Raw genomic sequence first — 57,671 nt, 5'->3', positions numbered from 1 at the left:
AACACCAGTTTGGTCAAAACCAAGCGCACTATGAGAAATCATATTTTGACAAACAGCACGATCACATTATCATGACTGATACTGGTGAAGTAATTGAATTTTGTGACCCTCGCATTCAAACGATAAAAAAGACTATCGAAGAGATTTTTGATGTAGAAATCACAAATCACTCGCTGTATTTTTATGGTGTAAAAAAAGGTGCAAAACCTGAATTGCCAACAGAAGAATAAACATTTGCAATAGTATAATTTTGCAATAACACAATAATAAGTAACTATTTTGACAGCAATGTAAACTGTCGCAACAACAACAAATAATAATTTAGAATGGCTGTAGATTTATTACTAGGATTACAATGGGGAGATGAGGGAAAAGGAAAAATAGTTGATGTACTTACATCAAATTATGACATTATCGCTCGTTTTCAAGGAGGACCAAATGCAGGACATACATTAGAATTTGACGGAATCAAACACGTTCTTAGAACAATTCCTTCAGGTATTTTTCATAAAACTGCTGTAAATGTAATTGGTAACGGAGTCGTAATTGATCCTGTAGTTTTTCAAAAAGAGATCGAAGGTCTTGAAAAATTCAATTTAGACATTAAAAGTAAATTAATCATTTCAAGAAAAGCACATTTAATCTTACCTACTCACCGTTTATTAGACGCTGCATCTGAAGCGTCAAAAGGGAAAGCTAAGATTGGTTCTACTCTTAAAGGTATTGGTCCAACATACATGGACAAAACTGGAAGAAACGGAATTCGTGTGGGAGACATTGAATTAGAAGATTTTAAAGAAAGATATAGAGCACTTGCTGACAAGCACGAAGCAATGATTGCATTTCACGATGTAAACATTCAATATAACCTAGCTGAACTTGAAAGAGAATTTTTTGAATCTATCGAAGAACTTAAAAAATTAGATTTCATTGATAGTGAAGAATACATGCACCAAGCTCAAAAAGCAGGTAAATCTATTCTATGTGAAGGAGCTCAAGGATCATTATTAGATGTAGATTTTGGAACATATCCATTTGTTACTTCGTCTAACACTACTGCTGCTGGAGCTTGTACTGGTTTAGGTATAGCACCAAACAAAATCAAAGAAGTATACGGAATTTTCAAAGCTTACGTTACACGTGTAGGCAGCGGACCTTTTCCAACAGAACTTTTTGATGAAGATGGAACAACAATGGCACGCGTAGGTAACGAATTTGGTTCTGTAACAGGAAGACAAAGACGTTGCGGTTGGTTAGACCTTGTTGCTCTTAAATATGCTATTCAAGTGAACGGTGTAACACAATTAATGATGATGAAAGGGGATGTTCTTTCAGGTTTTGAAACTTTAAAAGTGTGTACTGAGTATACGTATAAAGGACAAAATATTGCTCATTTCCCATACAACATCGAACCAGAAAATGTAACTCCTGTTTATCAAGAGTTCAAAGGTTGGAAAGCTGATTTAACTGGAATGACGACTTACGAGGAGCTACCAGCAGAATTAAAAGCGTATATCGAATTCATTGAAAAGGAAGTTGAAGTGCCTATTAAGATTGTATCTGTAGGACCTGATAGGAAACAAACTATCCTTAAATAATATTCACTAACGCTCTGAGATATCAGGGCGTTTTTTATTTTACAAAACAAATTTAAAATTATGCACATCCCTGAAATAAAAATTCAAGACACTCAAATACTTTCTGATAACTGGTATATCTTGAACAAAGTCACATTCGACTTTAAAAAAAATGACAACAGCTGGATCACTCAAAAAAGAGAAGTCTATGACCGTGGAAATGGAGCTGCCATCTTACTTTATAATAAAGAAAAGAAAACCGTTATTTTAACGCGTCAGTTTAGAATGCCAACATATTTAAACGGTAATAAAACGGGGTTACTAATCGAAGTTTGCGCTGGTTTGTTAGACCAAGATAATCCTGAGCAATGCATTATTAGAGAAACCGAAGAAGAAACTGGTTACCGATTGACAACTGTCAGTAAAGTTATGGAAACGTATATGTCGCCTGGAGCAGTAACTGAGATTCTATACCTTTTTACAGGTGAATACAATGAAAGCATGCAAGTGAGCGAAGGCGGAGGACTAGAAGAGGAACAAGAAAATATAGAAGTTCTTGAAATGACTTTTGATGAAGCCTATGCGATGATTGCTTCAGGCGAAATTAAGGATGCCAAAACAATTATTCTATTACAGCACGCTAAAATTCAAGGCTTGATATAATTTAGTATTTACCGCGCTGCCACATCAGGCTATACATTGCAAGTACGCAGCCTGCTTTATAAAAACATAATCCCTAAGACGAGCTTCCGTTGGTCGCTGTTTAGGGATTTGTTTTTTGAAATAAAGCAATCTTTACGTGCTTTCCATTGCTATCCTGGGCAGAAAAAAAATTGTTCTCCCCTATATAATTTTGATACCATAACAAATGGTAGTGCTTGCCGAGATACTAGCAAAAGCCAATAAATATTATGAATCTACAATTAGTTAAATGAACAAAATCACAACCTATTTAGCAGGAAACTTAAAAAACCTCTTTCTTATTGATAGTTTAGGAGCTTTATTGACGACGGTTTTTCTAATTGTACTGTTGCAAATCCCTGAACATTATATTGGAATGCCAAAAAATGTCTTGACCTATCTATCCATACTATCAATGTGCTTTTGTATTTATTCCGCTAGTTGCTATTTATTTTTAAAAAATAATAAGACTGCTTTTATCAAAATTATTGGCGTAGCAAACATACTTTATAACGCACTTATAATAGGATTGCTGATCATAAATTACAACTCACTAACAATATTTGGAACAACGTATTTTTTAATAGAAGCAATAATTATTTGCTCCATAAGTTATGTCGAACTTAGTACAGCAAAAAAATTAAGCAATTAGATTAGTTAGCATGCAAAGAATTAAAACATAAGAATACTTGTGCCCAATTATTTATAAATAGTCTTATTCGCAGTCTGTTTATCATTTATAATTGTGCTGCGAATCTAATCTATCTACTACAACAAACTTTCTAGATTTTGCTCAGAATCAAATCGCACAGCGCCATTGTTAAAATATTTTCAGCACCGTTGGTTTCAATTGTATTTGTATTAGCTTGAAGGTTTTTAAAATGAGCCAACTCGCCTACAAAACCTCTCAAATACAAATCCCTGACACTCCCCGACATTGGAGTCAACGAAGCAGTATGTATTTCGTCTGACTCTGTTAATGAGGCAAAAGATTTCCCGGTTTGCTTATTTGAGCGATGTATGATTACCTTATTTATTTCTTCAACTTGTACAAATCCATCATCAAAAGTTACTGTAAGATTTTCACTTTCTCTAGACCACGCAGACATACTAGACAAATTAAAACTTCCTACTACCCCACTCTCAGCTTTAACAGCCACTACCAGATTAACTGAAGCTCCTATAGAGTTATTCATTACTTCTACATCATCGATATCACCAAATAAATAGATAGCCAAATCAAGAACATGGATAGCAGCCAATTTTACAAAAGCTTCTTCATCGGAGCAAAAAGGAGTGCCGTCGACACAAAAGTTTAAGTAGAAACTTCGTACTTCACCTAGTTCTTTTGTATCAATTAATTCTTTTACTTTAAGGTAACTAGGCGCAAAACGCTTCATAAAACCCACCATCACTTTAACATTATTTGCTATCGCTGCTTTGTTTATTAATGTTGCTTGAGCCGCATTCCAACCCAAAGGTTTTTCTACAAAAACATTTTTACCAAGTTCTAAACAGCCTGATGCTATTTCATATTGATCTTTTGGTTGAGCCACAATAACTACACTATCTACAGTTTCCTGCTGGAGCATTAATTTATAATCTCCATAGGCTTTTCCGTTACTACCTAAACGAGTCAATGCCGCTTGCGCGCTATCGCTATTTCTAGTGGCTAACGCGGTAATGTTAATACCTGCTTCGATTACTGCTGGAAAAATATTAGTTGTAGCTTGGAATCCTGCGCCTATAAAGGCAATATTATTTCTTTTCATGATTATTTTATTAGATGTAAAATGCACAGTTTAAATAAAAGACACTATTGAAATCTATTACTCTGTTTGCATTATCGAGCCAACAAATATCAACATTTATTTTAGGGTATTGAATCATTATTAAAAAACAATCACTCTAAAGGATTCTAATTAAAATATTCTTAGGCAATACAAACGTACTAATTAGCCCTGATGGAAATGGAAATCCCGAACGCTTGCGTCGTAGAAAGTAAGCGTGAGGATTGCAATGTACAGCAGGACGACTCGTTCTTAATAAGCAAAAATGTTCTGCTCCAAATAAGAAAATTATCAGTATTCATTTTAAATCATCATAATTTTTTTAGTGATTTATTATAATTATATAAATCCTGTAAAAAATTACATAACTAACTAAAAAGTAAAATATTAGATATTTGTGACAGTAACAAAAACAACAAACATCATGAAATCACAATATGCAAAAGTAGGAAAATCGTATGCTAAAAACGCGGGATCTGTAAGCAATCAAGAAGCTGAAGAAAAAACTGAAAGAAACAGCAAACAAGTATTAATTAATGATCTTTTTCTATACAATAATTTTATTTATGGAAAAACTAACTGATAAAGTAGCCGGAATGGGTGCTGTAGTATCTCAAGATGCTACCACATTTAGAGTTTGGGCTCCTAATGCTGACACTGTCTTTGTAGCAGGAACATTCAACGAATGGAACAAGACCACTCACGAACTTGAAAAAGAAGAAAACGGATATTGGTCTATAGCAATTGCAGAAGCAAAAGCTGGTGACGAATACAAATATATCATCCACAACGGCGAACTTATCTTGGATCGCAATGATCCTTATGCTAGAGAAATGACCAATAGTAATGGGAATTCTGTAGTAACAAATTTAGATTTTGAATGGGAGGATCAGGATTTTAAAATGAAATCTTGGAACGCGCTTGTAATCTATGAATTACATGTAGGAACATTTAATCGAAAAAAAGATGATGAAGTAGGAACTTTCCAATCTATTATTGACAAAATACCCTACTTACAATCTATTGGCGTGAATTGCGTCGAACTTTTACCAATAGCGGAATTTGCTGGTGGTATCTCTTGGGGATACAATCCCTCTTATCCTTTTGCAATTGAAAGAGATTATGGAGGAGCTGCTGAATTTGCAAAAATGGTGAACGAATTCCATAAAGCTGATATCGCTGTAATTCTAGATGTGGTTTACAATCACTTTGGACCTTCGGATATGGACTTGTGGCAATTTGATGGCTGGTCTGATAATGATAAAGGCGGTATTTATTTTTATAATGACCATCGTTCTAGTACACCATGGGGTGATACCCGACCTGATTATGGAAGAGAGGAAGTGCGTCAATATATAAGAGACAACGCATTAATGTGGATCGAAGAGTATCACTGTGATGGTTTGCGAATGGATGCGACATCGTATATTAGATATGAAGGTGGCGGACTAGGAGATGACACTGAAATTCCTGAAGGAAATATTTTAATGCGAGATATTAACGCTGAAATTCAATCAAAATATCCCGGTAAATTGACGATTGCCGAAGACTTGAAAGGACATACTTTAGTCACTGAAAGTGTTGAAAATGGCGGAATAGGTTACGGATCACAATGGGATATGAATTTTGTTCATCCTGTGAGAAAGGCGTTGATTGAACAAGGAGATGAATACCGTGATTTACAAGCATTAATTGATGCTATTTTATTTCAATATAATAATGACGTTTTTCAGCGTGTGATTTATACAGAGTCTCATGATGAAGTAGCCAATGGAAAAGCACGTGTGCCTGAGGAAATAGAACCAGGTCGCGCAGATAGTTTTTTTGGAAAAAAAAGAGCATTACTCGGAATCGCAATTACACTTACTTCGCCAGGAATTCCAATGCTTTTTCAGGGCCAAGAATTTATTGAAGATGAATATTTCAAAGACGACGAAGCCTTAGACTGGAACCAATTAAAAAAGCATACCGGAATCACCAGAATGGTAAGCGATTTAATTAAATTACGAACAGCCGATTCACAACTAAGTGATGGATTAAGAGGACAGTATACTAAAATCGTCCACTGTAATGATACTGATAAAGTGCTTGCTTATGCAAGATCAACATCTGAAGATTTTTCAAATTCGACAATTGTATTATTGAACTTATCTAACAATTCATTTACAGATTACTCATTCGGACTCCCATTTGCAAATCAATACCATTTAGCCTTTAACAGCGACTGGTCAGGATATGATCAAGATTTCACTGACATGGATGTTGATCCTATTGCAGTTGAAGCCATTCCTTATGATGACGAAACGCACAAAGGAATCACAAATTTACCTGCATACGCGACACTAGTTTTTTTACCTTTAAACGAGTAGTAGCTTTAGATATAAAAAGGCGCAGTATAAAAAATTTTATACTGCGCCTTTTTTACTTTTAAATAAAATCAGAGTGTATCTTGACACTTCTTAATTAATCTTGAGGAACACTTATAAACACTAAATATTTAATTGAGGCAATGTAAAATTTTCACTTGCTAGATCTCTTATTAAAATTAAATCTTTTTTCTTAATCTTATCTACTAATTTTGTTTTTCGATAGCAATTACCATTACTTAAATCTAATTTCAGTCCACTCTGAAGTTCATGTGCATGAGGATTGGATGGAAATGGATCCAAATCGTTCATATGTATAAGCCATATCAAACCTTTTGATTTTATTTTGGTCTTTGTATTAAATAACAATCCCTCTACTAGTATGTCTCTACCACTTTCAATCTTATTGTATATCGTTCGAAAGTCGAATGTCATTAAAAGCTTTTTAGCTTCTTGATATGTTATTTCTAAATCCCAAAAATCAAGTTGATTTTCCCAATTAAGTTGATTTTCCAAACAAAGATAAAGAGCGTCAAAAATATCGATTCGAGAAATAGCTCTTCCATTGATAACTGAAAAATGCTCTGATAAATTATTTAAAATTAAATCTAAATTATTAATTTTCTTAAACGTGATATTTACTTCTTCACTATTATTCATAAATCATATTCTTAAAAGAACTTACAGAATTAGATATTTGTAATGACCTATTTGTTTGGTTGCGGCGTCATTCTTAGATAAGATTTAATACCTGTAAATCCTTTTGGGAATTTTGAAGGAATGTCTTCGTCTTTTATCGACGGAGAAATCACTACATCTTCACCATCTTTCCAGTTTGCTGGAGTAGCCACGCTATAATTTGCCGTTAACTGTAAACTATCAATCACGCGTAGTAATTCATCAAAATTCCTACCTGTAGATGCCGGATAAGTCAAAATAAGCTTGACTTTTTTATCAGGTGAAATAATAAACACTGAACGTACAGTAAAAGTATCGTCAGCGTTGGGATGAATCATATCATAAAGGTTAGCCACTTCTTTAGATTCATCAGCAATAATTGGGTACTGTAAAGTCACGTTTTGTGTCTCTTCAATATCTTTAATCCACTTGTGGTGAGACTCAACTCCATCCACACTTAATGCGATTACCTTTGTATTTCGTTTTTGAAACTCAGGATAGTAGTTTGCTACCGTTCCTAATTCAGTTGTACATACTGGTGTGAAATCTGATGGATGTGAAAATAAAACACCCCAAGAATCTCCTAACCAATCGTAAAATTTTATATGTCCTAATGTTGTCTCTGCTTCAAAATTTGGAGCTGTATCTCCCAGTCTTAATGTTGCCATAATTGTGCTTTTTAATTCTTATTAAAGTTACTTAAAAAAAAGCGAATCGATAATGATACAAGTCATAAATAAAACCAAAAACAGCCTCTAATCGAAATTGAATTAATGCACAATAAAGTACCAAAATATTAAAGTGATAAAAGAAGCAGGAATTCCAAAACCAATCATCATACTACTCAATCGTGGTTTTAAACCGTGATCAGAAGCCAAGATACAGGCTGTGATCATAGGTGCCATAGCCGCTTCTAAAATAGCTACTTCGATAATTTGAGATTTTTGATTCAAGATCAAGACATAAATAATATAGATAATGGCTGGAGTTAAAATCAACTTGTATAATAAACCTAGTCCTAGAAATTTCCAGTGTTGGCTTCTAGTTTCGAACCTTAATTGCAGTCCTACAGAAATTAGCGCTAGCGGTGTTACGCCACTACCTAGAAACTGCAATCCTTCTTGAAAATTCAATACAAAATCGTAATCAGCTACATTCATGATGCATGCCAGTGCAAAGGTTAAAAACGGCGGAAAGAGCAGAATCTTTTTGGCTATTTGGCCGCCACTTTGATCTCCTTTCGAATATAATGTAGCTACGAGAATCCCTAATGTTGATAACACTACGAACGATCCAGGTTGGTCCACCAAAATGGCCGTCTTCATTCCCTCATCTCCATACAAAGCTTGGATTATTGGATATCCTAAAAAAGAGGTATTTCCTAATCCAGCAGTAATTATCAAACAACCAGTTAACTTTTTTGACCAACCATACTTTTTTCCGAGAAATCGAAATAATAAAAATGACCCTGCAAAAGCAATCCAAGCCACACTTATAGGATAGAGTAATTTATTATCCCAATGAATTTTAGGAATATAATACAACGCCAATGCAGGCAAGCAAAAATAAATCACTATCTTATTTAGCTTTTTATATACTTTAGTCACCGGAAATCCCTTGACACGTTGCAGTATTAAACCAACGGCGAGGTATAAAAATATGAGGAGAATATTGTTCATAATATGTTATTGTAACAAAAATACTGTTTCTACGCTTATCTCTATTATTAAAAATTGGGTTAACAAAAATAATTTTAGTATTTCACCCTCTTCTACGCTTAACAAAGTTGATGCTGTTTTTCTATGCTATTTGCACAGGTTTGCAGTCTTTTTAAAGTTGGTTTTTGAAACTGTTTTGGTTTTGATTACTTTTACTTTTCAAAACGACTACTTTGGACGATAAAAACAATCTTAACTCTGCCTTAAGCGAAAAAGCTGGAATTTCTGCCCCTGAAATAATCAGTGCTACTGTAGTACAAAATATTCAAAAATTTAGGAAGGTTCAACCATCTGCTGCCAATTTAGTTAGAGGAATATTATCTGGAAATATAAGTGATTTGAGTAGGGCAATCACCTTAGTAGAGAGCACTAATCCAGAGCATTTAGCGAAAGCAAACGAGGTTATAAATGCATGCTTATTGCATGCAAATAAATCGGTAAGAATAGGAATTACCGGTGTTCCTGGAGTAGGGAAAAGTACTTTTATCGAATCGTTTGGAAGCCACTTAACTAACTTAGGAAAAAAAGTTGCCGTACTCGCTGTCGATCCCAGTAGCACCATTTCACATGGAAGCATTTTAGGAGATAAAACCCGTATGGAGGAACTAGTAAAAGATCCAGATGCTTACATTAGGCCATCGGCTTCAGGAGATACATTGGGCGGCGTTGCTAGAAAAACACGTGAAACAATCACCTTGTGTGAAGCATGTGGGTTTGATACCATTATCATTGAGACCGTAGGTGTGGGACAAAGTGAGACCGCAGTACACAGTATGGTCGACTTTTTTTTACTACTAAAAATTGCTGGTGCAGGCGACGAACTGCAAGGTATCAAACGGGGCATTATGGAAATGGCCGATGCTATAGTCATAAACAAAGCCGACGGTGATAACATTAGAAAAGCTAAACTAGCGAAAACAGAATTCAATAGAGCTTTACATTTATTTCCTGCTAAAAAATCAGGCTGGACAGCAACCACGGCAACTTGTAGCGCTGTTACCGGAGACGGTATCCCAGAGGTTTGGGAGACGATCTCTAAGTTTCTCCAACTCACAAATGACAACAATTACTTTAATAATAAACGAGCAGAACAAAATGAATACTGGTTGCTTGAAACAATAAACGAACGCTTAAAATTGAATTTTTATAATAATGTCGAAATTCAAGCATTACTGGAATCAACTAAAAAAGCGGTGCAGAAAGATAAAATATCACCTTTTGCAGCCGCTCAAATATTATTAGAAAAATACTTTAAATAAGTTTATTCTTTCTCGTAAAGTTCCATTTCTCTATCGTAGAAAGCATTTGCTGCTTCGATCAAACTTTCCATTTCAGTGTTTAATTCAGCTTCATCAAGGTCTTCTGCTTCTTCAATAAATTCTACTTCATCATCTTTTAGATTAATGATAAATCTAGGATAATCAAGGTGGATGATGAAAATATCATCCGGGAAATCAGTATTATCTCCAAGTAAAAATTTAGGTAATTCCATTTTGTATTATTTATAAATTGATGTCTTCTAATTTTATTTTGTTCGAAAGCGCCGTAAAAACAAAGAACCGAATAAACTTTTAAAAAATCTACTTCTGCATTCGAATAATTGTCTTTGTAAGCCGCTATCGATACACTGCATAATTTTTAAATCACAAACTCATCTGCTAAAGGTTGTGGCGCGGGATTTTCGATAATTAATCTTTTTGTTAATTTATTGAATCGAATGTATAAAAATATAGCCGCGGTAGTTAGTCCTGCAAGCAAACCAATCCAAATTCCTGCAGCTCCTAATGTAGTGTAAATCCCAAGATATACTGATGTAGGAAAACCTACTACCCAATAGGCAATAAAGGTAATGTACATAGGCAGTTTTACATCTTGTAAACCACGTAACGCCCCTAAGAAAACGACTTGAATTCCGTCTGAAATTTGGAACACGGCGGCAACAATTAATAACTGTGCAGCAATCGCGACAACCTCAGTATTTGCAGCTAAATCATTTACATTATCCATATCGATGAATAACGCAGGCAACTGTTTGTGAAATAATATAAAGATGAGTGCAAACAAAGTCTCTAATAAAATAGCAACAAGAAAGATCGAAATAGCTACCACTCTAAGCTGTTTATAATCACCAAGACCTTTTTGGTTCCCCACTCTAATCGTTGCCGCAACACTTAATCCCATGGCAAACATGAAAGTAAATGAGGCCAAACTCAGCGCGATTTGATTGGCCGCTTGATTTGTAATTCCTAATCTTCCTGACAACCATACAGCAGCAGTAAACAATCCCACTTCAAAAAACATTTGCATCGCCGATGGTGCTCCTAGGTTAATGATTTTTAAATTTACTTCCTTCTTAATTTTTTTAATTGAAAACCCTTCAAAGAAAGGATGGAATTTCACCATGTTTTTCATTTGGAAGTGCATGTAGCCTAGCATAACAAAACGAGATACAATTGTCCCTATAGCAGCACCTACAATTCCTAATTCTGGAAAAATCCATATTCCGTAAATAAAAAGATAATTTAAAAATACGTTTACTACATTCCCAAGAATCGTTGCCCACATCGAAATTTTAGTCTCGCTCATTCCATCAGCAAATTGCTTGTACCCTTGAAATATAATTAAAGGGATTAATGAAAAAGCGACAATATCTAAGTAAGGTTTGGCTAGGTCAACGACATTTTCAGGTTGCCCCATGAAACTTATGATAGGTTTTGATAAGAAAATAACCGTAAACAATAGCACTCCTAGAATCGTACACAAATAAAGTCCATGATGAAAAGCACTACGCCCCTCAGCTACACTTTTTCTACCATCAGCTTGCGCCGCCAGTGGAGTAATCGCAGTTGAAAAGCCGATACCTAATGACATAGCAATAAACACAAAGCTATTTCCTAAAGAAACTGCAGCAAGTTCTGTAGGTCCCAACTTACCTACCATAATATTATCTACAATCCCTACAATTGTATGTCCTAACATTCCTAATATAATAGGATATGCGAGACGCAAATTATACGAAAATTCCTTTGTATATGTTTCTAAATTCAATTTATCATTTTTTTAAGGCACAAATATAAATAGAAGCTTTTGATTACACTATTTTATAGTAAGCAACCTAGCGTTATTATTATGAAGAGAATAAATATTACATAACAAATGCCCATAATAGTATAACATTCTACAGGAGGTCACGTTCTAAATTTGCCACTGTCACCTAAACGAAAAATGAGCTGTGGTGGCAACCAATTAAAATAACAAAAATTAATTTACATGAAAACTACAACAAAAATTAAAACTCTATTAGTATTAGCTATTTCAGCATTTTTCTCTAATGCATCTTCTGCACAAGATACCGCTGCATCAAACTATGATCAAGGATTCCGTTTAGGAATTGGAGCTAACGTAGGTTACGCTGTTAATGATCCTTATAAATTAGCTGTAGGTGGAGATGTGAGATTACAATATGATTTGTCTCAAAAATACTCTTTAACATTAACTACAGGATACACAAACTTATTTGTGAGCAAAGGTGATGCATTTCCTGGTGAAACAGAAGGTAAAGATTTAGGATTTATTCCTGCAAAAGCGGGTTTCAAAGCTTTCGTTTTAGGTGATTCATTCTATGTAATGGGTGAAGCTGGAGCTGCATTTGCAGTGTCTAATGGATACCATCAAACATCATTATTACTTTCTCCAAGTATTGGGTATGCAACTAAATACGTTGATGTATCAGTTCACTACGAGCACTACAATGATTTCAGAAAAATGAATAATGGTTTAGCTGATGGAAGAGGTGTTGGGCAAGTAGGAGTTCGTTTAGCTTACGGATTCAAACTATAAAAATATATTCTAGGTAATTGATTTTATCTACTATTTAAATGGCAGTATTAGGAGCAATCCTAGTACTGCTTTTTTATTGTAATAAATTTAGTCAATTTTCAATCAATCGGTTTATTCAATTAGCAAAAAGCAGCATCATAGCACATTGAAATACAAGTTATTATATCATAACATATTATAATAATCCCATAAAATATTCGCTTGTAATCTTCTTAATTTTACGCGTAGCAATTATAAGTTACCACAATTTACACTTCTATTTATTATCAAATATAAGGGCTTGTAAATGATTTTTTTTTCGAAAATATATCTTCTGACAATTAGATTAAATTCAAAAATTACAATCAAGTGGGTACTCCGCACGCAATCTTAGCTTTTTAATTTCAAGCAATGGAAAAAATTATCAAAATTGGATGTTCTAGTTATTATAATAAAAAATGGGTTTCTGTTTTTTATCCAGAAGAACTCCCTTCAAAAGAATGGTTCAATCACTACAGCCAGCATTTCGATAGTTTCGAAATCAATGCCACATTTTATAAATTTCCAACGGCAAAAATTATGGAAAACTGGTACAATAGAAGTCCGAGTAATTTCATTTACTCTGTCAAAGTACCGAAAGAAATCACCCATCTTAAAAAACTAAAAGATTGTGAGGAACGCATAAGCGAATTCTACACTCTTTGTAAGGAAGGTTTAAAAGAGAAACTGGGTTGTATTTTATTTCAGTTCCCTCCTAGTTACACCTTCACGCCTGAAAATTTATATAGCGTACTTAGAAACTTGAATGCCACTTTTGATAATGTGGTAGAATTTCGTCATGAAAGTTGGTGGAATGACGAAGTGATTCACAAACTTACGAGTAGAAACATCTCGTTTTGTAGTGTAAGTCATCCTAGTTTACCACAACATATTGTGACGCAATCACCTATTCAATATCTACGACTACACGGAAACAAGCAATTATTTTATTCGAAATATACTGAGAAAGAGATTGACTTTATAAAGTACCAATTAGAACTACACGAAAACAAGAAAAAGGCTTTCATCTATTTTAATAATACTGCAAGTGAAGCAGGAATTATTAATGCACAAATGATGAAAGATCTCGTACATAAAAAAGCAACTAGTTAAGTGGAGACACTATAGTAAAAAACAACAATTAAACAAACTATCATGAAAGACAAAGCAAACAAACCACAAGAACCTTCTAATGCCAAATTAGAGGATTTAAAAAGAAACACCACCGAGTCTACTGATCAATTAATGAACACTGATCAAGGGCTGTTGATCAACGATGACACTAACTCACTTAAAGCGGGAAGCCGCGGTCCATCACTTTTAGAAGATTTTATTTTAAGAGAAAAAATTACTCATTTTGATCATGAGCGCATCCCTGAAAGAATTGTTCATGCAAGAGGTTCGGCGGCGCATGGTTACTTTGAAGTATATGAATCTATGGAGAAGTATACAAAAGCAGGCTTTTTACAGGATCCAAAGATCAAAACGCCAGTCTTTACCCGTTTCTCTACAGTAGCAGGATCGAGAGGTTCGACTGATTTAGCAAGAGACGTTCGTGGCTTCTCTGTGAAGTTTTATACTAAAGAAGGAAATTACGACCTTGTGGGAAACAACATGCCTGTTTTCTTTATCCAAGATGCAATTAAATTCCCTGATTTAATTCACGCAGTAAAACCAGAACCGCACAACGAAATTCCGCAAGCTGCGTCAGCACACGATACTTTTTGGGATTTTATTTCTTTGATGCCAGAGTCTATGCACCATGTAATGTGGGCCATGTCTGACCGTGCTATTCCTAGAAGTTTACGTATGATGGAAGGTTTTGGTGTCCATACCTTCCGTTTCATCAATGCACAAAACGAATCTCATTTTGTAAAGTTTCATTGGAAACCAAAATTAGGAATTCACGGTGTATTATGGGATGAAGCTCAAAAAATATCGGGTAAAAACTCTGATTTTCACCGTCAAGATTTATGGGAAGCTATTGAAAATGGAAATTTCCCGGAGTGGGAATTGGGTGTGCAATTAATTCCTGAAGCTGACGAACACAAATTTGATTTTGATTTACTAGATCCTACAAAATTAGTTCCTGAAGAATTAGTACCTGTGATGAAAATTGGTCGCATGGTTTTAAATAGAAATCCAGACAACTTTTTTGCCGAAACAGAACAAGTAGCTTTTCACCCAGGACATATTGTTCCTGGAATCGATTTTACAAATGACCCACTTTTACAAGGACGTTTGTTCTCCTACACGGATACACAGCTTTCAAGATTAGGTAGTCCTAATTTTCACGAAATACCAATTAATAGATCGATAAACGAAGTTCATAACAACCAGCGCGACGGCCATATGCGTCAGCAAATTAATCCAGGTCGTACTAGTTACCATCCTAATTCATTAGGTGGTGGTTGTCCTTTTCAAGCAAAAGCTGATCAAGGTGGATTTGAAAGTTTTAACGAAAGAATTGACGCGCACAAAGTGAGAGAAAGAAGTAAAAGTTTTTCTGACCACTTTAGTCAAGCAACACTTTTCTTTAATAGTATGACTGCTGTAGAACAGAATCATATTATCAAAGCATTCCGTTTTGAATTAGGAAAAGTAGACACCGAAGAAATTCGTGTGCGTATGCTAGGTTTCTTGTCTATTGTTGACGAGACCTTGGCTAAGAAAGTTGCTGAAGGTTTGGGAATGGAAGTACCAAAATCTCCACAAAAACCTTTAAACCATGGTGTTTCTGCAGATCCAAATCCAGATCAAGAAACGGTAATTAAAAAACCAAGTGTGGCTAGTTCTGATGCTTTAAGCATGTTGAAAAGTAAAGAAAACAACGATACCATCGAAACGAGACAAGTGGCATTCATTTGTACTGATGGTGTGAACGAAGAAGCACTAAACAGTATGAAAAAAGCATTGGAAGATAAAGGTGCTATGGCAAAAATTATTGCACCTCATCTAGGAACAATTAAAACAGACAAGGGAACCGAAATCCCTGTTGATCAAAGTTTGCTAATCGCAGCTTCGGTATTGTTTGACAGTGTTTATATTCCGGCAAATGCCCAGTTTGATTTTAAAGACAATACACCAGATGTGATTGAGTTTATCAATGAATCGTACAAACATTGTAAAGTGATTGGTTTTGGCGAAAACATAAAAGACTTTATCAAGGAAACTATGATTCCATTAGATGATAAAAAAAATAAAGACAACGGAATTATCATCAGTAAAAATGATAATAGCAATGCTCAAGAATATATTTCTGCATTGGCACAACACCGTTTTTGGGAACGTGAACCAAAAGCATAATTATAAAACCAAAAAGGCTCTGAATCACTTCAGAGCCTTTTTTTTTTGGGAAATAAATTACTTAATATCAGTAAGTGTTTTCATGAAAGCAATCAACTGCTTTTTTTCTAAATCACTTAAATTTAGCTTGTCTGTGGGTAGCGTTTGATTTTCTAAATTGAATCCGAGACCTGCTCCTCCACCTTCTTCATAAAAATCAATCACTTCTTCTAATGTTTGATAAACGCCGTTGTGCATGTATGGCGCCGTTAAAGTGATGTTTCTAATTGTTGGCGTTTTAAAGGAGTTTTTATGCATTGGAGCATTCGAAATTAAAAATTTTCCTAAGTCGCCATCTAGTTTGCCGCTTTTATCAGGAACTCCTAGTACTTCACTTTCAGATCTATCAAAATGTGGTGGAGCAGTTCCGTTTGTCAAAGGAATAAAATGACAGCTGGCACATTTAGCTTTACCTGCAAAAAGATTAAAACCTGCCTTTTCATCTGCCGTAAAAGTAGTTTCGGCACGCATGTATCTATCAAACTTAGCGTCGTAATTACTTAACGAACGAATATATGATCCCAATGCATTTTTTATCTCAAAGGCGCTTATTTGTTTCTTTGGAAATGCACTTTTAAATTTGGCTACATAAACTTTATTTTTCTTAATTTCCAGCGCTGCCGCATCCATATCGCCGTGCATTTCTTCTTCATTTGTAATCACGGCTACCGCTTGATCTTCTAGATAATTGACACGAGAATCACCAAAAAATGTTCTTTGAAAAGCAATGTTACTCAATGTAGGCGTGTTTCTTTTTACATACGCTTTTCCGTTAAACGAGGTTGCTTTTTCTAATCCATCGGTAAAGGCTTTGTCTTCATGATGACAGGAAGCACACGATCTACTATTATCACCGGATAAAATAGGATCGTTAAACAACATTTTACCTAAGGCAATTTTCTCAGGAGTTGTTTTATAATCTAGAAATCCTGAAAAAGCTTCAGCATCAAAAGCATTTTTTTCGAATAAGGTAGCGGCATTTGTCTTTAAACCACGTACCTCATCAAAAACAGGAATATTTAATGTTAATTGCGCTTGATACAACCCGCGACTCAAAGGATTCCCCACATTCAAAATAAAAGCTGCACGATCAAAATGATCAAAGTTGGTGTTACTCTTCGCACTTTTAATTCCGTTTTCAATTAACTTTGATAGTTTCTTTCCTTCTTCGCTTTCATTATCATAAACAGTATAATAACGCTGAATGGTCTGCAAAGCGGGGATAACTTCTGGGATGGAATTGTTAGCCACTGGCGAATCAAACCCAGTAATTCCTAAAGTAATAATTCTAAAAACCTCTAATCGCATGGCATCAAAAACATGGGAATCAGTCAAGGTGTTTGTCTTGGCTATAGAGGCAATACGTTTTAAATTTGCTGTTAGAATTCCTATTTGTTTTAAAAGTTCTTCTTTTGACTGCGTTTCATAAGTAGGAAACAATAGCTCTTCTATCACCTGAAAACCTTCCGGAGCAATCACTTTGCCATCGTTTTCTTCAAATTCCGGAATTGCAGGTCCGTTTACTGCTTTAGTCACTGATGGAAAATAATATTCGCTAAGCAATTCAATTGTTTTATACTGCTCGTGCGCTTTGAGAAATTGTTGTTGTAATTGTAACTGACTTTGATTAGACGAGATTCCTTTTTGCAATAGCGAAACCTCTTTTAGGACCAACTCAATATCTGCTTTAAAAAGCGCATTGATTTGGACTGATTTTTCCTCTTTTTGACAAGAGAACATAACAAACAATAAAAATAAAGGAAAGTATTTTTTCATAATATGTACTACAACTAGCGGTTTTTATATAAACCAAAAGCCCCGGTTTCAATCAAGAAACCGTAGGCCTTATTTTTTAATATAAGATTGATTATCTAGCTAATCCTTTGATCAAAACAATTTGACTTGCTTGATTTTCATTAGGACGACCTGATCCTCCATCTACTCCCTTGTACTTATCTCCTGTCCAGGTGTGTGGTTGTACACTTAATAAAAAAGTATCATCAATTCCTAATTGCTCTGATACATCTATTAAAGCACCGTATTCCCATTCTCCAAAACCTGATGTTCCACCCACATTGTATTTTGCAGCATCAGCAGCAGTACGACGGTGATCTAATTCAAATACTACTTTCAACTGTTTTGTAGCAATGTTGTATTGATAAATGTAACCATCATGTGTTTCATCACCATAACCGTTAGCATCTTCTTGTACATATACATAGTTTTTAGTCACACATATATTATCAGGATTCTGGAATTTACCTGCAATTCCTGTACGATCATCTCCGTCTAATAAAACTTGTAATGTTCCTTTAAGTGGATCATTTGCATTTAAGTTTAATTTGTACACTCTACCGTATTTTGTTCTAGAAGCATCAGCATTTGTTCCTGATGTATTTTGACCTGTTACGTTAAAGTAGATTTCGCGATCAGCATCTTTGCCCCCTTTGCGGTAATCTAAATCCTCTACACGACCAAATTTAATCGCTTTCAAAGTATTTACCGAAGCATTGATTTGAGCTCCTGTTAAAGTGGTATGGTTTAAGATTTTAACAAATGAAACTTCGTAGTTTTGATTAGCAACCATGTCTTTCTCTCTCTGGTTGTCATCGTTTCTTTTCATCATATATAGCGATCCATTAGCAAGGTCACCTACTTTGTCAGCAACATACATAAATAATTGACCTCCATAAGTTCCAGAGTCATCATCCCCAATAACAATAACTGTTTTACCCGCAAACGCAGTGGCTTTTAATGGCAACGCATTCTCAGCACTTAAACGTCCTAAACCTGGCAATTCTCTAGAAACACCATTAGTTCCTGCATCTGCATAAGGATCTAATCCATGCGTGCGTGATTCTTGACCAGATTCACCACATGTTAAATACAACGGTCCAAAACCGTGTTCAGCAGGTGTTGCCATTGTAGCACCACACAACCTCCACGTTCCTCCATTTGAGTTCAACAAATATTCTCCTTTTACAGGTTTGAATGTTTTATCTAGTGTAATTCTTGATACCGAGAAATTATCTTCATTATTCACTAAGAAAGTAAACGTACCATCGGCATTTTTCAATAATCCAGATCCATCTGCTGATCCTCCAAATACAAAATTAGGACTTGCTGGTAAAACATCATCAGAGCTTATCAAAGAGAATAATTCTAAATTTTCAAATCCTGCTTTCTTTTTTAATAAAACTGGAGTGGTAGATTGTTCAGCTAATACTACTTCAGTTTTTGCTGTTGCGTCTTCATTGTTACACGAAATCAACGTTGATAAAAATAACAACGGAAGAATAATTTTTTTCATTTGGTTTGTTTTTGAGTTCGATGCAAAGAAACATACCCAACTTTAACAAGACACAAACAACAGATTATTAAAATGTAAATAAAATAGCGCAAAACAATCTAATTTAAATAATTTCTTAACCTTGTATTATTCTTCTTTCGCTAATTGCTCTTTATATTCTTCAATATTCTTTTTTACTTTCTCATCTAGTTCTGGCTCCTGAATATCAGTGTATTGTTTCATCTCTTGCCATATAATTTCTGCCACAATATAACGCGCCATATCCTTATCATCTGAAGGGATTATGTACCAAGGCGCATTTTCAGTAGCCGTGCTGTTAATTGCTTCTTCATAATATTTCATATAATCATCCCAGCGTTCTCTCTCTTTCAAATCTCCTACAGAAAATTTCCAGTTATGATCCTCTTTCTCAAGTCTTCTTAAGAGACGTTTGCGTTGTTCATTTTTACTCAAATGAAAATAAAATTTCATCACAATTGTACCGTTTTGAGTAATGTGCTTCTCAAAATTATTGATTTGTTCCATACGGTTGTCCCAAAACTGTGGCTTGATATCGTCTACACTTTCTATTCCAGGCAAATTTTCGTTTAAGATATATTCGGGATGCACACGAGTCACTAATACATTTTCGTAGTGCGTTCGATTAAAAATTGCAAACTTCCCTTTCTCTGGCAAAGCAAGATAATGTCTCCATAAATAATCATGCTCTAGCTCAGTAGAATTTGGAGTCTTAAAACTACTCACCACCACACCACGCGGATTAAACTCTTTAAAAACTTCACGTATCAAACTATCCTTACCCGAGGTATCCATTCCTTGCAAACAAATCAAAACTCCATAACGATTGTGCGCATACATTACATCTTGCAATTCGCTCAATTTTTCACGCACGCCGTCTAATTTATCTTCTTTAGCATCATCACTTGCATCTACATCTAATTCTGTGGGTATATCAGCTAATTTAATAGGTGCAACAACCTTAAAATTCTTTGGATCTATTGATTTCATAGTATATAAATTATTAATTAAAGTAAATATAGTATTTTTGTGTAGCAATTTCCAGCTTTACATTGCAATAGATTTTTGTTAAAATGCAATTTTATTTGTGACTGCAGGAGCTTCTTTTAGTCGCTCTGCATTCCCTATAAAAAAAGCATTTCACTGCAATCTATTTTCATTTCAATCTGGGCTAAGCTCCCTGCATTCAACATCTTCTTCCATGAAAAAATTCACACTCGAGTTAGTATTTCACATTATAGGTATTGGCTCTGCTTCAGGTTTATTTTATCAAAATGATCTTTTATACCTTATAGGTGATAACAGCAGCTATCTATATGAGTACAATGTAAAAAATAGCAATCTTGCAAAATATCCTTTGCTACAAAACCCTGCTGATAATATTGAAAAAATCAGCAAGCCTGATTTTGAATCCATAACGCATTACCAAGATAGTTTATACATTTTTGGATCAGGGTCTACTAGTAATCGCAACCGCATGATTGAATTTAGCCTCCTCAAAAAAGAAAAAATTCAAACAAATAACATGGTCGATATTTATGCCATCATGCAAAGCTTTGCCAGTATCAAGGAAACCTACTTTAATCTTGAGGGAGCTAGTTACGATGGTGAATTTTGGTACTTTTTTAATAGAGGTACTAATGATTCTAATAAAAATACTGTGCTCACCTTAAAAGCAAAAAAACTAGATCAAGAGTTTGCTTTGATGTCTAACGATTACAAACTACCCAAATTAAAAGGTGTTCGCACTTCATTCACAGATGGATTAATTGTGGGTGACAAACTGTATTTTCTTGCCGCTGCCGAAAACACTAAATCAACCTACGAAGATGGTGAAATTTTAGGAAGCATCATTGGTCGCATCGATATTGAATCTATGAAAATTGATTTCACTAAGACTATTTCGACAACAAATAAGTTTGAAGGATTGACAGTCTACAAGCAAGACGGCAAACAAATCACGTTTTTACTATGCGAGGACAAGGATAATAACGAAAATGAAAGTGATATTTTCAAGCTAACGCTGGACTTAAAATAAAATATTTTAAAAAAAACAGCATAGGCTCCCAACCTTTTTATCTTTTTTGCTCTCTTTACTATTAAAGACTTTATTGTGGTAAACGAAAATCTAATAATAGCTTGCAAGAAAATGCACCGCGACTCGCAGCGCCAAGTGTATGAAGATATGGCACCTAAACTTTACCGTACCTGCAAACGGTATTTAAAAAAGGAAGAAGAAATTGAAGAAGTGCTTGCCGATGCATTCTATACTATTTTCACAAAGCTCGATCAACTTAAAGAATTAGGAGCTTTTGAAGCTTGGGCTAGAAAAATCACCGTAAACCACTGCCTAGCAAACATAAAAAAGAACACTAATTTCAATATGTATCTTGATGATATCGCATCAATTTCACAACCATTTACTGATGAAGTAACCAATCTTGAAGAGGAAGACCTGCTTAATTTACTAAACCACATTCCAGAGGGATGCAAAACTATTTTTAACCTCTTTGTTATAGAAGGTTATGGCCATAAGGAAATAGCCTTGATGCTTAACATTTCTGAAGGCACTTCAAAATCACAACTGAATGCCGCTAAAACAAAGTTGAAGGATTTAGTAAATAATTTGTATTACCAAAAACTGAAATAGTCATGGACAATCAAGATAAAATATTCGATAAAATAAAAAATGCTTCTCAAAAAGCAGAGACCATGGATTTTCCTGGAATGGAGAAAGTATGGGCGAGAGTAGACGAGAAACTCGATAAAAAAGCGCTAAAAACAAAGAACAAACTTTGGAAAAAAATAGCAATTGCGGCATCTGTATTATTGTTGCTATCTGTAGCATATCAATTTACTCAACCAACAAACGAACTAAAAACTACAAAGAACAATGTTGTCGTTATAGATAGCGTCATAAAAAAGACACCGCATCCTAAAGTACCTGTGGTTACTAACGCCACGATTGATACCGTAAAAATAAATAGCGTACTTAAGAGTACACGTATTGTTTCAAATCAAGTAGTAAATCCTCAAAAAAGTGAGGCCATTGTAATGGAAGAAATTACTGCTCCTGAAGTGGTTGAGCAAATTGAAGATAAAAAATCATACAATAAAGAAACTCTTAAAAAATCTGCAAGTCAGTTTCGCTCCGGAGCCATATATGATGCCAGATCTGTTAGCCACGCAACTGCAAAAAATAATAGCACATTGCAAACAGAGTTGGTACAGTCACAAGCTGCTGCATCCCCCTTAGTAGTTATTGATGGGCAAGCATTATCTAGTAAAAAAAGTAGAAACTTGGGTAGTTCAGGAGCAGAAATAGCTTCGAATTTAAAAAAGGATAATATCGAATCAATACTGGTTTTAAAAGAACCTTTGTATATTATCAATGATGTTGAATACAGTGAGGAGGACTTATTTGGTGCTAATCCTACAAGTCCGTACGCACCGTTGAACAAGCAGGAAATTCAAACAATTAATATTCTTCAAAACGATGAAGCCATAGCTAAATATGGTGACAAAGGAAAAAAAGGAGTTGTCATTATTACCACTAAAAATCGAAAACCAGTAGGTAAATAACTCCTAAAAAACAGTACTAACATTTTAAATATTACGATCATGAAAAGCCAAAAACTTATTTCATTAGCCATTGCTATGCTTTTTTCTATCCTAAGTTTTGGACAAGAAAAAACAATTACAGGAGTTGTAACCGATGGAACTGCGCCTCTAGCAGCTGTTCGCATCCTAGTAAAAAATACTAAGAAAGAAACACAAACAAATTTTGACGGGAAGTATTCTATCCTTGCTAAAAAAGGCGACCAACTCGTCTTTAGCTATATTGGAATGGAAACGAAAATAGTTAGAGTTGGCACCTCAAATACGATCAATATAGTACTAAATAGTCAATCAGCGACCTTAAATGAAATAGTAGTCGTAGGATACGCGGCTAAAGAGCAAAAAGCAACTACAGCTTCTATTTCAAAAATGCACAGTCCCAATGCAAATTATATTGGTTCAAACACAAGAGCATTACAAGGCACAGTGGCTGGAATCTCGATTAGTCCATCAAATAACTATGCAAACACTACTATTCGAGGCATTGCTTCAATTTCTAACAATGAGCCGTTATATATCTTAGACGGGGTGCCTGTAAGCAAAGAAGTCATAGATCAATTAGACTCTAAAACGATTAATAATGTTACAGTAAAAAAAGGAAGCACAGCAACTGCTCTTTATGGAGCAAAAGCTAGCGGTGGCGTCATCATTATGATCACTAATAACAGTGTACAGCAAACTCTTTCTAAAAAAGAATTTGATGAAAAACTAGCACTATTAAATGTAAGGCAACAACAACCAATAACTGTTGATAACGAAGATTATGAGAGCTTTATCGAAAATCAATTTGAAACGCCTAAAACAGCACCGTTGTCTACATTTTCTATAGATGTTGACAATGCTTCTTACACTAATATTAGACGTTTTATAAACAATGGTCAAACCGTTCCTAAAGATGCCGTGCGTATTGAGGAAATGATGAACTTTTTTAAATACAACTATCCACAGCCCAAGGACGGTAATCCATTTTCTATTAATACAGAATACAGTGATTGTCCTTGGAATGCAAAACACCAATTATTAAAAATTGGTTTGCAAGGAAAAATCATTCCTACCGAGGATTTACCCGCATCAAATATGGTTTTTTTAATAGATGTATCAGGTTCGATGGGACAAAGCAATAAATTGCCGTTACTAAAACAGTCCATGAAAATATTAGTGAACGAACTAAGAAAAGATGATAAAGTGGCGATTGTTGTTTACGCTGGAGCAGCTGGTTTAGTGTTGCCCCCTACTTCTGGTGATGACAAAGCCACTATCATAAACGCATTAGAAAACTTAAATGCTGGGGGAAGCACCGCTGGTGGAGCTGGGATAGAATTAGCCTATAAAATTGCACATGAAAACTTTATAAAAGACGGAAACAACAGGGTGATTCTAGCCACTGATGGAGATTTTAACGTGGGAAGTGCTGCTAATACTGATATGCAAACCTTAATTGAAGAGAAAAGAAAAACTGGAGTATTTTTGACTTGCCTAGGTTACGGAATGGGAAATTACAAAGACAGTAAAATGGAAATACTTGCTAACAAAGGGAATGGAAACTATGCTTACATTGACAATATGCAGGAAGCCAACCGCTTTTTAAGCAAAGAATTTAAAGGTTCGATGTTTGCTATCGCTAAAGATGTCAAAATCCAAATAGAGTTTAATACAAAGCACGTGCAATCTTACCGATTAATAGGTTATGAAAACAGAAAATTACGTCCCGAAGATTTTAAAAATGATGCTATTGATGCAGGAGAATTAGGTAGTGGTCATACTGTAACAGCTCTGTACGAAATAATTCCGACTGGAGTCGAAAGTGACTTTAGCCAACCTGAATTAAAATATACAGCAGTAAAAAATGATACTAGTGTCTACAGTGATGAATTGGCAACGATAAAATTTAGATATAAAAAACCTGATGGTGACAAAAGTATTGAACTTGTTCAGGTTATTGCAAATAAATCCACTGCGATTTCAAAAGCATCTGATGATTTAAAGTTTAGTGCAGCAGTGGCTTGGTTCGGCTTGAAATTGAGGGATTCTAAATTGATTTCGAATAAATCTTCCAAAGATATTATAACACTTGCCAAACAAGGATTATCAAATGATCCAGAAGGCTATAAAGCTGAATTTATCAGATTAGTAGAAGCCGTCAAGTAGAAAAGTCACTTTTACTACTTAAGCTATTTCGTTTTTAAGCATAAAAAAGCTCCTTTTCTCAAAGGAGCTTTTTTATGTAAATTATTTTGATTGACTCACAAATGACATTCTATTTTTTTGTTCTTTCATGATGTTTTCCATAAATGGATTTACCACTTTATCAATTTCCTCTTCAGAGATTGCTAAAGCTTTTGGTGATTTAACTACTTGCAACCATGGTTTTTTACCATCAAAATCATAAGTTCCAAAAACTACTACCGGTGTTCCTTTTACTTTTACAGTTTCCTTATCTGCTAATTCCCATTGATCTGCAAATTCGTATAAATATTTTGCATCACGTTCTTGTAATCTCAAACAAGAGTGAGAGGCTGGATATCCTGGTAGGCTGTACTGGTGAAAACCAACTCCCAATTTATTTTCGATATTAAAGTTCCACTTTAAATCCCACTCATCATTGAAAGTACTTGTAGTCTCCTCAGCTTTCCAGTTGGTAAAAAACAAACCTGTTGGAGTTGGATCTTTTTTTCTACCCATATTCGTTGGTCCCGTGTGCATCAAATGTCCGTTTGCGTATGCTGCAAATGTTTGCGTTGGATACGAAAAGAAAATTATTTTTTTAACCTCTTTTAAACTTGCTACTTCTAGTGGAAATGGCAAGTAGTAAGCCAAATCTCCTGCAGCATCATCGGCAACTACAATTGAATCTAAACTTTTTAAATTAGCAGCATCAGTTCTGTTAAGAGCATATGCTACGCGCAATTGCAAACTATCTTTTTGGATTTTTTGTAACCAATCGCTAGTTTTCACCATACGATACGATACTACTTTTGGTTCTACTCTCTCAGGAGCTGCAACCTCTTCTGTTGTTGTTTCATCAGGCACGATGACTTTGTCGGTTTCTTTAGCCTCTTTACATGAGGTAACTAAAGCGACTAATAAAATATTTAAAATAAGAATTGACTTTTTCATAATGGGTGTTTTTCTATACTGTAAAAGTCATTCATTTTTTGATACTAGAGCTTACACGATTATCCTTAAAAGTTATTTTATTTAAAGGTTTTAATTAGGCACTTCTATATTTGATAAATATAAATTGAATCAAAATACCAATTAATCATTTTCTAAAACTAAAGTCAATTTTAAACAATTATACTGGCAATAACTGTCGTATTATTTATTATTAATTTCACTTTTGTATGACACATAAAAAATTCTAAAACATTAACTTTGCTATGAACAATTCAAATTAAAAACAACATGAACGACTTAAAAAATAAAAACGCATTAATAACAGGAGCCGGAAAAGGTATTGGAAAAGCCATTGCATTAGCGTTAGCTAAAGAAGGTGTCAACGTTGTTCTAGTGTCAAGAACAGCTGATGATATTGAAAAACTAGCTACTAAGATTAGATCATTGCGCGTGAAAGCACTAGCAATTACTGCAGACGTATCTGACATTACTTCAATTGACCAAGCTGTTGCAAAAGCATTAGAAGAATTTGGCTCTATCGACATTTTAATTAATAATGCTGGTATAGCTGCTTTTGGAAAATTCTTGGAATTAGAACCAACAGAGTGGGAACGCATCATCAAGGTGAACTTAATGGGAACTTATTATGCAACTCGTGCTGTATTGCCTAATATGATCGAAAGACAAACTGGTGATATCATCAACATTTCGTCTACAGCAGGACAGAGAGGAAACGCGTTGACAAGTGCTTATAGTGCTTCTAAATTTGCTGTATTAGGTTTAACTGAATCATTGATGCAAGAAGTTAGAAAACACAACATACGTGTGACTGCTTTAACACCAAGTACTGTTGCTACTGAGATGGCAAAGGATTTAAAATTAACTGATGGAAATCCTGACAATGTAATGCAGGCTGAAGATGTTGCCGAGCTAGTTATTGCGCAGTTAAAACTAAACCGTCGCGTGTTTATTAAAGAATCTGGAATTTGGTCTACAAATCCATAATACTGCATTTTCTTAGGTCTGCAAAGACAACCAAAATAAAAACCATTAAGAGACGAAGTCCGTTAAGCTTAAAGCTTAATTATCTTGATCTTTTAATGGTTTAAATATTTTATTGCTAATCGCAATAAATAGTAACTGATTGAAAACTACATAGGGATATTAGAACTGAAATATTATTTTTCTTCTAATACTGTCTCTTCAACTTCTTCAATTTGAATTTCTTTTTTTGCTTTTGCTGCAGCACGAGCCGCTTTTTCTGCTTTTGCTACTTCCTTTTCAGCTTTTCTTTGCGCTTTCTCAGCAGACGCTTGTGCTTTCTCAGCAGATGCCTTTGCTTTCTGAGCTGATTCAGCTGCTTTCTCTGATTTGGCTGCTAATTTAGCTGCATTCTTCTCTGCTTTTATAAGTGCTTTTGCAGCACGCGCTTCCTTAGCTTTCTTGCGTTTTTCTGCTTTGAGTTCTTTCTTAATAGTAGCGGCTTCCGCTTTGGTAGGCTCTACTTCTGCTTTATCGCTCTTTAATAATTGGCTCTCTTTTTTCGGACTTTCTTGAGCAACTGCCGTTGAGCTATAAGCCATTGATAAAAATAAGACAGCAATACAAGTCGATAATAAATTTTTCATAATTGTTTTTCTTTATTTAATTAATAATAGCCAATATCATACCACATTATCCACCCTCACCTGCTAATAGATTAAATGGTGAGGATTTAAATCATTGGATAAATGAAATAGGACATTAAAAAAAGCCTCACAACCTGTGAGACCTTAGTTATTTAAATTTTGTTTATAGCTGAAAGCTTAAACTAAGGTGGCTATAAATTCTAATCTCACACTTCCATCTTCATCAATTTTAGTCAAATTAATAGGATGTAAAGTATTTACTAATTCTGGATTCCAAGGAGTTTTTACTTTTACATAATTCTCTGTAAAGCCATGAATGTATCCCTCTTTATTTTCGCTTTCGAATAAAACTGTTCTGTTTGTACCTAACTGACTTTCATAAAAAGCACGACGCTTTTTTACAGATAAACTACGCATCATCTTACTACGTTTAGCACGTACATTTGCTGGCACAACTCCACCCATATTTGCGGCTTCGGTATTGTCTCTTTCAGAGTATGTGAATACATGTAAATAAGAAATATCCATATCATTTAAGAAGTGGTAAGTCTCTAGAAAATGCTCGTCTGTTTCACCAGGAAAACCTACAATAACATCGACACCTATACAAGCGTGTGGCATTACTTCTTTAATTTTATTGACACGTTCCGTGTACACTTCACGTTGGTAGCGGCGTTTCATTAATTTTAAAATGTCATTACTCCCAGATTGCAATGGGATGTGAAAATGCGGAACAAAAGTTCTACTTTTCGAAACAAATTCTATAGTCTCATTCTTAAGTAAATTAGGTTCTATTGACGAAATTCTTAATCGTTCAATTCCCTCTACTTTATCTAACGCTTGTACTAATTCAAGAAAAGTATGCTCGTGCTTTTTGTTTCCAAATTCCCCCTTACCATAATCACCTATATTGACACCCGTAAGTACAATTTCTTTGATATCTTGCTTTGAGATTTCGTAAGCATTTTTCAAAACATTTTCTAATTCGTCACTTCTAGAAATTCCTCTGGCTAATGGAATCGTACAATACGTACATTTATAATCGCAACCATCTTGCACTTTCAAGAAAGCACGGGTGCGATCACCTATAGAATACGAACCAACATAGAAATCGGCATCTGCAATCTCGCATGAATGCACTTCACCCATGTCGTTTTTACTTAGATCATTGATATAATCTGTAATTTTGAATTTCTCAGTAGCTCCAAGAACCAAATCCACACCATCAACTGCTGCTAATTCTTCAGGCTTTAATTGTGCATAGCAACCTACTGCTGCGACAAAAGCTTGGTTATTTAATTTCATTGCTTTTTTAACCACTTGCTTGAACTGCTTATCAGCATTTTCAGTTACTGAACAGGTATTAATAACATACATATCAGCAACTTCTTCAAAGTCAACACGGTCAAAACCTTCGTCTTGAAAATTTCGGGCAATAGTAGATGTCTCTGAAAAATTCAGTTTGCATCCAAGCGTATAAAAGGCAACTTTTTTTCTGTTTTCCATAGGGATAAACTACGTTTTAAGTAGTAACTTATTATATTTACATCTTTGTAAAAAGAGTTTGCAAATTTACGTACAATATTCTTTATAATGAAATCAATAAGCAGCTATCTATCAGTAATTTGTATTGTATTAACATTTGTTTCTTGTGGAAAAGACCGCGAGCAAATAGATGATAAGCTGGTTTTTAGATACAATGAAAGTTCGAATATTACGTCCCTTGACCCTGCTTTTTCAAAAGTACAATCTAATATTTGGGCCTGTAATCATCTCTACAACGGCTTAGTACAACTTGACGACAGTTTACATATAAAACCCGATATAGCAAAATCTTGGACTATCAGTCAAGATGCGATGACCTATACTTTTACTCTTCGAAAAGATGTCTATTTTCAAAAACACTCCCTGTTGGGAACAGACAGTACACGTGCGGTAAATGCTTCCGATTTTGAATACAGCTTACAGAGACTTAAGGATGAAAAAGTAGCGTCTCCAGGAGGCTGGGTATTACAAAATGTGGCCAATTTTAAAGCAACGACTGACAGTACATTCGAAATTAAATTAGCAAAACCATTTCCTGCATTTTTAGGTTTAATGACTATGAAATATGCCTCAGTGGTCCCTAAAGAAGTTGTCGAACACTATGGCACTGATTTTAGGTCACACCCTGTAGGTACAGGCCCTTTCCAATTTAAATTATGGGAAGAAAATGTAAAACTAGTGCTCAGAAAAAACCCGCTATATTTTGAAAAAGACAGCGAAGGAAATCGATTGCCTCACCTGGAAGCGGTAGCCATCACTTTTTTACCAGACAAACAAAGTGGTTTTTTACAATTCATACAAGGCAAACTTGATTTCACGTCAGGACTAGACCCATCATATAAAGATGAAATACTGACACAAGTTGGCGATTTGCAACCTAAATATAAAGAGGATGTAAATTTAATTACTGGACCTTATTTAAATACAGAGTATTTAGGTTTTAGAATGGACGGATCAAATAAAGCTGTTTTAGACAAGCGCATTCGACAAGCTATGAACTACGGTTTTGACCGCCAAAAAATGATTACATATTTACGTAATAACATGGGAACTGCTGCTGTAAACGGAATGATTCCCATGGGCCTACCAAGTTTTAGTAATGCTACTGGATATTCATACAATGTTCAAAAAGCAAAAGACTTAATAGCTGAATATAAAAAAGCAACTGGGGATAAAAAGCCCGTAATTCAATTGAGTACAAATGCATCCTATGTAGATATTGGGGAATTTTTACAACGCGAATGGCAAAAAATAGGCTTAGATGTGCAAGTTGATATCAGTCCGCCTTCTACTTTAAGACAATCGATAGCGACAGGAAAAGTAGCGTTCTTTAGAGCAAGTTGGATCGCAGATTATCCAGATGCAGAAAATTACCTTTCATTATTTTACAGTAAAAATTTCTCTCCTGGCGGACCCAATTACACCCACTTTAAAAATGATGAATTTGATCGCTTGTATGAATTAGCTTTTAAGGAAACTAACAACGAAAAGAGATACTTATTATATCAAAAAATGGATGCAATTATCATTAATGAAGCACCCGTGATTCCTTTATTTTATGATAAAGTAGCTCGTTTTACTCGTAAAAATATTTCGGGTTTGGGTATGAATCCGCTCAACCTACTGCAATTAAAAAACGTAGTTAAAAATTAAATAAAAACGCTCCTTATTTTCAAGCTATCTTGACTAAATAAAGAGCGTTTTTTTTAGATCACTTCTTGATTCAATATGAATCGCTGAATTACCTCAGCAACTCCATGATCGTTATTTGAAGCCACAATAATATCTCCTCTATCTCTCAATTCGGGCGTTACATTACCTACCCATACACCCAAACCAGCATATTCAATCATGGTAAGATCATTTCCTGCATTACCTACTGCGATAATCTCACTTTGTAATACACCTAGTTTTTCTGCTAATATTTTTATACTTGCTGCTTTGTCAATTCCGTGTTGTGCTACTTCAAGAAAGAAGGGTTTAGACATGCTGACACTTAAATGTGGCATTGCTTCTTTTAAATCTTTTTCGACAGTTTTTAAGTACGAAGGCTCTTCTAATAAAATACATTTTACCGCAGGAGCTTGCACCGCCTCTTCAAAACTCACAACTTTATTGTGAGGAAGTCCAGTAATATTTAACTCGATATCAATATATTCAGAGTCAGTCTCGCTTACCACAGCCCCATCAATATAAGTTATAATAGCCGTTTTGCTTTTTACGCTGTACTCATAAAGTTCGTGAATTTGATCCTTCGTCAACATCTGTTCAAAGATGATTTCGTTAGTCTTTAAATCAGTTATTACAGCTCCATTATATGAAATGATAAACGAATTATCTAATTCCAATTCCTGTGCATAGCGGGTCATTGCGGGCGTAGGTCTTCCAGATGCTAAGATGATGTGAACACCTATTTCTTTTGCTTTAAAAAGCATTTCCTTGTTCTCGTTAGATATAGTGTGATCGTCATTAAGCAACGTATCATCCATGTCTAGAACTAGCATTTTGTACTTCATTTTATGCTTATTTTATATATGTAGAAAAACCCTGATTCATCATGTGTGATGTCAGGGTTTTTAATTTTTTAATGCTTTATATTCATTAGATACTTAGTCTAAATTCTTCTATGATTGGGTGCACTTTACCATAATCTGTCTCTTGAACAAACAATTCTACCGCTGAACCTGAACTTCCAAAACCAGCCAAACGTGCTGATTGAATATTGTCTTTCATTAAGACATCTATATTAATTGCTTCAATTTTTTCTTTTAAGGCTAAAGCCAAAATTTCACTTCCAGAAAATACTTTCATTAATCCCATGGCGTTCTTATTTATCGTTATATATATTTTAAAATCTAAACCTAGTACTTAATCCTCTTTAACCTCTTCAACATCTCCTGATTCAGCTGCTTTGTCCTCATCTTCTTCGTCCTCATCTTCTTCAAAATCCTCGTCGTCATAATCAAATTCGAATGGCTCATCAAGCATTTTATCTGCAAGTGATTCTACACGCTCAGTTAAATCAGTCGCAAAAATAATACGTTGTGTTTTTACAATACTGTTTGAAATACGCATAATTCTTGTTTCATGACGCAATTTTAAAATCGGGTCTGCATCATCAACAATAAACATTTTTAATCGATTAACATTGTAGCCTGCCGTCGTAAACATTTCGCTTAACTTTCCTGGTGTACCTACTAGCACATCAATTCCTCCAGAGATGAAGTTTTTATCGTATTCCATATCTCCTTTTTCATGAACACCAAACACTGTTAAGTCAGTATGCTTACCATACTTTTCAAACATAGCGATCATTTCAAGAACTTTATCTTTATCTTGAACAACGATTAAAGCTCTAGGAGATTGCTCCCCTTCTTTCACTAATTGCTGAATAACGTTTATTACAATTGTAGTTGTTTTTCCGCTACCTACTGGCGCTAATATCAAACAATCAGCACCACTTTTTATTGTCGAAAAAGTGTCTTGCTGTAAAACATTTGCTTCAGTTAGACCGTTGTTGATTAACGATTCCTTTAAACCTTCGTTTAATTTTTTTAATTTCATTTCTATTTGATTCAAAGATACAAACTTGAAGCCTTTGAGTGCACTACTCCCTATTTTCAAGATTTTAACTCATTATGTTTATTTTATTTTGATGCAAATAATTTCACATCACTCTCTGATATTTCGCTTCCGCCAAGGATAATTAAACGCTCGACAACGTTGCGCAATTCTCTAATATTTCCTGTCCAGTCGTATTCTTGCAATAATTTAACGGCATCTTTTGTAAACTTCTTCACTGAAGTCCCCTGCTCAGATGCAATCTTGTTTGTGAAATGCGTAATCAATAACGGGATATCATCGCGTCTCTCATTTAATGAAGGCACTTTGATTAAAATCACTGCTAATCTATGATATAAATCTTCACGGAAACGGCCTTCTGCAATTTCTACTTTTAAATCTTTATTTGTAGCCGCTACAACTCGTACATCTACTTTGATGTCTTTGTCTGCTCCAACCCTAGTGATCATATTTTCTTGCAAGGCACGTAATACTTTGGCTTGAGCCGATAAACTCATATCTCCAATTTCATCTAAGAAGATAGTTCCTTTATCTGCAGCTTCAAACTTCCCTGCACGGTCTTTCACTGCCGATGTAAAAGCCCCTTTTACATGACCAAATAATTCACTTTCTATCAACTCACTTGGTATCGCAGCACAATTTACTTCGATTAACGGAAAATTAGCGCGCTCACTCTTTTCATGCAATTGATGCGCTACAAGCTCTTTTCCCGTTCCGTTGGGTCCAGTGATTAAAACTCTTGCTTCCGTTTCAGCAACTTTATCAATCATCACTTTGATGAGATTAATTGCGTCACTTTCACCTATCATTTCGTAGTTTTTACTTACCTTTTTCTTAAGTATTTTATTCTCTACGACTAATTGTTTTTTATCTAAGGCGTTTCTAACCGTATTTAATAAACGGTTTAAATCTGGCGGTTTTGAGATATAATCAAAAGCCCCCATTCGCATGGTATTTATTGCTGTTTCCATATCGCCATGACCAGAGATCATTACCATAGGAATTTCAGGTTTTATCTTTTTTACTGCTTCTAAGAGTTCGACACCATCCATTTTAGGCATTTTGATGTCGCATAGAACCAAATCATAATCGTTATTTTTTATTTTTTCGAAACCTACTATACCATCTTCAGCATCTTCAACTTCATAAGTGTCATTTTCTTCAGATAGGATTTTACCTAGCACTCTTCGGATTGCTGCTTCGTCTTCTATGATTAGTATTTTTGGCATGTTTCTCTAAATTAATTGGTTATGATTATGAGCTATTTATTTTATCATCGAAAGGAGAATGAATGCAAAAAAATCCCATTTTCTCCTAACTAGCCCTGATGGAAGCGGCATCCTCGAAGTCCCGATTTTCAGGGACGTAGAGATACAGCGTACAGCAGGTACTATATCAACTGACAAAAATCAAGCCATTCGCTCCCACTCTTTGGATGTTCAAGTTGCATTTTCTTTTTATCTAAAGTACGGTTTTGCTATTTATCCAGTGTATTTCAACCAACGATAAAGCTCTTTCCAACTTGGTTTTTTACCGTACATTAAAATACCTACGCGGTAAATTTTTGCCGCAAACCATACTACCGCAAAAAATGTTGCAAATAACAAAGTCACTGATATCGCGATTTGCCACAAAGGTACGCCAAATGGAATACGCATTAACATTACAATAGGAGAAGTAAGCGGAATCATTGAGAAAACTACTGCTATTGTTCCGTGTGGATCGTTAATTACACTAAAAAAGCCCACATACACGCTTAACATAAGTGGCATGATGATAGGAATTAAAAATTGTTGCGAATCTGTTTGATTGTCGACTGCTGCACCAATGGCTGCGTAGAACGAACTGTATAAAAAGTAACCTCCTATAAAATACACTACAAATCCTATTAGAATAGTCGCTATAGGTAAGTTCCATAACTCAGTGATGTATAATTGTGCCGTATTAGTGATTTGCATTTGAGCTTCGCTCATTAATTCCGGTGGCATTTTTGTAGCTGAACCCACATTTACGCCAAAGAACATTGAAGCAGCAAACATAATAGACAAACCAATTACAGCCCAGATAAAAAATTGTAAAATACCCGCTAGAGAAGTTCCTATAATTTTACCAATCATTAACTGAAAAGGTTTCACTGATGAAATAATGATTTCGATAATACGGTTTGTTTTCTCTTCGATTACACTTCGCATCACCATGTTTCCATAAATAATGATGAACATCATAATCAAGTAACCAAATCCGCCACCAATTGCAATTTTTATTTCGTTTACACCTTTAACGCTTTGTTCTCCAGAGGCTTTTGCAAGACTAATATTTACTTTTGATTGCGCATTTTGAATGGCTAGGGTATCTAAATTAGCTTTGTATAAGTTAATTTTAGTAATCTTATTTGCAACTGTTTTTTGAATTTGCTCGATAAATACAATGCTAGGACTGCTGTTTGATACAAACTGAATTTTAGTCTCTAAATCACTTATTTCACTAGATTGCGGAATAATTAAAAGCCCCTCGTAACGCTCCTTTGTAATACTATCTTTTAAAGCATTCACAGCGGTGGTCGAAAGGTCAATGTATTTATAGGCGTCGTCGTCCTTGTTTTTTGTAGTAAATTCTTTTACAAACAATCCTGACTCGTCATGAATTGCAATCTCCTTTGTATCTGCTTTCATAGAACTTAAATAAGCTATAAAAGCAATGATAGCGACAAACAATAACGGACTCAAAAAAGTCATTACTATGAAGGATTTATTGCGGACTTTAGCAACAAATTCTCTTTTTATAATTAATGATATAATACTCATTTACTAATGTGTTTTTAAATAATTAAGATCAAAACTATTGGCTAACTGCCTGTATAAAAATATCATTAACTGTTGGGATTTTCTCTACAAAGTGAGTTACTTGCCCTTGCTGCGTTAAAATATTCAATAGCTCGTTTGGTGTCGCATTACCTATTTGAACTGCTAATTTGAGTTCGTTATTTAAAGACTTAAAATTAGCTGGGCTCACCGTAAATTTTTGAGTAAGCGCGTACATTAGCTGCTCGACATTAGAAGATAAAATTCCCACTTCAAAACTATTGGTCTTGTATTCTCTTTTCACTGTATCTAATTTTCCTTCGATGAGTTTATTAGATTTGTGAATCAAAGCAATATGATCACAAAGTTCCTCGACGCTTTCCATACGATGGGTAGAAAATATAATTGTAGCTCCTTCATCTCTAAGCGCTAGGATTTCGTCCTTAATGATATTTGCATTTACAGGGTCAAAGCCAGAAAAAGGTTCGTCAAAAATTAGTAATTTAGGTTTGTGCAGAACGCAAACCACAAATTGAATTTTTTGAGCCATTCCTTTAGATAGTTCTTGGATTTTTTTATTCCACCAACCTTGAATTCCCAAACGATCAAACCAGTAGTTCAACTGCTTTGTAGCTTCTGATTTACTCAATCCTTTCATTTGTGCTAAGTACAAGCACTGCTCCCCCACTTTCATACTCGTGTAGAGTCCGCGCTCCTCCGGAAGGTAGCCTATATACTGCACGTGTTTGGGTTGCAATTTTTCTCCATCGAGAATGATTTCGCCGCTATCAGGCAAAGTGATTTGGTTTATTATTCGAATAAGCGATGTTTTTCCGGCACCATTAGGACCTAGTAAACCATATATACTGCCTTTGGGCACAGTCAAAGAGACTTCGTTAAGCGCCACGTAATCACCGTACTGCTTAATTACTTTATTAACTTCAAGTAAGTTACTCATGTAAATTTTGAATTTATTTTCACAGCATGACTATATAAGACTGTGACTGTGTAAAAGTAAATAATTAGTATCGAAATCTTTAGCATTGCAGCATAAAAAAACCCACCCTTATTTACACAAGGATGGGAAATATAATATAATTAGAAAACCGCTTTAACAATAATCTTATTATTAGTTCATTTATTTAAGAAAACATGTCTTTTACTTTTTCAAAGAATGATTTGTCTGATTTCTCTGGGTGAGGAATGAAATTATCATCTTCTAAGTTTTTCTCAAAAAATTGTTTTTGTTCTTTATTTAAAGTTTTAGGAGTCCACACATTTACATGTACAAGCAAATCACCACTTCCGTATCCATTAATACTTGGAATTCCCTTTCCTTTTAATCTTAAGATCTTACCTGACTGAATTCCTTCTTCAAGTTTGATTCTTACTTTACCGTTGATTGCTTCGATATCCTTAGATACTCCTAAAACAGCCTCAGCAAAGCCAATATATAAATCGTAGTGCAAGTTTTCTGCTTCACGTTTTAAAAACTCATGCTCTAGCTCTTCAATAGCAACAATTAAATCACCTGGAACACTATTTCCTGGCGCATCATTTCCTTTATTAGAAACTTTTAATTGCATACCATCTACAACTCCTGCAGGAATTTTGATTGATACTGTTTCATCTTCTAGAATCATTCCTTGAGCATCTGCCTCAGAAGGTTTTTTATCTAAAATTTGACCAGAACCACCACAAGTAGGGCAAGTCGATGCTGATTGCATTCTACCTAAGATAGTATTTGTAACACGCATTACCTGTCCTTGACCATGACAAGTACCGCAAGTTTTATAAGAAACACCTGGCGCTTGAATTTTACGTTTTACTTTAACCTTCTTTTCTACACCGTTAGCAATTTCTTCTAATGTCAATTTTACTTTGATACGAAGGTTGCTACCTTTAGTTCTACGTTGACCTCCGCCACCGCCACCAAAGCCGCCACCGCCGCCAAAAGCACTTCCAAAGATGTCTCCAAATTGGCTGAAGATATCATCCATGTTCATGCCGCCTTGACCACCGCCACCAAATCCTCCTGAACCATCAAAAGCTTGGTGACCATATTGATCGTACTTTGCTTTTTTACCTGGATCACTTAAAACTTCGTATGCTTCAGCTGCAACCTTAAACTTTTCCTCTGCCTCTTTGTCTCCAGGGTTTTTGTCAGGATGATACTCTAATGCTTTTTTTCTGTAGGCTTTCTTAATGGCTGCAGCATCTGCACCCTTAGAAATACCTAATATCTCGTAAAAATCTTGTTTCATTTTAATTTTTATTTTTTCGAATACTAACCTTGCGCTAGCCTTCCTTTTTTAGATATACTATTAAAGACAATGATGTTATCTTCAAGTGCTTTCTCTATTGACCGATTACTACTTTAGGAAAACGGATAATTTTGTCTCCTAATTTGTATCCTTTTTCAAGAACGTCAACGATCTTTCCTTTCATCTTATCAGAAGGAGCTGGAATTTGTGTAATTGCTTCAGCAAAATCAGCATCAAATGCATCTCCTGCTTTTACATCTACAACTTCTAGTCCTTTTGTTACTAAAGTGCTTTTTAATTTCTCGTGAATTAATTCAACACCTTTTGTCATAACCTCATCTTCTGACTTAGAGATTTCAGTCATCGCTCTGTCAAAATCATCAAGTACTGGCAACATCGCTAATAAAACTTCTTGATTTGCCGTTTTAAACAATTCGATACGCTCTTTTGTAGTACGTCTTTTGTAATTTTCAAACTCAGCAAACAATCTCAAAAACTTATCTTTTTCTTGTGTTAAGTCTCTCGTTAATTGCTCCTCAACAGATAATTCTTCGGTCACAACTTGCTCTTCGTTAGCGTTGTTCTCAATCGTTGCATCATCTATTTTTTGATCGATTTCTGTATTTTCAGCTGCCATATTACTAGTATTTTTAAATATATTCTTAAACTTCATTTTTGCACTTTTCTTTGGATGGCAAAAGTACTGCCAAAACTTAAAAAATGTCATATTGTCACTTTTCATTATAAACTAAAAAAAGGTCTTAAGTCATCATTTTGATGAAATAATGGCTCTTATTTTAAAATTTAATATATTTTTAAGACAATTACCACTATTTTTTGATATGTTTGTTTCTGATACGAAGATAAGCCGAGCCAGCCTCGTCTGACATAAAAGGTATTTTTCGATTCATTATATTATTAATTCGTGCTTACCCTATACTAAAAAAAGCTTTGTTGTTACAACAAAGCTTTTTTTATACTTATTTTTTTCTGCTCTACTATAAAAGTGCCGCTTTTAATTCCTCAAAATTAACTTGCACTTGTTCACCAGTACTAAGATTTTTTAAAGCATAATTATTTGCTTCCATTTCTTTCTCGCCTGCAATCACAGCAAAAGGAATATTTCTTCTGTCTGCATGTTGGAATTGTTTCGCCATTTTGGCACTATCAGGATACAACTCAACTTTAACTCCAGCTGCACGCAAATCTTTAATTGCTTGCATAGCATACAATGCTTCTTTATGTCCGTAATTGATAAATAACGCTTTTGTTGAAACCGTTACGGTCTCTGGAAAAAGATTCAACTCTTCTACAACAAGATAAATTCTATCAAGTCCAAAAGAGATTCCAACACCACTCATATTTTTTAACCCAAAAATACCTGTAAGGTCGTCGTATCTCCCTCCACCACCTATAGAACCCATTGCCACAGTTTTTGGCGCAGCCACCTCAAAGATTGCTCCGGTATAATAATTTAGTCCTCTTGCTAAAGTAACATCCAGGTCTAAGATTGCAGTAGCCAAATTTAATTTTGCCACATTATCACAAATAAAGCGCAGTTCAGCAACACCTTTCATTCCTTCCTTAGAAGAAGCCAGCAATTGAGATAACTGCTCAATCTTTTCAGATATTGTTCCTGTAAATTGAAACAAAGGTTGCACTTTTTCAATAGCATCTGCAGTTATTCCTTTTTCGATCATTTCCTTCTTTACACCGTCTTCTCCTATTTTATCTAGCTTATCTAATGCAACTGTAAAGTCGATTAATTTATCCGACGCTCCAATTACCTCAGCAATTCCAGATAATATTTTTCTATTGTTGATTTTGATTGTGACCCCGTTTAATCCTAGAGTAGTAAATACACTGTCGTATAACTGAACTAATTCTACTTCTTGCCATAATGAAGTTGATCCTACAACATCGGCATCACATTGAAAAAATTCTCTAAATCTTCCTTTCTGCGGACGATCTGCTCTCCATACTGGTTGAATTTGGTATCTCTTAAACGGAAATTCAATATCATTTTGATGCTGTACCACATAACGAGCAAAGGGCACCGTTAAGTCATAACGCAATGCTTTCTCTGAAATGCTTGCAGTCAATTTAGTACTATCTTTGCTTTCTAAATGTGTTGCATTGGCTTTAGCCAAATAATCACCTGAATTTAATATCTTAAAAATCAGACGATCCCCTTCTTCACCATATTTCCCCATCAACGTATCTGAATTTTCAAATGATGGTGTTTCTATAGGTTGGAAACCAAATTTCTCAAAATTACTTCTGATGATCTGCATGATATATTGACGCTTTGCCACCTCTGTGGGTGAAAAATCTCTCGTTCCTTTAGGTATACTTGGTTTTGATGCCATTATTTTATTTTTAAAATTTACAACGATAGAAAAGTAGCTTAGCACATACGAAAAGCTGCCGCTTCTAAATTCGGTTGCAAATATCCTATTTTTAAAATAAAAAAATTTAGAAATTGCCTATAATCTCAAATTCCTTCTTTTTATCTTCATTTAACGAAACTTTATTCAAAAATGCTCTTAAGCCCGTCGTTAGTGGTAGTTGATTTTGATTATCCCAAAAGTTAGCCGAATAAGGAAACTTAGCCTTGAATATATCTCTATCAATAGGAAAATTAGATTCGACTTTTTCATGAGTTATTGCATTGATTATAAAATAGTCCATGGCAAAATCAACATAAACTGGTTTTGTTTCTTTTTTATTTCTCAAAACTTCTAGCTGCGTATTGAGTTTTGAACTTTTTAAATAATATTTATTTAAAATTTCATCTTTACCGTAAATTGCAAATCGCTCATAACTAGTAGTTTTATAACGCATACTCGATAATGTAAATTTCACATAAGGTATTAAATCAGGATGGTCATAAACCGATATAAAATGCTCCACGATCGCATAGTCATTTTTGTTGATGATAAAATAACCTTTGACCGTTTGCCCCCAAGCATTTTTTTCTTTTCCTTCAAATACTATTTTCCGAAAATCAGCATCATTATAAATTACCTCCTTAAAATTTGTTTTGTCTCTAACAGGGATTGGTGGACTAAAAAACTGATTAAAGTCTGGTAACGTAAAATCGATCGTGTTCTTTTTTTCGAACATGCTTGTCTTTCTCATGTTTAGGACTTCAATATCATAAGGATTTTTTGAGCTATCATTTTTACCTCTCTTACCTTGAATATCTTGCAGAATAGTAATGCTATCCTCACTTTTTAAAACGCTTCTTAAAAAGAAATTAGCTGTGTACTCCTTGATAAAATTGTCGCTCATTTTATCATATACTTTTTTCATAAAAGGTTCAACATTCGAAACAAGCACTTCATCTAACACAAAAGCTTTAGATTCCATAAAAATAGTATCCTTTTTTGCTACAGCATCAAAAGTGCTTTTTATAGAGTTGTAACCTAATAAATTGAAATTAATTTCATCTTTACTAGAATTAAAAATAAAAAAACCTTCATGGTTTGTTGAAGAGTTATCAACTTCATTAGAAATACTAACATTTTCTAAAGGTAGTTTTGTCTCCACATCAACAATTAATTTACTAACTTTTAAAATCTGTGAGCTTCCTACACTACTAATAAAAAGAACGCAACATAGCGCAAAAAAAGTATTTTTCATTTTTAATATTTGTAAATTAAATTTCTAGCAATCAAACAAATATGCGATTTTAAAACAGTAAATTTCTTATTTTCAAAATAAATAATACTTCTTCTAAAACAATCTTGTAACAAAAATTGTATTTTCGTGTCAAACAAGTATGATGCTAAATTTATTTAAGGAAAACGTACGAATTGCGGTGGGTTCAATACGAACTCAAATGCTAAGAACCATTCTTACCGTAATTATTATTGCTATAGGTATTACTGCCCTTGTAGGGATTCTAACTGTTGTATCAGCGTTAGAGAACACAATCTCTTCTGACTTTGCCTCTATGGGTGCCAATACTTTTAACATCAAGCAGTATGAGAATGTTACGCGACGACGTGGTGGAGACGAGCGTGAAGTGATTAATCCAATTATCTCCTATCCTGAAGCAGTTGCTTTTAAAAACAAATACAAATACCCCTTTACAGATACTTCGATCTCTTTTACAGCAACAAGTTCTGCAGAGGTAAAATATGAGGCAAATAAAACCGATCCAGAAATTTCTGTCTTAGGTGTTGACGAATTTTTCTTGACTAATTCTGGACTCGAAACTGACTTAGGCCGTAATTTTACCAACTTTGATATTAGCAATAACACCTATTCTTGCATTGTAGGATCTGATTTTAGTAAAGGACTTTTTAAAGATATCAATCCTATTGATAAAATAATCTCTATACGTGGTGCCCGATTTAAAGTAATAGGAATGTTAGAGGAAAAGGGTTCCACTTTTGGCAACAGTCAAGATTTACGTGTCTTAATTCCCATTCAAGTTGCCCGATCTTTGTTTACAGCTCCAAATATAAATTACACGATGAGTGTTATGGTAGCCAAAAAAGAATTTCTAGATCAAGCAATTGATAATGCAAATAGCACCATGCGTCGCGTTAGAAAATTAAGTCCAATAAAAGACAATAATTTTGGAGTCGTTCGCTCTGATGATTTAATCAATCGAATATTAAGTATTACACAATATCTAGGTGTAGCTTCTTGGTTTATTGGGATCATCACCATCTTAGGATCTTCAATCGCTTTAATGAATATCATGTTTGTTTCTGTGACTGATAGAACAAGGGAAATAGGAGTTAGAAAAGCCTTGGGAGCCAAACGCACAACAATTGCCTATCAATTTTTTATTGAAACTCTAATTATTGGTCAGTTAGGCGGAATTGTGGGGATTATTTTTGGTGTACTAATTGGGTTCGGGATTGCAACTGCCATGGATTTTGTTTTCGTCATTCCTTGGATGGCTATTATTGCAGCATTCATCACCAGTTTCATAGTTGCTATTATTTCGGGTTTGTACCCTGCGTTAAAAGCCTCAAAGCTAGATCCTGTAGAGTCGCTTCGCTACGAATAATTAATTTGACTTTTGGCTCTTTGTCATTCGGTCATTTGCATAGATATCCTTGCGAAGCTGCGTGTTTTTAAAGTCAAAATTCTCAAGTAAAGCAACCGTTTCTTTTCCTAAATACTGATTGATTTCGTAATATAAATATCCTGATTCAGCCAAATGTTTTTGAGCCAACGCGGCTATTTTTCGATAAAAAACCAAAGCATTATCATCAGCAACGAAAAGCGCCAGATGGGGTTCGTATGCTAAAACATTCTTTTTAATTTCCTCTTTTTCTAAGTTTCGAATGTATGGTGGATTTGAAACGATGATATCAAATTCCTCATTTAAATCAGTAGTTTTTAAAATATCTGCCAGTAGGAAAGTCACATTTACATTATTCTTCTCAGCATTTATTTTGGCTGTAGCCAAAGCCTTTTCGGATACATCGATGGCAAATACTTGAGCGTTCTTTATATTCTTTGCTAAGGAAATTGCAATGCAACCACTACCTGTCCCTATATCAAGAATTTTTATAAGTTGTGTACTAGTATTATTTTTACAATCCGCTACAATCCATTCGACCAATTCTTCTGTTTCAGATCTCGGAATCAATACATTTTCATTGACCACGAACTCCATTCCGTAAAAATGTGCACTTCCCAGAAGATGTTGCACTGGAACTTCTAATTTTAATTGTTCTAGCAAACTATTATAGTCTTCGATTTCAACTTTGGAAAAAGCTAGCTCTGGCTGAAGCGCCAAATCAATTCGTCGTAAATTATTTTTATCTTCTAATATTAAGTAAAAAAAACTTTCAGCTTCGTCTGCACCATGAATTGGCGTAAGCTCTTGAATAAAATTATCTCGATATTGCTTAATTGTCATACTATTCAAATTTCTTAACTAGTGAAAGGCTTTCTTGTTATTATAATTTTTTCAACATCCAGATTGGACATGAAGTGTGTCCTGTGCTCCCCATAGGTTGGTCGATATATTCAAATCCTGATCTTTTGTAAAGTTTTTGAGCGCCATGCATAAAAGGCATTGTTTCTAGATAGCAGTTTAAATAAGCAAACTCCTTTGCTGTTTGTAAACACTTATCCATCATTTTTGCTCCTAAACCCAATCCACGAGTTGATGGTGAAAAGTACATTTTTTGCAGCTCACATAACGTTTCCGCTTCATTCTCTAACTGCGCTATTCCTGCGCAACCTACAATTTTGCCTTCCAATTCGAGAACAAAATAAGCCGCTCGAGCTTTGCTATATTCTTCAAACATTAGATCTAGATAAGGATCTTCATAAGCAGTACCTACTTTTGGAATTTCCATCTCATCAAATACCGCACGTATTAAAGCCGCAACAGCTGGATTGTCTTTTTTCTCAATCTTTCTTATGACAAAGTCTTCCATTTTTTATAAAGCTAAACTATTAGAGCGCAAAAATAGAAATACTTTATGGCAATTCATCGTGCTTTCAAAACTAAAGTTAATCCTTCGGCTTCAGCCTAAAAATAATTACTTTTGCAATGTGAATATACATGAAAAATACATCCAGCGTTGCATAACCCTAGCCAAGAATGGCTTAGGAACTACATACCCAAACCCAATGGTAGGGAGTGTGATTGTTTATGACAACAAAATTATAGGTGAAGGTTGGCACAAAATGTCTGGCGAAGGTCACGCAGAAGTAAATGCTATCAATTCAGTAAAAGACAAATCGTTACTTAAAAAGGCAACAATCTACGTTAGCTTAGAACCTTGTAGCCATTTTGGTCGCACGCCTCCTTGCTGCGAACTAATTATAAAACACGAAATTCCTTATGTTGTTGTAGGGACTGTTGATCCCAACATTCAAGTTGCAGGAAACGGAATTAAGCGTTTAGTAGCGGCTGGAGCCAAAGTAACTGTAGGTGTTTTAGAAAAAGAATGTATCTCACTCAACAAGCGCTTTTTTACCTTTCATTTAAAAAAGCGTCCTTATATAATTTTAAAATGGGCAGAAAGTTTAGATGGTTTTATAGCTCCTGAAACTAAAGACGAGCAAAAACCGGTTTGGATCACCAATTCGTATTCTAGACAATTAGTCCATAAATGGCGAAGTGAAGAACAAGCAATTCTTGTAGGAACAAAAACGGTTCTAGATGACAATCCTAAATTAGATGTTAGAGATTGGTCAGGGTCAAATCCTGTGCGAGTGGTTATAGATCTTAATAATCGAATTCCACAATCCCTTCATGTGCATGATGGAAAAGTCAAAACGATCTTTATTACAGCTACAACACAAAAAAATACTGAAATGGTTGTTTATGAAAAAGTAAATCTCAATGAAGATTTACCGAATCAAATTGCTACAATTTTGTACCGTCATCAATTGCAATCTGTAATTATCGAAGGTGGTCAAAAAACCATCCAAACATTTATTGATGCTAATTTGTGGGATGAAGCGAGAGTTTTTAAAGGTAATGTAGTTTTTACAGCTGGAACAGTTGCGCCAACAATTCAAGGCAAAGAATTTAAAAAGCATACTATCTTAAATGATGAATACTTAAAAATAGACAATCATGATTGATGCTATAATATTTGACTTTGGAGATGTTTTTATTAATCTAAATAGAAAACTCACCACCGATAGTTTCAAAAAACTGGGATTGGAAAGTTGGAATGATAATTTAGAAAATTTGAATTTTCAATTTGAAGTGGGCGCAATATCAGAGACTGCTTTTCTCGAAGGAATTCAAAAAGAAATCCCTAATACCTCAATTGAAAACGTTAAAAATGCTTGGAATACCATTTTGGCTGATTTCCCGAGATACAGATTAGACTTCGTAAAAAAGCTATCACAGGACTACCGCCTGTTCTTGCTAAGCAACACTGATGCAATACACATCTCTAATTTCGAAAAGAACATAGGAAAAACGTATTACGAAGAGTTTTATGCTTGTTTCGAAAAAATATATTTTTCGTTTGAATTAGGTTTACGCAAACCAGATCCTGCAATTTACACACACGTTTTAAAGGAACAAAAGCTTAAATCAGAGTCTACATTATTTATAGATGACAAGAAAGAAAATACCGATGCTGCGGCAGCGTTAGGAATTAACGTATGGGAACTGCAAGTGGGCCAAGAAGACGTTATTGATCTTTTTACTAAAAATTTAATCTAAAAGTAGATTTGGAAATAAAAGACACTTACAATACCATTGCATCCGCTTCAGAAGAAATATTGTTCAAGGAAAAGAACAGTAAATTCTTTGGCTATGCCTTCCCTATAACCTCTGAAGAAGAATTAAAACCTATTCTTGACGTTTTAAGAAAGAAACACCCTCATGCAGGTCACTTTTGCTACGCCTATCAAATAGGCACTGATGCAATAAGCTATCGCGCAAATGATGATGGCGAACCTAGTAACAGTGCTGGCATGCCTATTTATGGCCAATTACAATCCTTTGACGTGACAAATACGGTGGTTGTAATCGCTAGATTGTTCGGCGGGACTAAATTGGGCGTAGGTGGATTAATATCAGCTTATAAAACAACTGCACAAATTACCTTAGAAAGTTGCGAGATTATCGAAAAAACAATTGATGTTCATTATATCATTTCGTTTGACTATAAAAACATGAATAAAGTGATGCGAGTAATCAAAGAAAAAAACTTAGATATTGTCGATCAAGGAATGGAAATGAACGAAGAAAGCGGACTACCAATTGGTATAATAGAGATAAAAATAAGAAAAAAAAATGCCGAACAAATAGCCGACATTTTCAATTCTCTATACGAAATTGACATCCAAATTAAAGAATAATCAATTCCTTTGCACCAAACTTTTATAAATGTAAAAGTTTCTCTTTTACATACTCAGGAGGAGCGGTTGGTCTACCCGTTTTCATATCCACAAAAACCAAAATTGAGTTGGCAATTGTTAATAACTCCGATTGCTCATTGTAAATCTCATAGTCAAATTCTATCTTGACTGAACTTTGACTTTTTAGAATCGTTTTTATTGTCAACAAATCATCATAACGGGCTGGTTTTTTATAATTCATATTTAAAGAAACCACTGGAAGCATAATTCCGTTTTCTTCCATCCATTTATACGAAACCCCCAGGTTTCTAAGCCATTCCACGCGTCCCATCTCAAAATACTGCGCATAATTACCATGATAAACAACCCCCATTTGGTCCGTTTCTGAATACCTAACTCGTACTTTTAATTCGTGTTCTTTCATAATTATTTGGATATATTTTTATTATTATTTTCGACCTCTTTTACCTTACTTACAACATTATTAGTTCAAATTCAACCACTAATTATTTTTTTTTATAGAATTTTGTTCACATATTTGTTACCCCGAAAAAAAAGGATATTTCGTCCGCAATTTTCAATAATACAACGCTTACTTAATAAAATAATTTAACAGAATTTATGAACAAAACTGCTCAATCAGTATGGGAAAACTGTCTGTCTTTTATAAAAGACAACATTCAAGACCAAGCCTACAAAACATGGTTTGAGCCTATCAAGTCAGTTGAACTTACCGATAATGCATTGTATATTCAAGTTCCAAGTAAATTTTTTTATGAGTGGTTAGAAGAGCACTATGTTAAACTTCTAAAAGTGGCACTTACAAAAGAGCTTGGTAAAAACGCAAAGTTACTTTATAAAATTAAGATGGAGAACACTTATGGTAACAAACAACCGTTCACTGAACAGTTGCCGAGTGCCAATAGAGCTCCTATGAAACCACAAAATGTTGATGCTCCTTTTAAAAATTTAGATCCCGAATTAAAGAATCCATTTGTGATTCCGGGAATTAGAAATTTAAAAATTGAATCACAATTAAATCCTAACTACAGCTTTGATAATTTTCTTGAAGGAGATTCTAATAGATTAGCTCGTTCAGCAGGGATGGCAGTTGCTAACAAACCTGGTGGAACATCATTCAACCCCTTACTTATCTTTGGTGGTGTAGGTTTAGGAAAAACACACTTAGCTCATGCTATAGGTGTTGAAATTAAAGACAAATACCCTGAAAAAACTGTGCTGTATATTTCAGCCGAAATTTTCACACAACAATATATTGACTCTGTTAAGAAAAACAATAGAAATGACTTTATTCACTTCTACCAACTTATCGATGTCTTAATAATTGACGACGTTCAGTTCCTATCTGGTAAGTCAGGTACACAAGATGTGTTTTTTCACATTTTTAACTACTTACATCAAAACGGAAAACAAGTAATCTTAACCTCAGATAAAGCGCCTGTTGATATGCAAGATATCGAACAACGTTTATTATCTCGATTTAAATGGGGATTATCTGCAGAGTTACATCAACCAGATTATGAAACTAGAATTTCGATCTTAAAAAATATTTTATATCGTGATGGTGTTGAAATACCTGAAGATATTATCGAATATGTAGCGAGTAACATTAAGTCAAATGTACGTGAACTTGAAGGGGCAATCATTTCGTTAATTGCACAATCTTCTTTCAATAAAAAAGAAGTAACAATTGATCTAGCAAAAAGTGTTGTTGAGAAATTTGTTAAAAATGTAAAACGCGAAATCTCTATTGATTACATCCAGAAAATTGTTTCAGATTATTTTCAGTTAGATTTGGAAATATTACAGTCTAAAACAAGAAAAAGGCACGTAGTTCAAGCAAGACAATTGGCGATGTTTTTTGCAAAAAAATATACTAAAGCTTCACTTGCAAATATTGGCTCACAAATTGGTGATCGTGATCATGCTACCGTGCTACACGCTTGTAAAACTGTAGACAACTTGGTCGCTACAGACAAACAATTTAAAAAGTTTGTAGACGATATCCAGAAAAAATTAACGCTTTAAGATAAATCATGCCCACTAAGATTTTGATGGTTTGTTTAGGTAATATTTGTAGGTCACCATTGGCCGAAGGAATACTTGCATCTAAACTTCCTGCAAATTCCTTCACTGTAGATTCTGCAGGAACAGGCTCATGGCACGTTGATCAATCTCCTGACAAGCGTTCAATTGCTGTTGCAAAAAAATACAATTTAGATATTTCGAAACAAAAAGGCAGACAATTTAAAAAAGCTGATTTTACTACTTTTGATTATATCTATGTAATGGACAAATCAAATTACAACGATGTAATTGCTCTCGCTGAAAACCCAGAACAAAGAGAAAAAGTTAGATTGATTTTAAATGAGTTGCACCCTGAACAAAACCTAGATGTTCCTGATCCTTATTTCGGAATTGAAAATGGTTTTGAAAACGTGTACACGATGCTTGATGACGCATGCGAAATTATTGCTGAAAAATTAACTAATAAGTAATTTAAGTCGTTCTCCACTCCTTTTATTTTTAAAAAGATTCCTTTATTATATTTCCATTTTAATGCCGTTCTTTGTGCTATCTATTTAGTTCAAATAATAAATTTATAATCATGAAATCACCAACTCTTTTAGGAAAATTGTATCTAATTCCAACCACAATGGGCGAATGCGACCCTATGGATGTTTTACCTCAAACCGTAAAAAGAACCATTGATTTCATAGATCATTATATCGTTGAAAATGAGAAAACAGCTCGTAAATCTATAAAGGAAGTTCATCCAGAAAAAAAACAATCTGAGCTTATATTATTCACTTTAAATAAACGCACAGAAGTTAAAGAACACCTTGAATTTATTCAACCATTGTTAGAAGGCAAAAACGTAGGTTTAATGAGTGAGGCCGGTTGTCCTGGTGTTGCTGATCCTGGCGCTGTAATTGTAAAATTAGCACATTACAAAGGCATTCAAGTAGTTCCGTTAGTTGGACCATCATCTATATTACTAGCAATGATGGCTTCAGGAATGAACGGACAAAGCTTTACTTTTCACGGTTATTTACCTATCGAAAAAGACGAAAAGAAAGCGAGTTTCAAAAGTTTAGAGCGCATCTCTTTTGAAAAAAATCAATCTCAAATTTTTATTGAGACACCATATCGCAATAATAAACTATTAGAGGATTTAATACAGACTTTAAATCCTGAAACACATTTGTGCATTGCCACAGATATCACCTTACCTACAGAATACATAAAGACCAAGAAAATTGCTGCTTGGAAAAAAGAAACCATCGATTTACACAAACGACCTACCATTTTCATTATTCACAAAATATAATTTTAAAACTACATTTAGAATATTTTATTATCTTTATTTTATTAACTAAACTAAAATCCACTAAGATGAAAATAAACAATAGGGATCTTAAGGTATTTGTATTAGGAATGGTTGCATTGTTCACTATTCAAACAGTTTACGACTGGAAACAAGTTAAACAGGATATCACAAGAGGGTGGAATGATGGATATAATGCAGGCATTAAATAATCTAAAATAATTTAGAATTCGTTCACAAGCTAAATCTTTAAATCTCATTATAAAAGGCTATTTTTATAATGAGATTTAAAGATTTTTTTTATGAGCAAACTCCCCAATGTTACGACCAGTATATTTACTATAATGTCGAAAATGGCCGCAGAATACAATGCTATTAACTTATCGCAAGGATTCCCAAATTTTCCGGTAGACGAAAAACTAACGAACATTGTTAAGAAGATTGCTACTGAAAATATTCATCAATACTTACCTATGGCGGGTTACCCTCCCCTTCTTGATAAAATAGCCGCTTTAACCCAAAAATCATACGGTAGAACACTCACAACTGAGACAGAAATTCTAGTAACAGCAGGTGCTACTCAAGGAATATTTACAGCAATACAAGCATTGGTGAACAGTAATGACGAGGTTATTATATTAGATCCTAGCTATGACTGTTACGTTGCCCCAGTGCTTTTATGCAATGCAACACCAATTCGCGTTCCGTTAAATGATGACTATACTATAAATTGGGAGTCCGTAGAAAGTGCTTGTTCGAATAAAACAAAGATGATTATTATCAATAATCCACACAACCCTACAGGTAGCACACTGCATCAAGATGATTTTAATTCATTAGTAAAAATAATGGATGCATTCCCAGATATAATTTTGCTATCTGACGAGGTTTACGAATACATTACTTTCGAACAAAAGCATTTATCTGCAAATTCACAACCTAAATTAGCAAACCGCGCTGTAGTTGTCTCTTCATTTGGCAAATCCTTACATATTACAGGTTGGAAAATTGGCTACCTTATTGCTCCAGAACATTTAATGATCGAAATTAAAAAAGTGCATCAGTATTTAGTTTTCAGCGTGAATAGTATTTGTCAAGTTGCCATAAGCCAATATCTAGATGTAGTCTCAATCGAAAACATTCGTGAAAGCTATCAACACAAAAGAGACTTATTTAGATCTTTATTAAAATCGAGTCGTTTTGAACTATCGCCCTGTGAAGGCACCTATTTTCAAGTAGCGTCTTACGCAAAAATCAGCGATCAGAGCGATATTGAATTTTGCAAGCAATTAGTAACCAAATATGGAGTTGCGGCCATACCTATATCATCATTTTACGAAAATGGACGAGACTTAAAACTCATTAGATTTTGTTTTGCAAAAGATAACGAAACACTTATAGCAGCTGCAGAAAAATTATGCCAAGTATAGTTCCTAATTATTTTAGCATGACCGCCTAATAACAATTTCGCTATATTTACTATAAAAACTATAGACCATGAATTATACAGCAAAAATGTTACGTGATGATGCACTTATTGATAAGGTAATAGTTGTCACAGGTGGCGGTAGCGGACTAGGAAAAGCAATGACAAAATATTTTCTAGAGCTTGGCGCAAAAGTTGCCATCACATCAAGAGATCTCGACAAATTACAAAAAACTGCAACGGAATTATCTCATGAAACTGGAGGGACATGTTTAGCTGTTCCATGCGACGTACGCCACTATGACCAAGTCGAGAACATGTTGCAAGAAGTTTTAAAAGCTTTTGGCAAAGTAGATGTATTGCTAAATAATGCAGCTGGAAATTTTATATCTCCCACTGAACGCTTATCAGCAAATGCATTTGACACGGTGATTGATATTGTATTAAAAGGGACTAAAAACTGTACGCTCGCTTTTGGAAAACATTGGATTGACAGTAAACAATCCTCTTCTACAGTCTTAAACATTGTGACTACTTATGCTTGGACAGGATCAGCATATGTTGTTCCTAGTGCCACTGCAAAAGCTGGAGTACTTGCCATGACAAGAAGCCTTGCTGTGGAATGGGCAAAATACGGCATTCGAACAAATGCGATTGCTCCGGGACCCTTCCCTACAAAAGGTACTTGGGATAGATTGCTCCCTGGTGACTTAGCCCAAAAGTTTGACATGGCAAAAAAAGTTCCCTTGCAGCGAGTGGGAGATCATCAAGAACTAGCCAATTTAGCCGCGTACTTAGTTTCTGACTTTTCTGCTTATGTAAATGGAGAAGTGATTGTAATTGATGGTGGAGAATGGCTTCAAGGTGCTGGACAATTTAATATGCTCGAAGCAATTCCCGAGGAAATTTGGGATCAATTAGAAGCAATGATAAAAGCTAAAAAATCAAAATAATATTATAAAATAGTTGAGCGCATCTATTATACCGCTGCGCTAATTTGGCATTCGATAAAAAATAATGTAACAGCAGCTTTAAGCCTTTTAATACCATCATCTGTTTTAAAAGAACAATAATTTAGCAATGAAAACCGTTAAAATTATACCATTGTTCACAATAATCAAATAATCACAATTCTAATTTAGCAATTCCTTATTTTACATCGATAATTTGCTATTTTTGCAGCCGAATAAATATAACTCAATTATTATATGCTAATTATAGGAATCGCCGGAGGAACAGGGAGTGGGAAAACAACTGTAGTTCATCAAATTATGAATGAATTACCAGAAGCAGAAGTAGGTATTATTTCTCAAGATTCTTATTACAAAGAAAACCATAATTTAAGTTTTGATGAGCGTGCTTTGATAAATTTTGATCATCCACGTGCTATCGATTTTGAACTTTTAGTCTCTCATTTAAAGGAATTAAAAGCCGAAAAAACAATTCAACAACCTGTTTATTCGTTTGTAACACATAATAGAACAGAGGATACCATTACCACTCATCCTAGAAAAGTGATGATTGTAGAAGGAATTTTAATTCTTGCAAATCCCGAATTAAGAGATTTATTTGACGTGAAAATTTATGTTCACGCTGACTCTGACGAACGGTTAATTCGCCGTTTAAAAAGAGATATTGCTGATCGTGGTCGTGATATGGACGAAGTTTTAAATAGATACCAAAACACCTTAAAACCTATGCACCAGCAATTTATCGAACCTACAAAAGCTTTTGCTGACATCATTATTCCAAACGACAAATACAACACTGTAGCAATTGATGTCGTTCGTGCAGTAATTAATCAAAGAATTCTATAAATTTATTGTAAATTTATCACTGTATATTTTAATTATTAAGAGCTATTTCCTGCTGTACACTATATCTTAGTCGCCAAACACTGGCAACTAAGGATGCCGTTGCCATCAGGGCTAAAAACCAATCGAATGATCAATCCCTATAAAAATAGTACCTGGTTTAAATGTGTCAGTAACAAATACATTTGGGTACTACTTTTTTTTATAGTCTGGATGGTATTTCTAGACAATTACTCCTATTTTGACCACCGCTTTCTCGATGATCAAATTGGAGAACTGGAAGATAACAAAGAATACTACCAAGAAGAGATTAATAAGGATGAAGAGCAAATTAAACAGCTTAAAAATCCTGCACAAATCGAAAAATATGCTCGCGAAAAATATTATATGAAAAAGGAAAATGAGGATATTTACCTCATCGAATTTGAAAGCGATAGTATTGATGATAGCATAAAATAAAACTTAGAATTTCTTAAATAAAAATAAATGGCTACTAATTATTTTGAAGACTTTGATGCTGTATCTTCCAAACAATGGAAACAAAAAATACAGTTTGAATTAAAAGGTGGCGATTACAACGACACTCTTATCTGGAATTCTCCTGAAGATATAAAGGTAAAACCATTTTATCATAAAGACGATTTTTCAAAAATAGGAGTAGTGGGTACAAAAGCCTCTGCATTTAAAATTGTTCAAAATATTTTTGTTTTTGATATAGAAAAATCAATCGAGCGTGCCCTTGACACCTTAAGTCGTGGTGCAGAAAGTCTTCGATTTACCATTGATAAAGAAACAACCGCCATAGAAACGGTTTTAAACAAGTTACCATTAAACGATATTACTGTTTATTTTGACATGCGTTTTCTATCAATCGATTTCGTAACCAGATTAGAAGCTATTTCCAGCAAATTTAATACCCAATTTCATTATAACTTAGACCCCATTGGTCAACTAGCAAAAGACGGAAATTGGTACAAGACAAATGATAAAACTAATTTTGATACGCTGAACACTATTGTGTCGGCTGTGTCAAAAAACACTGTGGTAAGCATTGATGCGTCTTTATATCAAAATGCAGGTGCAAATATGGTGCAGCAAATTGCCTACGCTGTAGCTCACGCAAACGAATATTTCAATAGATTGCCTATTCTTAACCAGCAGCTCATTATTAATGTTGCCGTGGGAACCAATTATTTTTTTGAAATTGCAAAACTTCGAGCCATACGCTTATTATATCAAGCTGTTGCAAAAGAATACAACCACAATCTAGACTGTCACATTTTTGCCGTACCCACAAAACGCAATAAAACATTATACGATTATAATGTCAATATGTTGAGAACAACCACAGAATGTATGTCAGCAATAATAGGAGGTGCAGACGCAATTGCTAATTTGCCATATGACTCTCTGTACCATAAAGACAATGAATTTGGTGACCGCATTGCAAGAAATCAACTTCTGATTTTAAAAAAAGAAAGCTACTTCGATAAAGTAGACAATCCAGCTGATGGTTCGTACTACATTGATACATTAACAAATCAGTTAGCTGAAAAAGCCTTACTCCTTTTCAAAAATATTGAAGAAAACGGCGGTTTTTTAAAGCAGCTTAATGAAGGCATCATTAAAAGAAAAATACAAGAAAGCGCAGATAAAGAGCAAGAATTGTTTGACTCTGGCAAAGAAGTATTGCTAGGAACGAACAAATATCCTAACAAAATGGATAGAATGAAAGATGATCTAGAGTTATTTCCTTTTGTAAAAGTCAATCCTAGAAAAACGCTGATTACTCCTATTATCGAGAAAAGATTAGCAGAGAAAGCAGAACAAGAGAGATTGGCAACTGAGTAACCTCAACCACTTACCTCCTATTATTTAACAGTGAAAATTTTAGCGCATCCATGAAAAGAAACGACCTTAAAAATATTCAGCTCGACTATTCACAAACTGAAAATAAAAATACTTCTACTAACAAGGAAGGCTTTTTTACGGCAGAAAATATTGAATTAAAGGAAGCCTACTCCCAAGAAGATGTCGCTGCACTTACTCATCTAGATTTTGGTGCTGGTTTTGCTCCTAATTTACGCGGACCATACACAACGATGTATGTGCGTAGACCATGGACAATACGACAATATGCTGGATTTTCTACCGCTGAAGAGAGCAATGCTTTTTACAGACGTAATTTGGCTGCAGGACAAAAAGGATTGTCTATTGCTTTTGATTTACCCACGCATAGAGGATATGACTCTGATCATGAACGTGTAGTAGGAGATGTAGGTAAAGCGGGAGTTGCTATAGATTCCGTAGAAGATATGAAAGTTCTTTTTGACCAAATCCCTTTAGATCAAATGTCGGTTTCAATGACTATGAATGGTGCTGTTTTACCTATTATGGCTTTTTACATTGTTGCAGCCGAAGAGCAAGGTGTAGCAGCAAAATTGCTTTCAGGAACGATACAAAATGACATTTTAAAAGAGTTCATGGTGCGTAACACTTATATTTACCCACCTACTCCTTCGATGAAAATAATAGCTGATATCTTTGAATATACCAGCAAGAAAATGCCAAAATTCAATTCGATATCCATCTCAGGTTATCACATGCAAGAAGCAGGTGCCACTGCTGATATTGAATTAGCCTACACATTAGCAGATGGATTAGAGTATATTAAAACTGGCTTGGCTACAGGAATGAAAATCGATGAGTTTGCTCCTCGTCTTTCTTTCTTTTGGGCGATAGGTATGAACCACTTTATGGAAATTGCTAAAATGCGTGCAGGTAGAATGATTTGGGCCAAATTAGTAAAACAATTCAATCCTGAGGACGAAAAATCACTTGCCCTACGTACTCATTGCCAAACAAGCGGCTGGAGTTTAACAGAGCAAGATCCTTTTAATAATGTGGCACGCACATGTATTGAAGCGACTGCAGCGGTTTTTGGCGGGACACAATCACTTCATACAAATGCCTTAGATGAAGCAATTGCTTTGCCAACAGACTTTTCAGCGAGAATAGCGCGCAACACGCAAATTTTCCTGCAAGAGGAAACTAAGGTTACAAAAACTGTAGATCCTTGGGCAGGGAGTTATTATGTAGAATCATTGACAGACCAAATTGCACAAAGCGCTTGGAAATTAATAGAGGAAGTAGAAGAGCTGGGCGGAATGACTAAAGCCATAGAAGCCGGAATTCCAAAATTAAGAATTGAAGAAGCTGCAGCAAGAAAACAAGCAAGAATAGATAGCGGTCAAGATATCATTGTAGGTGTAAACAAATACCGTTTAGAAAAAGAAGATCCATTGCAAATTTTAGATGTTGATAATCAAATGGTGCGCAAGCAGCAACTGGAGCAGCTTGATAAAATTAAAGCAAATAGAAATACAGAAAAAGTTAAAGAGTCATTAGAAAAATTAATCGCTTGTGCTAAAACTGGTGAAGGCAATTTATTAGAACTAGCTGTTGAGGCGGCGCGTCACAGAACTACTTTAGGCGAAATTAGTGATGCATTAGAAACTGTGTTCGGAAGATATAAAGCACAAATTAAATCATTTAGTGGTGTGTATAGTAAAGAAATCAAAGATGACAAGAGTTTTGAGCAAGCTAAAAAACTAGCGGACAGTTTTGCAAAACAAGAAGGAAGACGTCCTAGAATTATGATTGCTAAAATGGGTCAAGATGGTCATGATCGAGGTGCAAAGGTTGTAGCAACGGGATATGCTGATGTAGGTTTTGATGTAGATATAGGTCCGTTATTTCAAACACCTGCAGAAGCAGCTAAGCAAGCTGTAGAGAATGATGTTCATATATTAGGTGTCTCTTCATTAGCAGCGGGACATAAAACATTAGTACCGCAAGTAATCGAGGAATTAAAAAAATACGGAAGAGAAGATATTATGGTTGTTGTAGGTGGAGTAATTCCCGCTCAAGATTATCAATACTTATTTGATGCAGGCGCTGTAGCGGTCTTTGGACCCGGTACAAAAATTAGTGAAGCTGCAATAAAGATTCTAGAAATTCTAATTGACTAACTCATTTATAATCAATGCAAAAAAAAGCGGTTCAACTAAGTTTAGACTGCACCCAAAAGTTTAGACAAATTTATAATTAATTTTGATAATAGTGAGCTCGATATTGTATCGGGCTCATTTTGTTTAAATTTGATTTAATTCTGTCGTTATTATAATATAATATGTACTCTTTAATCTCTTTTTTTAATTGATTTATAGAGTTGTACTTTTTAAGATAAAACAACTCCGATTTTAGTATTCCAAAGAAGTTTTCAATGATTGCATTATCTAGACAATTGCCCTTTCTTGACATACTTTGTTTAATTCCTTTTTCCTTTAAGAGTTGCTGATATTGTCGCATTTGA

Annotated in this window: 55 protein-coding genes (1 of these 55 running past the window's edge); 29 read left to right on the top strand and 26 right to left on the bottom strand. The window is 34.7% G+C overall.

The genetic code is table 11. The features are described from left to right. The 4 genes from H603_RS0111020 to H603_RS0111005 all read left to right on the top strand — a co-directional run. Positions 1 to 230, top strand: partial view of a Fur family transcriptional regulator gene (locus tag H603_RS0111020; protein WP_026708658.1) — the final stretch only. It extends 250 nt beyond the left edge of the window; 230 of the gene's 480 nt are visible here — the last part of the coding sequence; its start codon lies beyond the left edge, outside the window; it ends in the stop codon at positions 228 to 230. A 96-nt stretch (positions 231 to 326) separates the two neighbouring features. Next, positions 327 to 1,598 carry an adenylosuccinate synthase gene (locus tag H603_RS0111015; protein ID WP_026708657.1) on the top strand — a complete coding sequence of 424 codons (1,272 nt, stop codon included), beginning with the start codon at positions 327 to 329 and terminating at the stop codon, positions 1,596 to 1,598. Between the two features lie 60 nt (positions 1,599 to 1,658). After that, positions 1,659 to 2,240 carry a GDP-mannose pyrophosphatase NudK gene (gene nudK, locus H603_RS0111010; protein ID WP_026708656.1) on the top strand — a complete coding sequence of 194 codons (582 nt, stop codon included), beginning with the start codon at positions 1,659 to 1,661 and terminating at the stop codon, positions 2,238 to 2,240. Positions 2,241 to 2,508: 268 nt separating this feature from the next. Beyond that, the gene (locus H603_RS0111005; RefSeq protein WP_026708655.1) at positions 2,509 to 2,910 is read left to right on the top strand and encodes a hypothetical protein; all 402 of its coding nucleotides are present in this window, start codon (positions 2,509 to 2,511) and stop codon (positions 2,908 to 2,910) included. Positions 2,911 to 3,040: 130 nt separating this feature from the next. On the opposite strand, the gene H603_RS0111000 is transcribed toward H603_RS0111005, so the two are convergent. After that, positions 3,041 to 4,030 carry a Gfo/Idh/MocA family protein gene (locus H603_RS0111000; protein WP_026708654.1) on the bottom strand — a complete coding sequence of 330 codons (990 nt, stop codon included), beginning with the start codon at positions 4,028 to 4,030 and terminating at the stop codon, positions 3,041 to 3,043. Between the two features lie 442 nt (positions 4,031 to 4,472). On the opposite strand from H603_RS0111000, the gene H603_RS17460 reads away from it, so the two are divergent. Further along, positions 4,473 to 4,631 carry a hypothetical protein gene (locus H603_RS17460; RefSeq protein WP_157510429.1) on the top strand — a complete coding sequence of 53 codons (159 nt, stop codon included), beginning with the start codon at positions 4,473 to 4,475 and terminating at the stop codon, positions 4,629 to 4,631. Beyond that, a complete protein-coding gene (locus tag H603_RS0110990) occupies positions 4,615 to 6,417 on the top strand; it encodes an alpha-amylase family glycosyl hydrolase (RefSeq protein WP_026708653.1) in 1,803 nt (600 codons plus the stop codon). Before H603_RS17460 ends, H603_RS0110990 begins: the two co-directional genes overlap by 17 nt. A gap of 120 nt (positions 6,418 to 6,537) precedes the next feature. On the opposite strand, the gene H603_RS0110985 is transcribed toward H603_RS0110990, so the two are convergent. The 3 genes from H603_RS0110985 to H603_RS0110975 all read right to left on the bottom strand — a co-directional run bounded on the left by H603_RS0110985 (position 6,538) and on the right by H603_RS0110975 (position 8,771). Continuing rightward, complete coding sequence (locus H603_RS0110985) at positions 6,538 to 7,074, bottom strand: hypothetical protein (RefSeq protein ID WP_026708652.1); 537 nt, start codon at positions 7,072 to 7,074, stop codon at positions 6,538 to 6,540. 47 nt (positions 7,075 to 7,121) lie between these two features. Beyond that, positions 7,122 to 7,760: a peroxiredoxin gene (locus tag H603_RS0110980; protein ID WP_026708651.1), complete on the bottom strand. Its 639-nt coding sequence runs from the start codon at positions 7,758 to 7,760 to the stop codon at positions 7,122 to 7,124. A 102-nt stretch (positions 7,761 to 7,862) separates the two neighbouring features. Then, positions 7,863 to 8,771, bottom strand: coding sequence for an AEC family transporter (locus H603_RS0110975; RefSeq protein ID WP_026708650.1), 909 nt, complete (start codon positions 8,769 to 8,771; stop codon positions 7,863 to 7,865). Between the two features lie 212 nt (positions 8,772 to 8,983). Between H603_RS0110975 and meaB the strand changes: the two genes are divergently transcribed. Further along, entirely contained in the window at positions 8,984 to 10,069 is a 1,086-nt protein-coding gene (meaB, locus tag H603_RS0110970; RefSeq protein ID WP_026708649.1) for a methylmalonyl Co-A mutase-associated GTPase MeaB, read from the top strand. 2 nt (positions 10,070 to 10,071) lie between these two features. Here the strand turns inward: meaB and H603_RS0110965 are convergent, their stop codons facing one another. Both H603_RS0110965 and H603_RS0110960 read right to left on the bottom strand, forming a co-directional pair. Further along, complete coding sequence (locus H603_RS0110965; RefSeq protein ID WP_026708648.1) at positions 10,072 to 10,302, bottom strand: hypothetical protein; 231 nt, start codon at positions 10,300 to 10,302, stop codon at positions 10,072 to 10,074. Between the two features lie 146 nt (positions 10,303 to 10,448). Next, positions 10,449 to 11,858 (bottom strand): MATE family efflux transporter, encoded by a 1,410-nt coding sequence (locus H603_RS0110960; protein ID WP_026708647.1) that lies wholly within the window; start codon positions 11,856 to 11,858, stop codon positions 10,449 to 10,451. 222 nt (positions 11,859 to 12,080) lie between these two features. Here H603_RS0110960 and H603_RS0110955 point away from each other — a divergent pair, with 222 nt between their 5' ends. The 3 genes from H603_RS0110955 to H603_RS0110945 all read left to right on the top strand — a co-directional run bounded on the left by H603_RS0110955 (position 12,081) and on the right by H603_RS0110945 (position 15,974). Beyond that, on the top strand, positions 12,081 to 12,650 hold the full coding sequence (locus tag H603_RS0110955) for a hypothetical protein (protein WP_026708646.1): 570 nt from the start codon (positions 12,081 to 12,083) through the stop codon (positions 12,648 to 12,650). 390 nt (positions 12,651 to 13,040) lie between these two features. Continuing rightward, the gene (locus tag H603_RS0110950; protein ID WP_035675892.1) at positions 13,041 to 13,781 is read left to right on the top strand and encodes a DUF72 domain-containing protein; all 741 of its coding nucleotides are present in this window, start codon (positions 13,041 to 13,043) and stop codon (positions 13,779 to 13,781) included. 42 nt (positions 13,782 to 13,823) lie between these two features. After that, positions 13,824 to 15,974 (top strand): catalase, encoded by a 2,151-nt coding sequence (locus H603_RS0110945; protein ID WP_026708644.1) that lies wholly within the window; start codon positions 13,824 to 13,826, stop codon positions 15,972 to 15,974. Between the two features lie 57 nt (positions 15,975 to 16,031). Here H603_RS0110945 and H603_RS0110940 read toward each other — a convergent pair whose 3' ends face one another. The 3 genes from H603_RS0110940 to H603_RS0110930 all read right to left on the bottom strand — a co-directional run bounded on the left by H603_RS0110940 (position 16,032) and on the right by H603_RS0110930 (position 20,331). After that, positions 16,032 to 17,789: a cytochrome-c peroxidase gene (locus H603_RS0110940; protein ID WP_026708643.1), complete on the bottom strand. Its 1,758-nt coding sequence runs from the start codon at positions 17,787 to 17,789 to the stop codon at positions 16,032 to 16,034. A gap of 91 nt (positions 17,790 to 17,880) precedes the next feature. Next, positions 17,881 to 19,323, bottom strand: coding sequence for a PhoX family protein (locus H603_RS0110935; RefSeq protein WP_026708642.1), 1,443 nt, complete (start codon positions 19,321 to 19,323; stop codon positions 17,881 to 17,883). A gap of 126 nt (positions 19,324 to 19,449) precedes the next feature. Next, positions 19,450 to 20,331 (bottom strand): PPK2 family polyphosphate kinase, encoded by an 882-nt coding sequence (locus tag H603_RS0110930; RefSeq protein ID WP_026708641.1) that lies wholly within the window; start codon positions 20,329 to 20,331, stop codon positions 19,450 to 19,452. Between the two features lie 211 nt (positions 20,332 to 20,542). On the opposite strand from H603_RS0110930, the gene H603_RS0110925 reads away from it, so the two are divergent. The 4 genes from H603_RS0110925 to H603_RS0110910 all read left to right on the top strand — a co-directional run bounded on the left by H603_RS0110925 (position 20,543) and on the right by H603_RS0110910 (position 25,107). Further along, on the top strand, positions 20,543 to 21,379 hold the full coding sequence (locus H603_RS0110925; protein ID WP_026708640.1) for a DUF6929 family protein: 837 nt from the start codon (positions 20,543 to 20,545) through the stop codon (positions 21,377 to 21,379). Positions 21,380 to 21,490: 111 nt separating this feature from the next. Then, complete coding sequence (locus H603_RS0110920; RefSeq protein WP_026708639.1) at positions 21,491 to 21,991, top strand: RNA polymerase sigma factor; 501 nt, start codon at positions 21,491 to 21,493, stop codon at positions 21,989 to 21,991. Between the two features lie 2 nt (positions 21,992 to 21,993). Further along, a complete protein-coding gene (locus H603_RS0110915) occupies positions 21,994 to 22,923 on the top strand; it encodes a hypothetical protein (RefSeq protein ID WP_026708638.1) in 930 nt (309 codons plus the stop codon). 39 nt (positions 22,924 to 22,962) lie between these two features. Continuing rightward, positions 22,963 to 25,107, top strand: a complete 2,145-nt coding sequence (locus H603_RS0110910; RefSeq protein WP_026708637.1) for a vWA domain-containing protein — start codon at positions 22,963 to 22,965, stop codon at positions 25,105 to 25,107. Between the two features lie 81 nt (positions 25,108 to 25,188). On the opposite strand, the gene H603_RS0110905 is transcribed toward H603_RS0110910, so the two are convergent. After that, positions 25,189 to 26,076: a L,D-transpeptidase gene (locus H603_RS0110905; RefSeq protein WP_026708636.1), complete on the bottom strand. Its 888-nt coding sequence runs from the start codon at positions 26,074 to 26,076 to the stop codon at positions 25,189 to 25,191. Between the two features lie 288 nt (positions 26,077 to 26,364). Between H603_RS0110905 and H603_RS0110900 the strand changes: the two genes are divergently transcribed. Then, the gene (locus H603_RS0110900) at positions 26,365 to 27,081 is read left to right on the top strand and encodes a 3-ketoacyl-ACP reductase (RefSeq protein WP_026708635.1); all 717 of its coding nucleotides are present in this window, start codon (positions 26,365 to 26,367) and stop codon (positions 27,079 to 27,081) included. Between the two features lie 173 nt (positions 27,082 to 27,254). Here the strand turns inward: H603_RS0110900 and H603_RS0110895 are convergent, their stop codons facing one another. Both H603_RS0110895 and mtaB read right to left on the bottom strand, forming a co-directional pair. Continuing rightward, positions 27,255 to 27,704, bottom strand: coding sequence for a hypothetical protein (locus H603_RS0110895; protein ID WP_157510427.1), 450 nt, complete (start codon positions 27,702 to 27,704; stop codon positions 27,255 to 27,257). 177 nt (positions 27,705 to 27,881) lie between these two features. After that, complete coding sequence (gene mtaB, locus H603_RS0110890; RefSeq protein WP_026708633.1) at positions 27,882 to 29,210, bottom strand: tRNA (N(6)-L-threonylcarbamoyladenosine(37)-C(2))-methylthiotransferase MtaB; 1,329 nt, start codon at positions 29,208 to 29,210, stop codon at positions 27,882 to 27,884. Between the two features lie 87 nt (positions 29,211 to 29,297). Between mtaB and H603_RS0110885 the strand changes: the two genes are divergently transcribed. Then, positions 29,298 to 30,902, top strand: a complete 1,605-nt coding sequence (locus H603_RS0110885; RefSeq protein WP_026708632.1) for an ABC transporter substrate-binding protein — start codon at positions 29,298 to 29,300, stop codon at positions 30,900 to 30,902. A 53-nt stretch (positions 30,903 to 30,955) separates the two neighbouring features. On the opposite strand, the gene H603_RS0110880 is transcribed toward H603_RS0110885, so the two are convergent. The 10 genes from H603_RS0110880 to H603_RS0110835 all read right to left on the bottom strand — a co-directional run bounded on the left by H603_RS0110880 (position 30,956) and on the right by H603_RS0110835 (position 41,541). Continuing rightward, complete coding sequence (locus H603_RS0110880) at positions 30,956 to 31,765, bottom strand: Cof-type HAD-IIB family hydrolase (protein ID WP_026708631.1); 810 nt, start codon at positions 31,763 to 31,765, stop codon at positions 30,956 to 30,958. An 85-nt stretch (positions 31,766 to 31,850) separates the two neighbouring features. Further along, on the bottom strand, positions 31,851 to 32,069 hold the full coding sequence (locus H603_RS0110875; RefSeq protein WP_026708630.1) for a DUF2007 domain-containing protein: 219 nt from the start codon (positions 32,067 to 32,069) through the stop codon (positions 31,851 to 31,853). 48 nt (positions 32,070 to 32,117) lie between these two features. Beyond that, positions 32,118 to 32,813, bottom strand: a complete 696-nt coding sequence (locus H603_RS0110870; protein WP_026708629.1) for a DEAD/DEAH box helicase — start codon at positions 32,811 to 32,813, stop codon at positions 32,118 to 32,120. A gap of 83 nt (positions 32,814 to 32,896) precedes the next feature. Continuing rightward, on the bottom strand, positions 32,897 to 34,060 hold the full coding sequence (locus H603_RS0110865) for a sigma-54-dependent transcriptional regulator (protein ID WP_026708628.1): 1,164 nt from the start codon (positions 34,058 to 34,060) through the stop codon (positions 32,897 to 32,899). A 252-nt stretch (positions 34,061 to 34,312) separates the two neighbouring features. Continuing rightward, positions 34,313 to 35,635, bottom strand: coding sequence for an ABC transporter permease (locus H603_RS0110860; RefSeq protein WP_026708627.1), 1,323 nt, complete (start codon positions 35,633 to 35,635; stop codon positions 34,313 to 34,315). Positions 35,636 to 35,669: 34 nt separating this feature from the next. Continuing rightward, positions 35,670 to 36,590, bottom strand: coding sequence for an ABC transporter ATP-binding protein (locus H603_RS0110855; RefSeq protein ID WP_026708626.1), 921 nt, complete (start codon positions 36,588 to 36,590; stop codon positions 35,670 to 35,672). Between the two features lie 184 nt (positions 36,591 to 36,774). Then, positions 36,775 to 37,896, bottom strand: coding sequence for a molecular chaperone DnaJ (dnaJ, locus tag H603_RS0110850; protein WP_026708625.1), 1,122 nt, complete (start codon positions 37,894 to 37,896; stop codon positions 36,775 to 36,777). A 94-nt stretch (positions 37,897 to 37,990) separates the two neighbouring features. Next, positions 37,991 to 38,569, bottom strand: coding sequence for a nucleotide exchange factor GrpE (locus tag H603_RS0110845; RefSeq protein ID WP_026708624.1), 579 nt, complete (start codon positions 38,567 to 38,569; stop codon positions 37,991 to 37,993). 325 nt (positions 38,570 to 38,894) lie between these two features. Further along, complete coding sequence (hisS, locus tag H603_RS0110840; protein ID WP_026708623.1) at positions 38,895 to 40,265, bottom strand: histidine--tRNA ligase; 1,371 nt, start codon at positions 40,263 to 40,265, stop codon at positions 38,895 to 38,897. A gap of 106 nt (positions 40,266 to 40,371) precedes the next feature. Next, a complete protein-coding gene (locus tag H603_RS0110835; RefSeq protein ID WP_026708622.1) occupies positions 40,372 to 41,541 on the bottom strand; it encodes a hypothetical protein in 1,170 nt (389 codons plus the stop codon). Positions 41,542 to 41,680: 139 nt separating this feature from the next. On the opposite strand from H603_RS0110835, the gene H603_RS0110830 reads away from it, so the two are divergent. Continuing rightward, on the top strand, positions 41,681 to 42,925 hold the full coding sequence (locus H603_RS0110830; RefSeq protein ID WP_035675889.1) for an ABC transporter permease: 1,245 nt from the start codon (positions 41,681 to 41,683) through the stop codon (positions 42,923 to 42,925). Here H603_RS0110830 and prmC read toward each other — a convergent pair whose 3' ends face one another. Together prmC and H603_RS0110820 are read right to left on the bottom strand one after the other, a co-directional pair. Continuing rightward, on the bottom strand, positions 42,926 to 43,786 hold the full coding sequence (prmC, locus tag H603_RS0110825) for a peptide chain release factor N(5)-glutamine methyltransferase (RefSeq protein WP_026708620.1): 861 nt from the start codon (positions 43,784 to 43,786) through the stop codon (positions 42,926 to 42,928). A gap of 40 nt (positions 43,787 to 43,826) precedes the next feature. After that, positions 43,827 to 44,312 (bottom strand): GNAT family N-acetyltransferase, encoded by a 486-nt coding sequence (locus H603_RS0110820; protein ID WP_026708619.1) that lies wholly within the window; start codon positions 44,310 to 44,312, stop codon positions 43,827 to 43,829. A gap of 118 nt (positions 44,313 to 44,430) precedes the next feature. Between H603_RS0110820 and ribD the strand changes: the two genes are divergently transcribed. The 3 genes from ribD to H603_RS0110805 are packed head-to-tail and all read left to right on the top strand — an operon-like array spanning position 44,431 to position 46,707. Then, positions 44,431 to 45,471, top strand: coding sequence for a bifunctional diaminohydroxyphosphoribosylaminopyrimidine deaminase/5-amino-6-(5-phosphoribosylamino)uracil reductase RibD (gene ribD / locus H603_RS0110815; protein WP_026708618.1), 1,041 nt, complete (start codon positions 44,431 to 44,433; stop codon positions 45,469 to 45,471). Continuing rightward, the gene (locus H603_RS0110810; protein WP_026708617.1) at positions 45,464 to 46,066 is read left to right on the top strand and encodes an HAD family hydrolase; all 603 of its coding nucleotides are present in this window, start codon (positions 45,464 to 45,466) and stop codon (positions 46,064 to 46,066) included. The genes ribD and H603_RS0110810 overlap by 8 nt, the downstream gene beginning before the upstream one ends. Positions 46,067 to 46,074: 8 nt before the next feature. Next, positions 46,075 to 46,707, top strand: a complete 633-nt coding sequence (locus H603_RS0110805; RefSeq protein ID WP_026708616.1) for an IMPACT family protein — start codon at positions 46,075 to 46,077, stop codon at positions 46,705 to 46,707. Between the two features lie 22 nt (positions 46,708 to 46,729). On the opposite strand, the gene H603_RS0110800 is transcribed toward H603_RS0110805, so the two are convergent. Further along, a complete protein-coding gene (locus H603_RS0110800) occupies positions 46,730 to 47,131 on the bottom strand; it encodes an acyl-CoA thioesterase (protein ID WP_026708615.1) in 402 nt (133 codons plus the stop codon). Between the two features lie 197 nt (positions 47,132 to 47,328). Between H603_RS0110800 and dnaA the strand changes: the two genes are divergently transcribed. The 9 genes from dnaA (at position 47,329) to scpA (ending at position 57,327) form a co-directional block, all read left to right on the top strand. Continuing rightward, complete coding sequence (gene dnaA, locus H603_RS0110795; protein ID WP_026708614.1) at positions 47,329 to 48,756, top strand: chromosomal replication initiator protein DnaA; 1,428 nt, start codon at positions 47,329 to 47,331, stop codon at positions 48,754 to 48,756. Positions 48,757 to 48,764: 8 nt separating this feature from the next. Beyond that, positions 48,765 to 49,226, top strand: a complete 462-nt coding sequence (locus H603_RS0110790; RefSeq protein ID WP_026708613.1) for a low molecular weight protein-tyrosine-phosphatase — start codon at positions 48,765 to 48,767, stop codon at positions 49,224 to 49,226. Between the two features lie 110 nt (positions 49,227 to 49,336). Next, positions 49,337 to 50,059, top strand: coding sequence for an SAM-dependent methyltransferase (locus tag H603_RS0110785; RefSeq protein ID WP_026708612.1), 723 nt, complete (start codon positions 49,337 to 49,339; stop codon positions 50,057 to 50,059). A gap of 299 nt (positions 50,060 to 50,358) precedes the next feature. Next, a complete protein-coding gene (locus tag H603_RS0110775; protein ID WP_026708611.1) occupies positions 50,359 to 51,486 on the top strand; it encodes a methionine aminotransferase in 1,128 nt (375 codons plus the stop codon). Positions 51,487 to 51,553: 67 nt separating this feature from the next. Then, positions 51,554 to 52,435, top strand: a complete 882-nt coding sequence (locus tag H603_RS0110770) for an SDR family oxidoreductase (protein ID WP_026708610.1) — start codon at positions 51,554 to 51,556, stop codon at positions 52,433 to 52,435. Between the two features lie 255 nt (positions 52,436 to 52,690). After that, the gene (udk, locus tag H603_RS0110765) at positions 52,691 to 53,299 is read left to right on the top strand and encodes a uridine kinase (RefSeq protein WP_026708609.1); all 609 of its coding nucleotides are present in this window, start codon (positions 52,691 to 52,693) and stop codon (positions 53,297 to 53,299) included. Between the two features lie 126 nt (positions 53,300 to 53,425). Then, positions 53,426 to 53,755, top strand: a complete 330-nt coding sequence (locus H603_RS0110760) for an FtsB family cell division protein (protein WP_026708608.1) — start codon at positions 53,426 to 53,428, stop codon at positions 53,753 to 53,755. A gap of 27 nt (positions 53,756 to 53,782) precedes the next feature. Beyond that, positions 53,783 to 55,147 (top strand): methylmalonyl-CoA mutase subunit beta, encoded by a 1,365-nt coding sequence (locus tag H603_RS0110755; RefSeq protein ID WP_026708607.1) that lies wholly within the window; start codon positions 53,783 to 53,785, stop codon positions 55,145 to 55,147. Between the two features lie 50 nt (positions 55,148 to 55,197). Beyond that, positions 55,198 to 57,327: a methylmalonyl-CoA mutase gene (scpA, locus tag H603_RS0110750; protein ID WP_026708606.1), complete on the top strand. Its 2,130-nt coding sequence runs from the start codon at positions 55,198 to 55,200 to the stop codon at positions 57,325 to 57,327. A 76-nt stretch (positions 57,328 to 57,403) separates the two neighbouring features. Here the strand turns inward: scpA and H603_RS0110745 are convergent. Then, on the bottom strand, positions 57,404 to 57,671 hold a 268-nt coding region (locus tag H603_RS0110745), incomplete at its 5' end, for an IS3 family transposase (RefSeq protein ID WP_026708605.1).

Origin of the sequence: Flavobacterium frigidarium DSM 17623 (assembly GCF_000425505.1) — a bacterium.
In the GTDB taxonomy this organism is placed as follows: Bacteria; Bacteroidota; Bacteroidia; order Flavobacteriales; family Flavobacteriaceae; genus Flavobacterium; species Flavobacterium frigidarium.
The sequence above is the reverse complement of the archived record's forward strand: the minus strand, read 5'-3'. Positions and strand labels throughout refer to the sequence as shown.

What these genes read in the sequence shown, in the direction of transcription:
- H603_RS0110905 (WP_026708636.1), bottom strand. Translation starts at nt 26,076, where the DNA reads ATGAAAAAGTCAATTCTTATTTTAAATATTTTATTAGTCGCTTTAGTT.
- H603_RS0110930 (WP_026708641.1), bottom strand. Translation starts at nt 20,331, where the DNA reads ATGAAATCAATAGATCCAAAGAATTTTAAGGTTGTTGCACCTATTAAA.
- H603_RS0110770 (WP_026708610.1), top strand. Translation starts at nt 51,554, where the DNA reads ATGAATTATACAGCAAAAATGTTACGTGATGATGCACTTATTGATAAG.
- H603_RS0111005 (WP_026708655.1), top strand. Translation starts at nt 2,509, where the DNA reads ATGAACAAAATCACAACCTATTTAGCAGGAAACTTAAAAAACCTCTTT.
- H603_RS0110810 (WP_026708617.1), top strand. Translation starts at nt 45,464, where the DNA reads ATGATTGATGCTATAATATTTGACTTTGGAGATGTTTTTATTAATCTA.
- H603_RS0110855 (WP_026708626.1), bottom strand. Translation starts at nt 36,590, where the DNA reads ATGAGTAACTTACTTGAAGTTAATAAAGTAATTAAGCAGTACGGTGAT.
- udk (WP_026708609.1), top strand. Translation starts at nt 52,691, where the DNA reads ATGCTAATTATAGGAATCGCCGGAGGAACAGGGAGTGGGAAAACAACT.
- H603_RS0110945 (WP_026708644.1), top strand. Translation starts at nt 13,824, where the DNA reads ATGAAAGACAAAGCAAACAAACCACAAGAACCTTCTAATGCCAAATTA.
- H603_RS0110915 (WP_026708638.1), top strand. Translation starts at nt 21,994, where the DNA reads ATGGACAATCAAGATAAAATATTCGATAAAATAAAAAATGCTTCTCAA.
- H603_RS0110755 (WP_026708607.1), top strand. Translation starts at nt 53,783, where the DNA reads ATGGCTACTAATTATTTTGAAGACTTTGATGCTGTATCTTCCAAACAA.
- H603_RS0110950 (WP_035675892.1), top strand. Translation starts at nt 13,041, where the DNA reads ATGGAAAAAATTATCAAAATTGGATGTTCTAGTTATTATAATAAAAAA.
- H603_RS0110880 (WP_026708631.1), bottom strand. Translation starts at nt 31,765, where the DNA reads ATGAAGTACAAAATGCTAGTTCTAGACATGGATGATACGTTGCTTAAT.
- H603_RS0110940 (WP_026708643.1), bottom strand. Translation starts at nt 17,789, where the DNA reads ATGAAAAAATACTTTCCTTTATTTTTATTGTTTGTTATGTTCTCTTGT.
- H603_RS0110985 (WP_026708652.1), bottom strand. Translation starts at nt 7,074, where the DNA reads ATGAATAATAGTGAAGAAGTAAATATCACGTTTAAGAAAATTAATAAT.
- H603_RS0110980 (WP_026708651.1), bottom strand. Translation starts at nt 7,760, where the DNA reads ATGGCAACATTAAGACTGGGAGATACAGCTCCAAATTTTGAAGCAGAG.
- H603_RS0110800 (WP_026708615.1), bottom strand. Translation starts at nt 47,131, where the DNA reads ATGAAAGAACACGAATTAAAAGTACGAGTTAGGTATTCAGAAACGGAC.
- hisS (WP_026708623.1), bottom strand. Translation starts at nt 40,265, where the DNA reads ATGGCATCAAAACCAAGTATACCTAAAGGAACGAGAGATTTTTCACCC.
- H603_RS0110925 (WP_026708640.1), top strand. Translation starts at nt 20,543, where the DNA reads ATGAAAAAATTCACACTCGAGTTAGTATTTCACATTATAGGTATTGGC.
- H603_RS0110835 (WP_026708622.1), bottom strand. Translation starts at nt 41,541, where the DNA reads ATGAAAAATACTTTTTTTGCGCTATGTTGCGTTCTTTTTATTAGTAGT.
- H603_RS17460 (WP_157510429.1), top strand. Translation starts at nt 4,473, where the DNA reads ATGAAATCACAATATGCAAAAGTAGGAAAATCGTATGCTAAAAACGCG.
- dnaA (WP_026708614.1), top strand. Translation starts at nt 47,329, where the DNA reads ATGAACAAAACTGCTCAATCAGTATGGGAAAACTGTCTGTCTTTTATA.
- H603_RS0110895 (WP_157510427.1), bottom strand. Translation starts at nt 27,704, where the DNA reads ATGAAAAATTTATTATCGACTTGTATTGCTGTCTTATTTTTATCAATG.
- H603_RS0110900 (WP_026708635.1), top strand. Translation starts at nt 26,365, where the DNA reads ATGAACGACTTAAAAAATAAAAACGCATTAATAACAGGAGCCGGAAAA.
- H603_RS0110790 (WP_026708613.1), top strand. Translation starts at nt 48,765, where the DNA reads ATGCCCACTAAGATTTTGATGGTTTGTTTAGGTAATATTTGTAGGTCA.
- H603_RS0110965 (WP_026708648.1), bottom strand. Translation starts at nt 10,302, where the DNA reads ATGGAATTACCTAAATTTTTACTTGGAGATAATACTGATTTCCCGGAT.
- H603_RS0111000 (WP_026708654.1), bottom strand. Translation starts at nt 4,030, where the DNA reads ATGAAAAGAAATAATATTGCCTTTATAGGCGCAGGATTCCAAGCTACA.
- dnaJ (WP_026708625.1), bottom strand. Translation starts at nt 37,896, where the DNA reads ATGAAACAAGATTTTTACGAGATATTAGGTATTTCTAAGGGTGCAGAT.
- H603_RS0110775 (WP_026708611.1), top strand. Translation starts at nt 50,359, where the DNA reads ATGAGCAAACTCCCCAATGTTACGACCAGTATATTTACTATAATGTCG.
- mtaB (WP_026708633.1), bottom strand. Translation starts at nt 29,210, where the DNA reads ATGGAAAACAGAAAAAAAGTTGCCTTTTATACGCTTGGATGCAAACTG.
- H603_RS0110860 (WP_026708627.1), bottom strand. Translation starts at nt 35,635, where the DNA reads ATGAGTATTATATCATTAATTATAAAAAGAGAATTTGTTGCTAAAGTC.
- H603_RS0110990 (WP_026708653.1), top strand. Translation starts at nt 4,615, where the DNA reads ATGGAAAAACTAACTGATAAAGTAGCCGGAATGGGTGCTGTAGTATCT.
- scpA (WP_026708606.1), top strand. Translation starts at nt 55,198, where the DNA reads ATGAAAAGAAACGACCTTAAAAATATTCAGCTCGACTATTCACAAACT.
- H603_RS0110910 (WP_026708637.1), top strand. Translation starts at nt 22,963, where the DNA reads ATGAAAAGCCAAAAACTTATTTCATTAGCCATTGCTATGCTTTTTTCT.
- nudK (WP_026708656.1), top strand. Translation starts at nt 1,659, where the DNA reads ATGCACATCCCTGAAATAAAAATTCAAGACACTCAAATACTTTCTGAT.
- H603_RS0110920 (WP_026708639.1), top strand. Translation starts at nt 21,491, where the DNA reads ATGCACCGCGACTCGCAGCGCCAAGTGTATGAAGATATGGCACCTAAA.
- H603_RS0110875 (WP_026708630.1), bottom strand. Translation starts at nt 32,069, where the DNA reads ATGGGATTAATGAAAGTATTTTCTGGAAGTGAAATTTTGGCTTTAGCC.
- H603_RS0111015 (WP_026708657.1), top strand. Translation starts at nt 327, where the DNA reads ATGGCTGTAGATTTATTACTAGGATTACAATGGGGAGATGAGGGAAAA.
- H603_RS0110830 (WP_035675889.1), top strand. Translation starts at nt 41,681, where the DNA reads ATGATGCTAAATTTATTTAAGGAAAACGTACGAATTGCGGTGGGTTCA.
- H603_RS0110975 (WP_026708650.1), bottom strand. Translation starts at nt 8,771, where the DNA reads ATGAACAATATTCTCCTCATATTTTTATACCTCGCCGTTGGTTTAATA.
- H603_RS0110955 (WP_026708646.1), top strand. Translation starts at nt 12,081, where the DNA reads ATGAAAACTACAACAAAAATTAAAACTCTATTAGTATTAGCTATTTCA.
- H603_RS0110785 (WP_026708612.1), top strand. Translation starts at nt 49,337, where the DNA reads ATGAAATCACCAACTCTTTTAGGAAAATTGTATCTAATTCCAACCACA.
- H603_RS0110870 (WP_026708629.1), bottom strand. Translation starts at nt 32,813, where the DNA reads ATGAAATTAAAAAAATTAAACGAAGGTTTAAAGGAATCGTTAATCAAC.
- H603_RS0110885 (WP_026708632.1), top strand. Translation starts at nt 29,298, where the DNA reads ATGAAATCAATAAGCAGCTATCTATCAGTAATTTGTATTGTATTAACA.
- H603_RS0110935 (WP_026708642.1), bottom strand. Translation starts at nt 19,323, where the DNA reads ATGAAAAAAATTATTCTTCCGTTGTTATTTTTATCAACGTTGATTTCG.
- H603_RS0110845 (WP_026708624.1), bottom strand. Translation starts at nt 38,569, where the DNA reads ATGAAGTTTAAGAATATATTTAAAAATACTAGTAATATGGCAGCTGAA.
- H603_RS0110865 (WP_026708628.1), bottom strand. Translation starts at nt 34,060, where the DNA reads ATGCCAAAAATACTAATCATAGAAGACGAAGCAGCAATCCGAAGAGTG.
- prmC (WP_026708620.1), bottom strand. Translation starts at nt 43,786, where the DNA reads ATGACAATTAAGCAATATCGAGATAATTTTATTCAAGAGCTTACGCCA.
- H603_RS0110760 (WP_026708608.1), top strand. Translation starts at nt 53,426, where the DNA reads ATGATCAATCCCTATAAAAATAGTACCTGGTTTAAATGTGTCAGTAAC.
- H603_RS0110820 (WP_026708619.1), bottom strand. Translation starts at nt 44,312, where the DNA reads ATGGAAGACTTTGTCATAAGAAAGATTGAGAAAAAAGACAATCCAGCT.